At 43.2% G+C, this 51,720-nt stretch carries 43 protein-coding genes; 28 read left to right on the forward strand and 15 right to left on the reverse strand.

Annotated features, from left to right (window positions below; translation table 11 throughout):
• Window positions 1-830: SprB repeat-containing protein (locus tag GVN20_RS28560; protein ID WP_166561614.1), on the reverse strand; the 830-nt coding region annotated here is incomplete at its 3' end.
• A gap of 427 nt (window positions 831-1,257) precedes the next feature.
• The gene (locus GVN20_RS28565; RefSeq protein ID WP_166561615.1) at window positions 1,258-1,734 is read right to left on the reverse strand and encodes a DUF456 domain-containing protein; all 477 of its coding nucleotides are present in this window, start codon (window positions 1,732-1,734) and stop codon (window positions 1,258-1,260) included.
• Between the two features lie 287 nt (window positions 1,735-2,021).
• On the opposite strand from GVN20_RS28565, the gene GVN20_RS28570 reads away from it, so the two are divergent.
• Window positions 2,022-3,233 (forward strand): saccharopine dehydrogenase family protein, encoded by a 1,212-nt coding sequence (locus GVN20_RS28570; protein ID WP_114460529.1) that lies wholly within the window; start codon window positions 2,022-2,024, stop codon window positions 3,231-3,233.
• A 91-nt stretch (window positions 3,234-3,324) separates the two neighbouring features.
• Here GVN20_RS28570 and GVN20_RS28575 read toward each other — a convergent pair whose 3' ends face one another.
• On the reverse strand, window positions 3,325-4,281 hold the full coding sequence (locus GVN20_RS28575) for a hypothetical protein (protein WP_166561616.1): 957 nt from the start codon (window positions 4,279-4,281) through the stop codon (window positions 3,325-3,327).
• Window positions 4,282-4,835: 554 nt separating this feature from the next.
• Between GVN20_RS28575 and GVN20_RS28580 the strand changes: the two genes are divergently transcribed.
• A complete protein-coding gene (locus tag GVN20_RS28580; RefSeq protein WP_166561617.1) occupies window positions 4,836-5,618 on the forward strand; it encodes a LuxR C-terminal-related transcriptional regulator in 783 nt (260 codons plus the stop codon).
• A 205-nt stretch (window positions 5,619-5,823) separates the two neighbouring features.
• Window positions 5,824-7,923, forward strand: a complete 2,100-nt coding sequence (locus GVN20_RS28585; RefSeq protein ID WP_166561618.1) for an asparagine synthase-related protein — start codon at window positions 5,824-5,826, stop codon at window positions 7,921-7,923.
• Between the two features lie 235 nt (window positions 7,924-8,158).
• Here the strand turns inward: GVN20_RS28585 and GVN20_RS28590 are convergent, their stop codons facing one another.
• A complete protein-coding gene (locus GVN20_RS28590; RefSeq protein WP_166561619.1) occupies window positions 8,159-9,922 on the reverse strand; it encodes an ABC transporter ATP-binding protein in 1,764 nt (587 codons plus the stop codon).
• 326 nt (window positions 9,923-10,248) lie between these two features.
• Here GVN20_RS28590 and GVN20_RS28595 point away from each other — a divergent pair, with 326 nt between their 5' ends.
• On the forward strand, window positions 10,249-13,437 hold the full coding sequence (locus tag GVN20_RS28595; protein WP_166561620.1) for a C25 family cysteine peptidase: 3,189 nt from the start codon (window positions 10,249-10,251) through the stop codon (window positions 13,435-13,437).
• Between the two features lie 11 nt (window positions 13,438-13,448).
• Here the strand turns inward: GVN20_RS28595 and GVN20_RS28600 are convergent, their stop codons facing one another.
• Entirely contained in the window at window positions 13,449-14,126 is a 678-nt protein-coding gene (locus tag GVN20_RS28600) for a hypothetical protein (protein WP_166561621.1), read from the reverse strand.
• Between the two features lie 285 nt (window positions 14,127-14,411).
• On the opposite strand from GVN20_RS28600, the gene GVN20_RS28605 reads away from it, so the two are divergent.
• Together GVN20_RS28605 and GVN20_RS28610 are read left to right on the forward strand one after the other, a co-directional pair.
• Window positions 14,412-14,693, forward strand: coding sequence for a PqqD family protein (locus GVN20_RS28605; protein ID WP_166561622.1), 282 nt, complete (start codon window positions 14,412-14,414; stop codon window positions 14,691-14,693).
• 49 nt (window positions 14,694-14,742) lie between these two features.
• Complete coding sequence (locus GVN20_RS28610) at window positions 14,743-15,633, forward strand: serine kinase (protein WP_166561623.1); 891 nt, start codon at window positions 14,743-14,745, stop codon at window positions 15,631-15,633.
• Here GVN20_RS28610 and GVN20_RS28615 read toward each other — a convergent pair.
• Window positions 15,630-16,616, reverse strand: a complete 987-nt coding sequence (locus GVN20_RS28615; RefSeq protein WP_166561624.1) for a GSCFA domain-containing protein — start codon at window positions 16,614-16,616, stop codon at window positions 15,630-15,632. The genes GVN20_RS28610 and GVN20_RS28615 overlap by 4 nt on opposite strands.
• Before the next feature lie 35 nt (window positions 16,617-16,651).
• On the reverse strand, window positions 16,652-17,599 hold the full coding sequence (locus GVN20_RS28620) for a hypothetical protein (RefSeq protein ID WP_166561625.1): 948 nt from the start codon (window positions 17,597-17,599) through the stop codon (window positions 16,652-16,654).
• 102 nt (window positions 17,600-17,701) lie between these two features.
• Here GVN20_RS28620 and GVN20_RS28625 point away from each other — a divergent pair, with 102 nt between their 5' ends.
• Complete coding sequence (locus tag GVN20_RS28625; protein WP_166561626.1) at window positions 17,702-19,126, forward strand: DUF5723 family protein; 1,425 nt, start codon at window positions 17,702-17,704, stop codon at window positions 19,124-19,126.
• 26 nt (window positions 19,127-19,152) lie between these two features.
• Here GVN20_RS28625 and GVN20_RS28630 read toward each other — a convergent pair whose 3' ends face one another.
• Window positions 19,153-19,491 (reverse strand): translation initiation factor, encoded by a 339-nt coding sequence (locus tag GVN20_RS28630; protein WP_114460543.1) that lies wholly within the window; start codon window positions 19,489-19,491, stop codon window positions 19,153-19,155.
• Between the two features lie 176 nt (window positions 19,492-19,667).
• Between GVN20_RS28630 and GVN20_RS28635 the strand changes: the two genes are divergently transcribed.
• The 7 genes from GVN20_RS28635 (at window position 19,668) to GVN20_RS28665 (ending at window position 25,844) form a co-directional block, all read left to right on the forward strand.
• Window positions 19,668-20,021: a hypothetical protein gene (locus GVN20_RS28635; RefSeq protein ID WP_166561627.1), complete on the forward strand. Its 354-nt coding sequence runs from the start codon at window positions 19,668-19,670 to the stop codon at window positions 20,019-20,021.
• A 104-nt stretch (window positions 20,022-20,125) separates the two neighbouring features.
• Window positions 20,126-20,806, forward strand: coding sequence for a GIN domain-containing protein (locus GVN20_RS28640; protein ID WP_166561628.1), 681 nt, complete (start codon window positions 20,126-20,128; stop codon window positions 20,804-20,806).
• A 45-nt stretch (window positions 20,807-20,851) separates the two neighbouring features.
• Window positions 20,852-21,991, forward strand: coding sequence for an AraC family transcriptional regulator (locus GVN20_RS28645; RefSeq protein WP_166561629.1), 1,140 nt, complete (start codon window positions 20,852-20,854; stop codon window positions 21,989-21,991).
• A 63-nt stretch (window positions 21,992-22,054) separates the two neighbouring features.
• The gene (locus tag GVN20_RS28650) at window positions 22,055-22,783 is read left to right on the forward strand and encodes a fatty acid desaturase (RefSeq protein ID WP_166561630.1); all 729 of its coding nucleotides are present in this window, start codon (window positions 22,055-22,057) and stop codon (window positions 22,781-22,783) included.
• A gap of 66 nt (window positions 22,784-22,849) precedes the next feature.
• A complete protein-coding gene (locus GVN20_RS28655) occupies window positions 22,850-23,986 on the forward strand; it encodes a glycosyltransferase 87 family protein (RefSeq protein WP_166561631.1) in 1,137 nt (378 codons plus the stop codon).
• Between the two features lie 35 nt (window positions 23,987-24,021).
• The gene (locus GVN20_RS28660) at window positions 24,022-24,684 is read left to right on the forward strand and encodes a thiamine diphosphokinase (RefSeq protein ID WP_166561632.1); all 663 of its coding nucleotides are present in this window, start codon (window positions 24,022-24,024) and stop codon (window positions 24,682-24,684) included.
• 53 nt (window positions 24,685-24,737) lie between these two features.
• Entirely contained in the window at window positions 24,738-25,844 is a 1,107-nt protein-coding gene (locus tag GVN20_RS28665; RefSeq protein ID WP_166561633.1) for a mandelate racemase/muconate lactonizing enzyme family protein, read from the forward strand.
• A gap of 7 nt (window positions 25,845-25,851) precedes the next feature.
• Here the strand turns inward: GVN20_RS28665 and GVN20_RS28670 are convergent, their stop codons facing one another.
• Window positions 25,852-26,424, reverse strand: coding sequence for a DUF6962 family protein (locus GVN20_RS28670; protein ID WP_166561634.1), 573 nt, complete (start codon window positions 26,422-26,424; stop codon window positions 25,852-25,854).
• 281 nt (window positions 26,425-26,705) lie between these two features.
• Here GVN20_RS28670 and sucD point away from each other — a divergent pair, with 281 nt between their 5' ends.
• The 8 genes from sucD to gldN all read left to right on the forward strand — a co-directional run bounded on the left by sucD (window position 26,706) and on the right by gldN (window position 35,929).
• Window positions 26,706-27,581, forward strand: a complete 876-nt coding sequence (sucD, locus tag GVN20_RS28675) for a succinate--CoA ligase subunit alpha (RefSeq protein ID WP_166561635.1) — start codon at window positions 26,706-26,708, stop codon at window positions 27,579-27,581.
• A gap of 94 nt (window positions 27,582-27,675) precedes the next feature.
• Window positions 27,676-28,851: a DUF4271 domain-containing protein gene (locus GVN20_RS28680; RefSeq protein WP_166561636.1), complete on the forward strand. Its 1,176-nt coding sequence runs from the start codon at window positions 27,676-27,678 to the stop codon at window positions 28,849-28,851.
• A gap of 31 nt (window positions 28,852-28,882) precedes the next feature.
• Window positions 28,883-29,665, forward strand: coding sequence for a uroporphyrinogen-III synthase (locus GVN20_RS28685; protein ID WP_114460626.1), 783 nt, complete (start codon window positions 28,883-28,885; stop codon window positions 29,663-29,665).
• A 161-nt stretch (window positions 29,666-29,826) separates the two neighbouring features.
• Entirely contained in the window at window positions 29,827-30,798 is a 972-nt protein-coding gene (locus tag GVN20_RS28690; protein ID WP_166561637.1) for a type IX secretion system membrane protein PorP/SprF, read from the forward strand.
• A gap of 260 nt (window positions 30,799-31,058) precedes the next feature.
• Window positions 31,059-32,168 (forward strand): SUMF1/EgtB/PvdO family nonheme iron enzyme, encoded by a 1,110-nt coding sequence (locus GVN20_RS28695; RefSeq protein WP_166561638.1) that lies wholly within the window; start codon window positions 31,059-31,061, stop codon window positions 32,166-32,168.
• 108 nt (window positions 32,169-32,276) lie between these two features.
• The gene (gene gldL, locus GVN20_RS28700; RefSeq protein WP_166561639.1) at window positions 32,277-33,080 is read left to right on the forward strand and encodes a gliding motility protein GldL; all 804 of its coding nucleotides are present in this window, start codon (window positions 32,277-32,279) and stop codon (window positions 33,078-33,080) included.
• Between the two features lie 94 nt (window positions 33,081-33,174).
• Window positions 33,175-34,770 carry a gliding motility protein GldM gene (gene gldM / locus GVN20_RS28705; RefSeq protein ID WP_166561640.1) on the forward strand — a complete coding sequence of 532 codons (1,596 nt, stop codon included), beginning with the start codon at window positions 33,175-33,177 and terminating at the stop codon, window positions 34,768-34,770.
• 79 nt (window positions 34,771-34,849) lie between these two features.
• On the forward strand, window positions 34,850-35,929 hold the full coding sequence (gldN, locus tag GVN20_RS28710; protein ID WP_166561641.1) for a gliding motility protein GldN: 1,080 nt from the start codon (window positions 34,850-34,852) through the stop codon (window positions 35,927-35,929).
• Window positions 35,930-35,989: 60 nt separating this feature from the next.
• Here gldN and GVN20_RS28715 read toward each other — a convergent pair whose 3' ends face one another.
• Window positions 35,990-37,000, reverse strand: a complete 1,011-nt coding sequence (locus tag GVN20_RS28715) for a glycosyltransferase family 2 protein (protein ID WP_166561642.1) — start codon at window positions 36,998-37,000, stop codon at window positions 35,990-35,992.
• Window positions 37,001-37,064: 64 nt separating this feature from the next.
• Between GVN20_RS28715 and radC the strand changes: the two genes are divergently transcribed.
• The 5 genes from radC to GVN20_RS28740 all read left to right on the forward strand — a co-directional run bounded on the left by radC (window position 37,065) and on the right by GVN20_RS28740 (window position 42,228).
• The gene (radC, locus tag GVN20_RS28720) at window positions 37,065-37,769 is read left to right on the forward strand and encodes a RadC family protein (protein WP_166561643.1); all 705 of its coding nucleotides are present in this window, start codon (window positions 37,065-37,067) and stop codon (window positions 37,767-37,769) included.
• Between the two features lie 48 nt (window positions 37,770-37,817).
• Window positions 37,818-39,143 (forward strand): APC family permease, encoded by a 1,326-nt coding sequence (locus tag GVN20_RS28725; RefSeq protein ID WP_166561644.1) that lies wholly within the window; start codon window positions 37,818-37,820, stop codon window positions 39,141-39,143.
• A gap of 4 nt (window positions 39,144-39,147) precedes the next feature.
• Entirely contained in the window at window positions 39,148-39,597 is a 450-nt protein-coding gene (locus GVN20_RS28730; RefSeq protein WP_206023394.1) for a DinB family protein, read from the forward strand.
• 248 nt (window positions 39,598-39,845) lie between these two features.
• On the forward strand, window positions 39,846-40,475 hold the full coding sequence (locus tag GVN20_RS28735; RefSeq protein ID WP_166561645.1) for a gluconate 2-dehydrogenase subunit 3 family protein: 630 nt from the start codon (window positions 39,846-39,848) through the stop codon (window positions 40,473-40,475).
• 37 nt (window positions 40,476-40,512) lie between these two features.
• Window positions 40,513-42,228, forward strand: coding sequence for a GMC oxidoreductase (locus tag GVN20_RS28740; protein ID WP_166561646.1), 1,716 nt, complete (start codon window positions 40,513-40,515; stop codon window positions 42,226-42,228).
• Between the two features lie 77 nt (window positions 42,229-42,305).
• Here the strand turns inward: GVN20_RS28740 and GVN20_RS28745 are convergent, their stop codons facing one another.
• The 5 genes from GVN20_RS28745 to GVN20_RS28765 form a co-directional block, all read right to left on the reverse strand.
• The gene (locus GVN20_RS28745) at window positions 42,306-42,791 is read right to left on the reverse strand and encodes a hypothetical protein (RefSeq protein WP_166561647.1); all 486 of its coding nucleotides are present in this window, start codon (window positions 42,789-42,791) and stop codon (window positions 42,306-42,308) included.
• 312 nt (window positions 42,792-43,103) lie between these two features.
• Window positions 43,104-44,753, reverse strand: coding sequence for a serine hydrolase (locus tag GVN20_RS28750; RefSeq protein ID WP_166561648.1), 1,650 nt, complete (start codon window positions 44,751-44,753; stop codon window positions 43,104-43,106).
• Window positions 44,754-44,796: 43 nt separating this feature from the next.
• Window positions 44,797-45,591 carry a hypothetical protein gene (locus GVN20_RS28755; protein ID WP_166561649.1) on the reverse strand — a complete coding sequence of 265 codons (795 nt, stop codon included), beginning with the start codon at window positions 45,589-45,591 and terminating at the stop codon, window positions 44,797-44,799.
• A 408-nt stretch (window positions 45,592-45,999) separates the two neighbouring features.
• Window positions 46,000-46,776, reverse strand: a complete 777-nt coding sequence (locus tag GVN20_RS28760; RefSeq protein ID WP_166561650.1) for a LytTR family DNA-binding domain-containing protein — start codon at window positions 46,774-46,776, stop codon at window positions 46,000-46,002.
• The gene (locus tag GVN20_RS28765) at window positions 46,773-47,891 is read right to left on the reverse strand and encodes a sensor histidine kinase (protein ID WP_166561651.1); all 1,119 of its coding nucleotides are present in this window, start codon (window positions 47,889-47,891) and stop codon (window positions 46,773-46,775) included. The genes GVN20_RS28760 and GVN20_RS28765 overlap by 4 nt, the downstream gene beginning before the upstream one ends.
• A 686-nt stretch (window positions 47,892-48,577) precedes the next feature.
• Between GVN20_RS28765 and GVN20_RS28770 the strand changes: the two genes are divergently transcribed.
• The coding region (locus GVN20_RS28770) for a CotH kinase family protein (protein WP_166561652.1) at window positions 48,578-51,720 on the forward strand (3,143 nt) is incomplete at its 3' end.

Here is a 51,720-nt window from a genome sequence, read left to right on the forward strand (position 1 = left end):
GCAATGGTGGCTACCGAGCAGTTGTCGGTGCTCCCGTTGTTTACATCAGCGGCGGCGATGGTGACAGTTCCCGCGGCGTTGAGCTGCACGGTGATGTTTTTAGCGATGGCCGTGGGGTTGATTACATCAACTGCGGTACCCACTGTGACAAGTAAAGAGCTTGATTCTGCACCTTGGCTATCTTTTACTTTAACATGATAATCACCTGCGGTTAATCCATTGAATACATTATTTGAGTTTGTGGTATAGGTTGTTCCATTGTTTATGCTATACTCATACGGGCCTGTACCGCCAGAAGCTGAAACTGTAATTGAGCCATTGTTTCCACCCAAACAACTAACATTGGTTATTTGGGTGGTAAAGGTAACAGGAGAAGTAACGGTGACGGGAATACAGGTAGTTGCGATAACGTTTGTTCCGTTCATTGCCTGTATTACAATTATCCTTGAGCCAGTAGAGCCTGTGTAAGTAACGTTGGTGTTGATAGTAGCTGTTGTATTTGTTAGCGAAGCGGTAAGCGTAGATAAAATATCGGGTACAAGTGTATTGCTGCAAGTAGCTGATGATAAAGCATGTCCAATTCTAAATGCTGTGATTGCATTAGAACCATTGCCAGCTCTGTAAGTAAAGTTGAGTGCTACTGGGATTCCAGCTGTGAAACTGCTAGGAGTAGCTGAAGGAGCGGGATAACCGGTAGGGTTAGAACTCGGACTTTGGAAAGCGTTATTCTGCGCCAGCGAAACACCCGAGATGCCCGTACAGAACAGCAGTAATAACAAAGTAAATCGAATGATAGGTATTCGATTTAGAAAAAATAAAAGTTTTTGCATAAGATGTAAGCAGTTGAGACAAAGTAAAGATTTGATATGTTTGACTGTCTTTAAGGTATATATATACGCGACAGGCATTTTTGCAAAGTAATAATATATATAGTGCATGTTCAATAGTCATTTTAACTATTCGTAGTAGAGTTTTATTAAAAAAACACCTTTAAATGTGCCAAAAACACAAAATTCGATGGATGTGTTTATATGTAAGTCTAAGTATTAAGTAGTCTTTTATCGGGCTAAAAAATGTGTGTTTTCTCCAAAAAATAAGCATTTAAAAAATATCCATAAATGACATCCTAAATGTGAGTCAAAAGCTTTCTAAGCTATCAACGGAGATTGCTGTGTACTAGCAGATGATTACTGCACGGAGGAGTCGAAATGCAGATTCTTGTGGTAGGTAAAAGAAGAAGGCTGAAAAAAGAAAATATTAGGCCAAAAATGCCGCCACGGCATAGCCAATCATGACCAAACACAGGACCACTTTCATGAATATACCCGTGACAAACCCCAGAAAAGAGCCGAGTGCAGCTTTGAGGGCTTTATTGAATTCCATTCCTGCCATGAGTTCGCCGATGAGAGCCCCCAAAAAAGCGCCTAAAAATATGCCTAACGCGGGAATTACAAAGAACCCAAGTAAAAGACCAAGGGTGGAGCCCCAAGCGCCGTAGCTAGTACCGCCAAATTTTTTAACTCCCCAAATGGGAACGTAGTAATCCAATACCGTAACCGCTAAAGTGATGAAACCGAGGCTATAAAGTGTAATTTGCCCAAAGTCAGCGTAACTGCTAAAGTGTAGGCACAAAAGCCCGACAAAACTCAACGGTGGGCCAGGCAACGGTAGCACCGCTCCCGCCAAGCCCACCAATAATCCCGCACAGCCTAAAACAAGCAGTAAAATATCCATAGCGCCAAGGTATCCGATTGAAATTAAAAGAGAATCGACCGACTTTTGAAAATCTAACGGTTAAATAACACAAAAAAGGGTCATGAATCGTATCTTTGCCCACTAATTTTTGGGTAAAAGAGTTTTTGCGGAATTAGGCAATCATAAATTTCACTCATAAGTAAGAAAGATTGCCTGATTGATATGAGTTTTAAACTTAAGAAAAATTGCAATAGTTTGATTATAAGTGATTTGTGTTGATATTTTTACATTTTTCATTCTACATTTTAAATTTTACAGTTACTTAAATGTCAAAAGTCTTAATTATTGGAGCAGGGGGTGTGGGAGGCGTAGTGGCGCATAAGTGTGCCATGAACTCTCAGGTATTTACCGACATCCTGTTGGCGAGCCGCACAAAGTCAAAATGTGATAAAATTGCCCAAGATATTCAGGAAATGCACGGGGTAACCATCAAAACGGCGTCGGTCGATGCCGATATTGTGGCGGAGTTGGTGGTGCTCATCAAGTCGTTTCAGCCCAAATTGGTGATCAACGTGGCATTGCCTTACCAAGATTTAACCATCATGGATGCCTGCCTCGAAACGGGCGTTCATTACATGGATACCGCCAATTATGAGCCCAAAGATGTCGCAAAATTTGAATATAGCTGGCAGTGGGCCTATCAGGAGCGTTTCAAAGAAGCGGGTTTGATGGCCTTGTTGGGTTGTGGCTTCGACCCGGGCGTTACGCAGGTATTTACGGCTTTTGCCAATAAACATCAGTTTGATGAGATGCATTATCTCGATATCATCGACTGCAATGCTGGCAACCACGGCAAAGCTTTTGCCACCAATTTTAACCCTGAAATCAACATTCGTGAAATCACCCAACCAGGTCGGTATTGGGAAAATGGCGCTTGGGTAGAAATTCCTGCCATGAGCATTCACAAAGCCATTGACTATCCGGGCATTGGGCCCAAGGAAAGCTACGTGCTCTACCACGAAGAATTGGAATCGTTGGTGAAAAACTTCCCAACCCTCAAACGCGCTCGTTTCTGGATGACTTTCGGTCAGGCGTACCTGACGCACTTGGAAGTGCTGCAAAATGTGGGTATGACAAGCATTGCGCCCATCAAATTTCAGGGCATGGATATCGTGCCGTTGGAGTTTTTGAAAGCCGTATTGCCGCCGCCTGAATCATTGGGTGAGAACTACACAGGACAGACTTCCATCGGTTGCCAAATCAAAGGAATCAAAGACGGACAGGATAAAACCTACTATGTATGGAACAACTGCGACCACGCCCAATGCTGGAAAGAGGTGCGGGCGCAGGCCGTTAGCTATACCACGGGTGTGCCGGCCATGATTGGAGCGATGCTGATGCTGACCAATGCCGAATGGATGAAAGCGGGTGTTTGGAATTGTGAAGAACTGAACCCCGATCCATTCATGGACCTGCTCAACCAACACGGCCTGCCGTGGAACGAGCAAATCAACCAGCCGCTTCCGCACGAGTATTAGACATTGATTGGTATTTATACTGCCCACAATTTAAAAAAGGGTTCACAGCAAGCTGTGAACCCTTTTTAGTGAATCGTTGCGGAGTTATTGATTAAGGATTACAGCCTCCGTTGATGGTTACTGTCTTTGTTACTGAGACTGGAACCGCCGCACTGGCAGCGTTTCCTTTTACAATACCTGTAAGCGTAATGCTGTGAGTTCCTACGCCGAGGGTTGTTACTACTTCATCCATTTTGGCGCGAATAGCATTTGATGGATCATTGTTGCCACTGAATGAATCAGTCGTCAAGATTGTGAATGCCCATTGTCCTTCGTAGGGGGTAAGCAGGGAGGTCACTCCGTTTGAGCCTGCATTAGTGGCATAATAGAAATTTTCTCCGTTTGTGATGGTATTGGCAGGAGCGGCAATTTCAACACCGTCTACAAAGATTTTTAGGTCTTGAACGCGATTGGTGAGACCGTCGTCGCTCAATAAACTGAAGGAAGCTTTGCTGGGGTGTTGGGTAGAGCTAAGCATCGAAAGCCCAGCAATATAGGCGTTGATGGGCACGGTAGGGTCTACACCTGGCTGAGTAACGGTAGAAGTCCAGGCAGTTTTAGGTTCGACAAGTGCACCATTAACGGTATAGGTCCATTCCCATTTCCATCCTCTTGTACCGTTAACGGTCTTTTTGTAAGTGTATCCAGCTAACTGTCCGCCATTGAAGAAGGTACACTTCTGTTGCTGTATTTCGCTGTTTTTGATAGGGTCAGGTGCGGGTTGAGCAGGAGTAGGTTGTGTAGCACCAGTACCAGTAGTAATGACGGGCCCTGTAACTGTACCATTGGTAAAGTAGGCCTCTGCCGCATCTTTATCAAAATGGTAGGTTACTTCTTCGGTAATTACATAATTGGCATCTACTTGAAAATCTACGATGATCCCCTGACCCGTTTGGGCACCAGCTTTGGCATTTGAATGGTTGTTTATATCTTCAGTAGGGGTCAGAGATTGTTCTTTACAGGCAATCATGGCCATGATAAAACCTGCGGCAATAAACGCTTTTTTCATAAATTTGATTGTAAAGGATGAGATTAAAAAGTGATTAAAATTTGTGCACTATTAATTGAAATAATGCTTTCCCTATATCTACAAATGTAGGATACTCACCCCTCCCAAACAATAGCTAATATGACTATTAAGTATGCCATTTGATAACTTATTTACCTTTAATGGCTAAATATAAGGCTCGTAATAATTTGTTTTTATTCTCTATATTTTGATTAATTTAAGTATTTTAAATAGTTATAATTATAATTTAACTTATAATTTTTATATTTAAGGGCCGATAGAAAAAGTTTGAAGGAGAATGATAAAAATATCCCTATTTGATAATTGATGTTTGTGTACTTAATTTGGAGCAATGGTAAAGTGGTTAAATGAAAAACTAGCTTAAGTACTATAATTGAGTATGTCTTTGAGTGCTATTTTTTGACAGTGTTAATCAGTCTTTTCATAGCAATTATGGGTAGATAGTAGAATCAAGAAATGCTCAGGTGGTTGGTGAATGAGTTGATTCTACTGATGTACAAAGAGAGTGCCTAAACCAACTAAAGTAACGTTAAATGTTGATTCCAACCGAACCCAAATCTGACGCGGTTCCCCTATTTTTTGAAGAATTACCTAAAGAGCAGACTCATCAAATCAACTACAAAGAGGTTGTTGAATCGCTGAATTATATTTATGATAGTCTGCTTGAGCCGTGGACTTTTGTGGTGGTTTTGGACCTCGAGCGGCTTGAAATTCTTTATGCAAACGAAAATTGTCTACAGCTGTTTGGTGAAAGTGGTAAGCCATTAACTTCTCAATACTTACCTTTTGCCTTTTTAAGGCCCGAAAGTCAGCCCTCATTTAAACGGGTCATTAGCCAATTTCAAAATATGGTTCAGGCGGTGTCTCCAAAACGGCGCAAATTTATAAAAACTCAATGGGTAGGAATGCGACTCAAGCCACTCAACGGAAAACCTTGGGTGTCTTTTGCCACCCTCATGCCGCTTTCAGCCCGTATCGACGGTACACCCAATGTAGTATTGATGATTAACCAGAACATTTCGCACTTATACAACGCTAATTTTGCTTGGTTGCGCCAGTCATGTACACGTGTTTCTCAGTGCAATGCGTATTTTCATTCTAGCACGGGAGAAGTTTTCAATCACGACATTCTTTCAAAAAGAGAGTTGGAGGTTCTGAAACTGATTGCAAAAGGGTATAACTCACAGCGTATCGCCACCGAACTGTCCATCAGTGTCAATACCGTCAGTAATCATCGAAAAAACATGATGGACCGCGTTGGGGTCAGCGATACCACCGCCCTTCTTCAACTTGCCCAATGGTGTGACCTTATTTAAGCGGCATACACTCGGCCTGCTTTGGAAAGCAGAAATAATAATCATCTGGAGATTTTATTCCTATCCGATTTTTGTGCGACTGTAATTTTTAATTTATGGGTATATAAAATTATTCCTTTGGTGTGAATAAAATACGTATTATTGTGAAATGAATGAGGTTTTTGTACTTAAATGGTACCTATTAGAGGGTATATAGTATTTTTCGATGAATGGTCTTTTGGGGATATTTAAATTTGACGGTTCAGACGTTCGACTTTCGGATGTGGAAATGATGAAACGCTCATTAAAGCATCTGGCAGTGGATGGCATGAATATGTACCTCGAAGGACCGGTGGGGATGGTTTCAATGTACCTACACATCTCGCCAGAATCGGTTTATGAGCGTCAGCCACTGGAAAGTGCACAGGGCAAAATCATCGTTGCTGATGCTCGTATAGATAACCGCGTTCAGTTGCTTGAAGAATTACAAATTCCCGAAGAAACTAGAGCCTTTTTTCCTGATAGTGAACTTATTTTAACGGCTTACGAACAATGGGGCGAAGGCTGTGCTGATCGCCTGATTGGTGATTTTGTATTTGTTATTTGGGATACTCAGCGAAGCCAGTTGTTCTGTGCTCGCGACCACATAGGAGTGAGGCCCCTGTATTATTATCATTTGCCTGGTAAAGTATTTGCGTTTGCCTCCGAAATTAAAGGACTTTTGGCGCTTGATTTTGTCCCGCAAGATCTGGATGAACTTAAAATTGCGGCTCATCTTTCAAAGTTGAGTGATTTCAGAAGGTACGTAGATGGTACATATTTCCAATCTATCAAGAGTGTTAAGCCTGCGCATTTTCTGACGGTTTCGGCGGAGCAATTTTCTCAGAAATTTTATTGGGATTTGCGTCTGGAGCGTTTTAGCCACTTAAAAACGGACGAAGACTTCATACAGGAGTTTCGAAAAACGTTTATTGAGTCCGTTAGGTGTCGCACCCGCACCGCATTTCCGATTGCGGCCCACCTCAGCGGCGGATTGGATTCCTCCTCGGTGAGTTGTGTGGCTAGGGATATTTTGCGAGCAGAAGGAAAGGAGTTGCATACCTTTCACATGGATGTAGAACTACCCGAATGTGATGAGAAGCCCTATGCCGAAGCGGTGTTGGCCGAAGGTGGGTTTCGGCATCATTATGTCAAAATAAGTGACTTTGATTTTTATGAAACCACTACCGAGGTAGCTTACATGACAGATGCCCCTAGTGCATTTGTGGTAACTCCCCCTGCGCAGGCGGGTTGGATGAAGGGCTTGCAGAAAGAAGGCTGTCGGGTATTGCTGACGGGCCACGAAGGCGATATTGTGGTGGATTATGGCATGGATGTATTATGGGAACCTCTCAAAAAAGGCCAATGGGAGGTTTTTGAAAAAAACTTTGATGACTACGCCCAGTACGCCGTTAAGTTCAATTTTTTAAAACGAATCAACGCTTGGTCGCCAGATAAAATCAAGACTTTTTACAAAGGAATTTTACTAGAATCAGAACTCCGAGATAGCATTGGCCAACGTAAATGGAGCAAAGTAAAAGGCATTTTGACCCGCCGTGGCAATTGGAGGTCTCTGCTGGAAGCGGGAAAATTCAGGTTGGAGGTTTGTTGGCCTGCCATTACCGCTCTTGGGCGTTTAAAAGCTGATTCTAATTACACCATTTTAGGGCCAGCTCTCCAAAAATACACCCTGACTCATCCCGAAGTGAGTCGCCAAATGAAGGGTGCTGAAAATAATGCGGGAATACCAGAACATCTGTTGCCGCATTTTCAGCAGATTTTTTCGGAGGGAATGACCAAGTTCTGTGACATTTTTGCCCATGTAGGCGCCCACCATGGCTTCAAAGTAGCGCATCCATTTCTAGATCGTCGGCTCATTGAGCTGTCATTGCTGTTGCCTAGTACGCTCAACTTCAATGAAGGCAAAAGAAGGGGTACGATTCGGGAAGCTATGAAGGGGATAATGCCCGAGTCGGTAAGGCTTCGGACGGTAAAAGTCAATTTTGAATCGCTAATTCATGTGACTCTCTTAACTGCAACTCCTTCATTTGAGGAGTATTATAAAAATGCGGTTGCGCAGTATCCGATTCTTCGTACTTGGATAAACGAGAAAGAATTTCTAAAACGTATAGAAATTTGCAAATCGAACGACTATCCCGAAGAATTTAAAAGTAAACTCATTTGGCATCTATTTAGAAGCATATATCTTATCAATTTTTATTCAACTTATAAAAAAAACCCTTATGAAAAAGAAGTATCGCGCACCGAAACTGAAAGTAGTTGGTAAAGTTGCCACCCTCACCCGCGCTATGGGTAGCGCCGGAGGAGATGCTCAAGCTTCGAAAAACGGAATGGGGGTATAATCGATAGAAATGACACGCTTTTAACGATAACTGTTTAAGCATACTCTACTCTACGATAAATACCTGCCTTGAACCAGGCAGTAAACTTAGGCCAGAGGGATATCCATTAAAATTTGGAATATTCTCTGGCCTATTCTTTTTGTGGCTTTCCTTTCTTGATTAAGAAATGACTTCCTTGTACTGCATTCGGTACAGATTGGCGTAGAACCCGCCCCGCTCTAGCAGTTCGTCGTGGGTTCCTTTTTCCTGAATTTCGCCTTTGTCGAGTACAATGATTTGACTCGCTTTCTGGATAGTGCTCAACCGGTGCGCAATCACGATAGCAGTACGGCCTTTCATCAGTTTTTCAATGGCATTCTGAATCAACTCTTCCGTTTCGGTATCGACCGATGATGTTGCTTCGTCCAACACAATGATTTTTGGGTCATGGACCAAGGCCCGAACAAAAGAGATTAATTGACGTTGCCCCACCGAAAGCGTAGCACCGCGCTCCATGACGTTGTAGTCATAACCATCTGGAAGCCGCTCTATGAACTCATGCGCTCCGACCAACTGCGCTGCCTCGATGATGCGCGCACGACTGATGGACGTATTGCCGAGCGTAATGTTGTTGTGAATGGTGTCCGAAAATAAAAATACATCTTGTAGCACAACGCCGATATTTTGGCGTAATGCGCCCAATTCGTAGCTGTGAATTTCGGTGCCATCAACCAAAATCTCACCTTTATTGATGTCATAAAAACGGCTCAGCAAATTAATGACCGACGATTTGCCTGCGCCAGTCGCCCCTACAAAAGCGATGGTTTCACCTTCTTTGACATCGAATGAAATATCCTTAAGGACGTATTCTTCTTCGTTATAAGCAAACCAAACGTTTTTGAAAGAGACTTCTCCGCGCAGTGTTTCGGGGGTATAAGTACCGTTGTTGACCGTGAAATCGTGGCTGTCGAGTAGCTTTAGGATACGGTCGGTGCTTACAATACCCATCTGGAGGGTATTGAAACGGTCGGCCAACATGCGTATTGGCCTGAAAAACAGGCCAATAAAGATGATGAAGGCGGTTACGGTTCCAAATGAGGCGTTGTAATGCATGATTTCGCGGGCTCCGTACCACACGACCAAACCCGTTGCGGCGGCGGCAATGACGTCGGCCACGGGATAATAGACCGAATAATACCAGATCGAACGTATGTTGGCGTCGCGGTGAATGGTATTGATTTTCTTGAATTTACGGTATTCGGTTTTCTCCGCGCTGAAAATCTGCACAATGTTCATCCCCGTAAGGTGCTCTTGCACAAACGAGTTGAGGTTGGAGACCGCCGTGCGCACTTCATTGAATGAATCCTTGATTTTTTCCTTAAAAATATACGTACTTATGAGCATGAAGGGCACGGTAGCAAGACTAATGAGCGACAGACGCCAATCGGTGTAAAACATCACCCCGATGATTAGAATTAACTGCAAAATATCACCCGCCACGGCGGCCATACCGTCGCTAAATACGTCGGAGAGGGTTTCAACGTCGGAGACCGTCCGCGTAACCAAGCGGCCAATGGGCGTATTGTCGAAGAATTTTAGACGCAGACTAAGAATTTTTTCGTACAACTGAACCCGAATATCACGGATGATATTTTGCCCCAACCAACCCGCCAAATAGGTATTGGCAAACTGAATCACTGCCTGCACCAACAAAATGCCAATCATAATCAAAAGCATGACCACAAGTCCATTGTAATCACCCGTTGCGATTTGATTATCAATGGTATAACGAATCAATAACGGGCTTAATGGCGCTAAGCATGCGCTCAGTAAAATGATGGCAATGAGGAAATAAAATTGTTTTTGGTAAGGCTTAATGAAGGTGTAAAGACGGCGAAGGGTGGGCCAGTCAAATATTTTTCCGCTTTTTTTTTCTTCGTTCATAATGGCCAATAAGGAGGTTTTGAAATTTGTTAACACCAAAAAAGAAAGGAAAGTTACAAAATACAGGACTTAGCGCCCAATATGCTGTTATTTTGGGTTTAGGGGACCTCGATGAGCAAAATTATAAAAATATGTGACCGAATGATGGACCTTTACCGTTTACACATTTCTACTTTCTTTCCTCTTTTATCTACTCCCCAAAATGAATACAATTATTAAATTGAGGCAGATTTAACGAGCGATTTTGGACGCTCCAAGGCACGAAGAAGTTGAAAATAAAACTACTGTTTTTATCTGTTTTTCTGACCGCAGTCATACAGCACTTGATGGCCCAAGTTCTCCCTTATGCCAATGACTGGATTCGTTATGAACAGCCCTACTTCAAAATTACGGTAAAGCAAGAAGGGGTATACCGAATCAGTGTTGACCAATTGCGCAAAGCGGGTTTTCCAGTTGCGTCCGCACCAGCAGAACAGTTGTCCTTATTTTATCGGGGAGAAGAAGTTGCGGTTCGGGTAGCGGGAGTCACTAATGGTAAATTAACGGAAAGTAGTTATGTAGAATTTTTCTCTCAAGCAAACACTGGAGTTCAGGACAGTCTAGTTTACCGACCTTACTCGGCCCGCCCGCCAACGACGGTGAGCCTTTACAGTGACGAAAACGCCTATTTCTTGACTATTGTTCCTAATCATAAAGGTAAACGAATAGAGGAAATTGGGTATCAGGCCAGTGCTGCCGCTCCCGAAGCCTTTCATTTAGAACGAGAGGTAAAACAGTACAAAGAGGAATGGTCGTTCAATAATAACAATGGCTTGGTACCTTTTTTACAGCAAAGCTATTACGAAAAAGGCGAAGGATGGACGGGCAAATTGATTCGGCGCGATTCGTTGGCGCAGGTGATGATTGCGCTCACCAATCGGGTGGCATCGTCTAGTCATCCCATTCAACTCACGGCCTTGCTGAACGGTCGCTATGAATCGTTTCATTTGCTCAATGTCTCGGTGGGACAACGCACAATTTCAACCCTTGATTTTTTTGGATTCAATCATCAATCCGTCAATGCCACGGTTGCTGAAAATGAGCTTAACGCTGGGGATATGTTTGCGCTCAGAATGAAATCGAATTTGAACAATCAGTACGAGTTCTACTCTCTCACGAAATACGAAGTCGTTTATCCTCAGCGATTTGAAATGACCGACCGTGCTTCAAAATATTTTTATCTGCTCCCTAATCCTGCCAACCAGTCAACAGTAGCCATTGCAGGGATACCCTCATCGGTTACCCCGATTTTCTATGATGTAACCCAATCCATGAACCCGCGAGTGCTTGAAAGTAGATGGTCTAACGGGCGTTGGCAGGCCGTTGGGCTGGGCACGGCACAATCCCGAACATTGTTTGTAACAACAGTTATTCAATCGGTTGAGTCTTTGAAAAAAGTAAACTTTACCCCTTACCCCACAGAGGTTGATTACGTTATCGTTACCCATAAAACCCTTGAAAACGCTGCCCAAGCCTATGCCGATTACCGCAAATCTGCCGAAGGAGGAGGTCATCAAGTACTGGTTGCCGATATAGAGCAACTCTACGATCAATTTAATTATGGTGAGCGCGGGCCATTGAGCATTCGGAACTTCCTCAATTATCAACTCCAGTCGGGCAAAAAAGCCCCTTACTTATTGCTCATCGGCAATGGGGTGAGTTTTCCTGACGTCCTCAAAACTGGGCAAGACCGTGATTTTGTTCCTACATTCGGCTATCCAGGTTCGGATGTGTTGCTATCGGCGGGATTGGGTGGTGTAGACCCAAATACGCCTGCGTTCAGAACGGGTCGTATAAGCGCTTCCACCCCTCAGCAGGTGTTGGCCTATTTGAATAAAGTAAAGGAATTTGAAAAAGCGCCGCCTGCCCTGAATACAAAAACAATTCTCCACCTGAGTGGCGGCAAATCAGCAGAAGAAATACAACAATTAAAAGGAATTTTGGCCGATTTGGAGCCATTTGTGAAAAAATCATCATTGGGCGGCAAGGTGGAAGTATATACAAAGCGCACTACCGAACCCGTAGAGAATCTTTCCATCGCCGAACAGGTCAACAAGGGGGTGGGAATGGTTACGTTTATGGGGCACGCGTCGCCTACCGTGCCCGACCTCAACATTGGCTATGCCTCCGACCCCACCACCCAATTGGCCAATAAAGGTCGGTACCCGTTTATGTATTTCAATGGCTGCGGGGTCGGGAATGTCTTTTATCGGTACGAAACCTTAGCGGCTGATTGGCTGCTGACGCCCGAAAAAGGCTCAATTGGCGTGCTTTCCAATTCTTTTTGGAGTTATCCTTCCATTTCGGCGCATTACCTGAAAGAACTTTATTCGGCCATGTTTGACCAAGAAGCAACCTTGGGGAGGCCCATCGGTGAAATTTTGCAGAAAGTGAGTAACACCATTGCCACCACCAAAGAGAACGAATTTGACATTGCCAATGTGCATCAACTCATTCTTTTGGGCGACCCAGCGGTGGTGTTATTTAAAATCAATAAACCTGATTATGCCGTTGAAACGAAGGGGATGTTTGTTCAAAGCCCCAAATCGTTTTCGCAGTCAGATTCGGTGCAGGTGGGCGTTATCATTACCAATGCAGGAAAAGTGGATGAACGGCTAAAAAGTTTTACCATCAAACTTAGCCTAACAGAAACCAACGGCACGGTTTCCTCCAGAATGTTTTCGGTAAAGGCTCCGACTCAAAAAGACACGCTGTTTTTGGGCATTAAAAAGAACGCTGGCTTTAGCAATATAAAAGTATTTCTGGATGCGACACAGCAGATTGAAGAATTGAACGAGCAAAACAACGAAGCACAATTGACGTTAAACTGGCCATTGGTAGAACCGCTCACGCGCTACCCTGCATACACCACAACTGACCGTGTTAATCCTGTCATGGAGGTGACCGTTGATGGTAAAGTGATTCAGAATGGGGCACTTGTGTCTTCAATGCCTGTTTTTAATGTTTTGCTTTTTGATGATAATCCGTTGGAATTAGACACCAATTTGGTTCAATTATACCTCAAAGCCTGCGACTCCTGTCCGTTCAAATTACTGACCAATGGGTTATTTGAGTTGAAAACACTTCGAAATCTAGCTGTTCAGTTCAGACCAGGTGTATTGGCGGCTGGGAAGTATGAATTATTGGTGCAGGCAAGGGATGTGAATGGAAATGGAGCGGGAATTCCGTACCGTGTTCAATTCCGCATTGAGGAGGTGCAAGAGCGACTGAACATCGTCGTAGCACCCAATCCCTCAAGGGGTTATGCTCGATTTATTTACGAGTTGAGCGGATCTGTGGTAGAGGGTGTTTTGACGATTTATTCCGAAGAAGGGAAAAAAGTCAAGGAGGTAAAATTCGATGCCCAACTGGGTGAAAACGAATTGTACTGGACCGACCCGCCTGCTTCTGGAACATACATATATCGTTGCAGAATTGGAGAAAAAATAGCAACGGGAAAGTTCATTATTGACTAACGCAGCGGGCGTTATTCTTTGCCGTATGCGTTGATTTTTAGGATTTTTTGGTGGCCAAATTCAACGATACCTTTCCCTAGGCAATCGGCGTTTTGACAGTATTGTAGGCTGGTACTTTCTTTATAAATCAACCCGACGTTTGGGGCGTAGCGTTCTGTGAAATTAACCAAATAAACCAAGCTTGAATCTTTTTGTTGGACAATCTCCAAATTGCTAGAAAACGTGAGTGAATTAATACTAAAGGGCAGATTGGAGAAGCGAGCTTCACTGGTTTGGGGCGGTAGGGTATTGTATTGGTTTGCGTTCCACGTAAGACCGTCGAAAAGCGGAAAAATCATTTTTAAGATGGGACGATTATTTTCGATTTTTACGGCGCGGTCGGGTAGGAGGTAGGCGGTCCACACTGAGTCTAGTGACCAGTTTTGGTCGGCAGTGTTTCTTCTAAAACGGTTGATTTGATATTGCCCCGTTGTCCCCTTAAGTTCGGAGCCGCAAACTTCTTTCAGAAAATAAGAGATTTTTACAAGGGGCTTGCTCAGCGCATAGGACGTTTCCTGCACTTCGTACTCTACAAATCGCCCAGTTTCCAAAGGGAAAAAGCGGTAATCAGATTCTTTGGGAATTGGCCCAGAAGAGGTACATCCTACCAACAGCGCCAATCCAATAAGTAACCAATAATTTTTTGTCACGATTTATAAGGCAGATAACCATTTACCCAAATATAGTATGCAGTTAAATACGCTTTACATTTTGATGAAAATCGTTCATAAACGGTCGTCATCATAAGAGTAGGTTTGTTGAAATAAATTATTTGAGGAGGAGTTTTAGCTGAAAATGGTAATTTTACGCTTATTAAGGGTGTACATTTTATTCATTGACACAAAAAATGAATTTGTCGATCTGAAGTTCAATTCATGGAATCGAGTGAATCGCTTAGATTTACAGTACACGAAAGCAATAAAACGTAAGTTGACATGAATATTGATTTATCGCAAACTTTTAAACTCACACACAATCAAGTATCATCGAGTCTTGATAATGAGACGATTATCCTAAATCACGATGCGGGGGTATATTATGAACTTGATGAAGTAGGCACGCTGATTTGGGAGCATTTGCAACAGAAACCCGCCACCGTTGAAGAGTTGAAAAAAGCGGTTTTAGCCGAATTTGAAATTGATGAAGTCACGTGTGAAAACGATATAAAAACGCTTTTGAAGGAATTAATGAGCGAAAAACTCGTGGAAATAGTTTAGGAATACTGGGAGTTTCCTTTTTGTATTTAATTCTTTAATTGATTCCTTGATGCTTTTTCGCGCGTATACATTAACTATTGATTCTGATATTGATCTTCAATTGCCCAAGGGTGAAGGTAAAGCCGATATTATCATAGAAAAGGCTCGATTTTCTGCGGAAAAGCAATTTCAAACGCAAATTTATCGAAAAGGGGTACGGGCAATATTTGGTGGTGGAGGCAACGCTACGATGCTAGACTGGGAAGGAATTGCGCGCTTCAAAGCCCTATTAGGAAATCGGTTAGAGTACGAAAAAATGACCAATGATGATGGCGTTTTTCGGCTTTTTGCGTTGAGCGAAGCCTTGGGAATGGTGTTGTTTCAACGTAATCTTTTTTTGCTTCATGGAAGCGCCGTCAAAATAGGAGAGCAGGCAACGATTTTTATCGGGCGGCCAGGAGCGGGCAAATCAACGACGGTGTCGGCGTTTGCGCAGCGGGATTATACAATATTGAGTGATGATTTGACCGCCGTTTGGTTCGATGAAAAAGGAAAACCCTACGTACTACCCGCGTTTCCTGAGCTTAAGATTTGGGAAAATACGGTGAATAACTTAGGGTTTGATAAAACTCAATTGCAACCCGCTTTTGAGGGGCATAACAAATTTTTGTATCAACAACCGATTGCTAATTTCCCCCGCGAACCCGTGCCGCTTCACAAAATCATTATTTTGCAACGGCCTTATTCCAAACAAGTAGGAGTTGTAAAATTAACACAGACGCCCGTGGAGTTATTTCCGCATTTTCCGCTTCCGTCGCGGTTGTTAGAGGGGGGGGGCTTACAGCGCCATTTTGAAGATTGTATTCGACTCAGAAGAGCCGTTTCTATCGTGAAAGTACCGCGCCCGAAAAACTTTACGTTGCTGAAACGGTGGATTGAGCAGTGGCCACTGTCGTTCTAATTTTCAAACGCTTGGAGTTGTTTTTCAACAAAGGCGATTTCAGCACCTACCTCCACGTTTATTCTCATCTTTTGAAGTTTTTTTAGCAAGTTTTTGAGAAATAGTTTGTGGGCCGCAGAGTTGGGTTGTAGCGGGCGGTGCGCCATTTCTTGCTTTAGTTTCTGCCATTCTCTGGCAAATTGTTTCAGGGAATCATCAAAATAGGTTTCTGAAAACCGTTGAAAAATGTATTGCTCCGCAGTTTCGTTGGGGTGAATAAGGTCGGGTTTATAAAAGCGATAATCGCGCAGGTCATCCAGCAAAAGTTCGTAAGCGGGAAAGTAATGGACATTCTCCACAGTCTCGCTTAGTTCATGACAAGCAACCCTCAAAATGGATTTACTAACGGCATTGAGCGGGAGGGTGTCGCGGGTGTGCCGTACGGGGCTTACGGTCAAGATAACCGCTATGGAAGGATTTTCTGAACGGAGTAATGAGCAAATACCCCTGAAATCTTCTACAATGGCTTCTATAGATAAAAGCTCGCGCCTAAACTGTTTGTTGGGCACTTTGTGGCAATTGGCAACGATACATTGGGTAGCTATCTGCCGATAAACATACGCTGTTCCGAAGGTAATAATCAACCACTTAGTATTCAAGAGCCACTCCCGTACCCGATGCAACTGATGAGTCAACTGCGTAGTAAGGGCTTCTTTAGTGAGAGCCCAGCACGAAGAGTGAAAGTCATAATGAAACCAAATGCCCTGATTTTCAACGTATAAATTTTCGTCGGGAGGTTGCCGGTTGATAGACTGCCGAAGAAGTTTTATGATGGAAAGCGGGTTAAAAATAGTCCCGAAGGGGTTAGCTAGGGTAGGGACTTTGTTATCGACCAATTTTTGTCCAATCACTTCCGCAAAACACGACCCTACCGTCAAAATGGGCGTTTGAAGGATGATTTTTTCGTTACTTTGAGCAAGGGAAATTTCGGTTCGAAAATGCACAGAAAGAGTTGTATAAAGAACGTATGGCGCGGTGATTAGGCAGTTAGTGTCGCTTTTATTTCCTCCACAAATGTGATGGTTACGCCTGCTATGTCGGCAATTTGAAGTATATCCAAAGAGGTTTTTTTTAACAAATTGGTCACAAAAGCGCGCTCTTTTTCAAGGCGGGCTATTTCCATACCCTCTTTCAAGCCTTCTTTTATTCCTTCTTTTCTGCCTTCATACAGTCCCTGCCGTTTGGCTCTGTCCAATACAAATTCTTCTAAGCCCATAGTTGTTTGACGATTAGCAAGTTGATTTAATGTATTTTCAAATTTAAGAATATAGCGTTCATTATCAAAACGAATATAGAGTTTTAAAAAACGCATTAACGATCTAATTTTTTCTTTCGAAATAGCTTTACTCAACAGGTGTTTTGCCAGATCGGTCTTTAAGTCAAACAGCTTCTCTTCGTCGAATGTTCCTTTCAACAATGCAGTCTGTACGGTCAAAATGGCAATAGCAAAGGGGTTGTTGCTTTGCTGCAATAACTCAGTATCAGCATCTAATACTTTGTAAGAGTTAAATTCATAGTTGATTTTTGTTCCTAAAAATTCTTGCACAAATGCTGTTGGCCGAAATGACTTATTTTTGTCAGTCAAAATGGCAAAAGCGGTAATGGGTTTGTTGTATTTATCTTTGATACGATGATAATATGTAAACATACGCTCGGCGAAATCACGATCCCGAGAGCCTTGCACTTCTATGTGCACTAAAATCCATCCTTCGAGCCCTTCTTTAGTGATAACTTTAACCAATTTGTCTACGTATTTGGGTGAAAAATCATTTTCATCGGCGGGAAAAAGCTGTTCAAGCTCTTTATCCAAAAACTCAAACGGACGACTCATATCAAACAAATCATCAGCATTTGGGAAATGAAAACGAAGAAAATCGTCAAAAATATCTTCCAATAAACCTTTCCATAGTGCATCGTCTCTCTTCATTAAATGTCGTTATTTACTTTTTGGAATCATTTTTTATTGTTTTTTGCTCATTTTTGGCATACTTTTCGTTATATCCACAACACTACATTGAGACGGCGGTATATGAAATTAAGGACATTGACTACACTTTTATTTATTGAAGTATTTTCTCAACGGGTTTTTGCTCAGGAGTTTATCGGGCAGCATAGCAGCAACTACGCAGGTATCAACCGGGCAACCTTCAATCCTTCTTCAATCGCGGGGACGCGCTATCGGTACCACATCAATCTGGTGTCTTTTAATGCGACTATCACCAATCGATATTTTAAATATTTTAGGACAGATGCACTTTTTCATCCTTTCAGGAATGCCTACGCCGAAAAAGATATGTATGGAAAAACAAAACTGACTGGTACGCAAACACAAGGCGAAAATATCAATGTAACTGCCGAGCTCAGAACGCCGTCGGGCTACGTGGGTTTGGGGAAAAACAATTGGCTTGTCGTGGGTTTTCAGTCACGTATGAGAGGATTTGTGCAAGGGTCAGGGGTTCCGCCTGTGATTTTTGATAGCTATAAAAACCGCCTTGACGATGGCCTTACCAAGGCTTCTACGGGGAGTTTTAAAGATTTTACGTTTAATCAACACTCTTTTTTTGAAACGGGACTGACCTTTGCAGCCATGCCCATACGCATAGAGGGGCTGATTCGGGTCAAAGTGGGAGCGACCATCAAACGCCTTTCGGGCGCGAGAAACGTGTACCTTAACCTCAAAAGCGCCAATTATCAAGTTCGTCCGCTCAACCAGGAAGAGTATGTCCTTGATTTATCGAATGTAAATTACGAATACGGCTACACTCAACCCGTAAAAGCCTTTGGGCTAGGTAGTTTGTTTTCGGCTGATTATGGCTCGGGTACGGCGCTTGATTTGGGTGCTACGGTAGAATTAGGGCGTATCAGAAACCATTCTCAAGACCGGGCCAATTATATTTTGCGCGTCGGGGCGGCGATTACGGATGCGGGCAAAATCACGTACCCAAGTACGGGAAAACAATACAGCGGTACGCTCAATAAGCTGACTATCAATCAGGAACAAATTATTGATTTGGGGAATAACTCGGTCAAAAACCTAGAAACAATCTTGGGGAAGTCTGATTCACGCGACTATGGCTATGAAACACAGCTTCCGCGTACCATCAACATAGATGCTGACGTACAGTTTGCGAAGTCGTTTTTTGTGAATGCCACTTGGATAAAACCGACCAATACGGGCGTGTTGCCAACGTATATTTTTCAACCTGAGCTATTCTCATTGACCCCGCGTTTTGAAGGTGAAGATGTGGAGTTTACTCTGCCAGTTACATGGATAAACGGCAATCAAAATCCAACAATTGGGTTTTCGGTGCGTTTCGGGCCTGCCTATATTGGTTTCAGTAATTTTGGAGCGCTCGTCAGCCGAAGCGTACAGCCTCGCGGCACACTTGCCTATTTTGGGGTTCAATTATGGAAGTTGAACGAAAAAGCCCTCACGAAAAGAAGGAAAAGATAGGAGAGTATCGTACGTTATACCAATCTTTAACCTCCTGCTTTTTTTGCTTTGTAGCCTTTGGCTAACAGCCACGTCAGAATCTTATCTCTGAAATCTCCCTGAATTAAAATTTCGCGGTCTTTGGCTGTGCCGCCCGTGCCGCAGAGGGTTTTGAGCTGTTTGGCCAAATCCTCCATGTCGCCCGTTTTTCCCGTCCATCCTTTTATGGCCGTCACTACTTTTCCGCCGCCCTTGCGCTCAAGCCATACTTTAAGTTCTTGCTGGTTGGGCGTGGGTGTCTCGGCGTCTTCGTCCGAATCGTCGTCGTTATATTGAAAGCTGGGGTCGGTGGAATAAACGATGCCGCTACGTTGCTTTTTTGACATACATCTGTTGTTTGATGCCCCGAAAATGCAGCTTTTTAGACGTTTTCGCAAACATTACGTTTCAAATCATCATTTGAGACGTGTCAAATCATGTTTTGAAGCATGGAAGGGTTGGCCTTGCTCCACTTTTGCATCATCAATCGCAACGGAGCAATTGACTAACCATCTTACAAACCATGAAAAAGTTACTGTCAGCATTCATCATCACCTTGGGATTCATCACTACGTCGTGCCGGACGCTCACTTCTACCACCACTATTAAAGCGCAGGACAGTTTTGTATTGGGGAATAACGAACACGGAAAGTTTTCGGTCAAACTAAAAAATGTATCGGCCAACGAGGTACAACTATGGAAAGCGCCGATTGGCGGTGGGCGACATTCGCCCGTAACCGTAAAACCCAACGAAACCATTAAGACAAAACTGAGCAAAAACACCGCGTTGCGCATCGAAAACAAATCCAACGAACAAGTTGCGGTGGAGCTTTTGGTGAAAGGTGATACGGGACTGTCAATGGGTTACAAAAAGTAATCTGACTTCTAAAAACATAACCAGTGTTATGGTAGATTTTTGCACGGTTACAGCCATAAACATCCTTTAATTAACTTATTATCAATTGTGTAAAGATAAAAATCATGAAAAAGACAGTGTTTATAAGTATGTTTTTTAGTCTGATGGTCTTATTTGCTCAGGCCCAGCGCGGGCCGTTAAGAGGCACCGGGAAAGTTGTTCAGAAGAGTTATAACATTCGGGATTTTGACAAGATTAATCTGGAAGATTTGGATGGAAAGATTGAAGTAGAAATTGGGAAAACGTTCTCGATAAAAATCGAAATTGACGAAAACTTAGAGTCGTTGCTGCATGTCGGTAAAGACGAAAAAGAGGGCGTGTTGACGATTGGTTTGCAAGGAAATGCCAGCAATAAACTCTACGTGGAAGGTACACGCATAAAAGTGAAGGTGACCATGCCCGAGGCCTCCGTGATTCAGCACCGAGGTAACAGCAATTTGCACGTGACGGGTATCATAGGGCGGTATTTCAGGTTAGAAAATAGTGGCAATGGTAACGCTATCCTCCAAGGAAACATTGACGAACTCGACATTAAAAAGGACGGGAATGGCGATGTTAACGCCCTAAATCTAATTGCCAAAACTGCCAAGGTTAAATCCTACGGCAACGGAAAAGTGGACGTACATGCGCAAATATCGCTCACGGCGCATGGCTCTGGCAACGGAAATGTAGGTCAGTTTGGGCCTGGCAAAGTAGAACACATTTCTGGAATAATGGGTAATGGTTCTGTTAGGATAAAACATTAAACAAACAGTACGCCAAGCAGGTTGTAGAAAAAGCACATTTTCTCTATGTCAATCTATCAAACGCCTTTACAATTCGGCTACTTTTTAGGGTTACTATTTGCGGTTTTATTGTGGTTTCGTGGTTGGCAGGAAGAGCGGCTTTCCGACAAATTTTTGGGATGGGTCATGTTCTTTCTCGCCATGGAGATTCAGGATTACACGTTTGGTTTTTCGGGAATCAATATCCTTTGGGAAAAATTTGACGGCTTTCCGCGTTATTTTCACCTTGCCTTTGCGCCCACGATTTATTTTTATCTAAAAGCCCAAATCAACCGTGATTTTCGGTTCAAAGCCGCCCATTTGTGGCATTACTCGTTTTATGTCGTTTACTTTATGGTTAATTTCGTAGTCTTTGTGCAGGGAAAAAAGTCGATCGACGCCTTTCGAAGTTCGGAATTGGCGTATTGGTTGGGTTGGCTGGAGAGCATTGCCATTTGGGGTTCGTACATTTATTATTTTTATCAATCGCTGCGGCTCTACAAAGAATACCGCCGCTGGGTCGAAACCCAGTTTTCCGATACAGAAACCATCAGTTTTGTGTGGATTCGCAATTTTATTTACCTCATCATTGCGGGAGAAGTGTTTAAGCTGAGCTGGTCCATTGCCGATTGGGCCTTGGGCGATTTGCCCTTTGAGCAGGATTGGTGGTGGCATTTGTTCACGGTGGTAATCATCGCCTATGTGGGCATAAAAGGATACGCCCAGCATCAGCCTATCAAACTCATCTTTAAAGATGATAAAGTGGAGGCCATTGGATTATCGTTGGTGGGGGAGACCGCCAACCCGCCCGCTAATCCACCATCTGGGTCGACCAATGATTATTCGGAGTGGAAACCGAAAATTGAGCAGTTGTTTAAAGAACAAAAGCTGTACCTCGAACCTGAACTTTCGTTGAGCGATTTGGCCACCAAACTCAAAACCAATACTTCGATGCTTTCGGCGGCCATTAATCAAAACTTTGGCAAAAACTTCAACGATTTTGTGAATGAATACCGCGTTGAAGAAGTCAAACGCCAACTCAAAAATCCCGCCAACGCGCACTTATCGCTGTTGGGGGTAGCGATGGAATGCGGCTTCAATTCCAAATCGACTTTCAACCGGGCGTTTAAGAAATTTACGGGGCAATCACCGAAAGAGTTTGTGTAGTTGTGGGGGTGTGAGAACAAAAGACCTCGCGTTTTCGTTAAAAATGCATAACCACTTTTTGTGATGTCTTCAATTCCCGTTATCAAACCTACCAAAATCGGCCAAAAAGGACTTTGGATAGCCTTCACAGTCCTGTTGTTATGGTTTGGAAGTTTGTTTTTTTTGCTCCATTACCCCCTTGATTTTCGCGACCCGTTGGTGTATGTCTTTGTGTTGCTACAAATGCACCTTTATACGGGGGTGTTTATCACCGCTCATGATTCCATTCATGGTGTGGTGGCTCCTCATAATAAGCGATTGAACTATGTGATAGGCTTTCTAAGTGCCTCATTGTTTGCGTTTAACAATTACAAACAACTCTCGTCCAAGCATCATTTGCATCATCGCCACGCTGCGACCCCCGACGACCCCGATTATCATGACGGGCATCCCAATTTCTTTTTGTGGTTTTTTGCTTTTGCCAAAGAGTACGTTTCAGTGTTGCAAGTGCTGTTGATGGCGGTGACATACAACATTTTGAAACTGTGGTATCCGTGGGAAAATCTGGTGGTTTTTTGGATGATTCCTGCCGTGTTGAGCACCTTTCAACTGTTTTATTTCGGCACCTATTTGCCCCATCGCGGCGAGCATCACAATCCACCGCTCAATGCGCGCAGTCAATCGCTTAATCACGTGAAGGCGTTTTTGAGCTGTTATTTTTTTGGCTACCATTTGGAGCATCATGCCTATCCGTATTTGCCTTGGTGGCAACTGCCTAAGGCGCGCGAGCGCATGGCAGATGCGGATAAGTAATACTATATTTGTCACCCTGAAAAGTGCTGGAATAGGCAAATAATAGACATCTTCAGGGGAATAAGTATGCTGAATCGCATTGTCTTGGTTTTTCAATTCCTACTCATTTGTGCGGTAGTTTATCTCAAACTTCGCGCAGACTCTGCCTATTTTCTAACCCCCGATTCTCATTTTTATCTTCAGGCGGCTCAAAACTTGCTCAGTGGCAAGGGCTATGCTATTACTTTTGAAGGAAAAGAAACTTTCTGCGCCATCTGGCCGATTGGCTATTCTGCGCTGATTGCCGGGATGGCTTGGCTGACAACATTTTCTGTAGAAACCGCTTCTAAAATTGTGAATCTTCTGGCATTAGCGGGGTGCTTTTGGTTGATTCAGCGTCGTTTTCGGGAAAACGCGTGGTTTGTGTCGTTAGGGTTCTCGGCGTCGTCGTTGATTCAATTGTACACAAATACGTGGTCAGAAACGCTGTTTATTTTATTCGTTTTGGGTTTTTGCGTGTTTTTTTCTCCAACAGAGCGCGCAAATCAATGGCAAAAAGAAGGTAGCGTGATTTTTGCTGTGGCCGCCTTTTTTACGCGTTATGCTGGTATTTTTTTGCTGATTCCATTGATGCTCCGCCGTCAATACAAGGCGGTTTTCTATTTTGTGGTATGGATAGTTGGGTATTTATTCTTCAATTTTTACCACACAGATACTTACACGGGTGGACATGGATTTTGGCCCACGGAGCCTTTCGATCAACGGCTTGGGCGGGGAATGCGCGGCTGGGGGGAGGAAGTATTGTTTTTTGCAATACGTGATTGGGACCTAAAAAATCTTGGCTTGAGCGATTTGGTCAAGTGGTTTATTTATGGCATTGCCTTGTTGCAATGGGTGCTTATTGGGCTGATTGTGCGGCACGTAATATTGACGAAAAAGATAAAAATCAATGCGGACAGCATGACTAAGTTCATGCTAAAAGAGCCCTTTTTTATAGTGGCCTTCGCTTATTTGCTTTTTACGATAACCGTTTACCTCACAGACTCATCCATCGAAAGTCTATATTTCAGGCGCTTGGCTCCTTCTTCATTGCTGTTTACGTTGGGTATTTTGGCGTGGGTATCTCAACAAAAACAACTTTTTGAGCGTACCAAGTGGCTTTTTGTCGCTTTCTTTGCGTTATCAATCATTCATTCATTCCCAAAAATAGGAGTGGGTATTTAGTATTATGATATTTTCTCACTCCTAACCACTGAAAAATGTCCTCACACCACGTTGTTCGCGAAAAGCAGGAACCAGCCCTTTTGATTGCCAACGGCGAGGGCTGTAGTTTTGAATTGATGGGACAATTGCTCGAATGGTCGCCGTTTGTGGTCGTGCTCGACCACGCCATTCATCGGGTATTGGATTTGGGAATAAAGGTAGATGTCTTGTTGGGTGATTTTGACCACAATGTTGACATTGATGAAATTGCCTCCCGACATTATCCGCTCGAAATTGTCTATGCACCCGACCAAGACAAAACGGACTTGGAAAAAGGCATTGAATTTTTGATAGAACGGGGATTCCCCGCCGTAAACATTGTGTGGGCAACGGGCCGCCGCGCTGACCATAGCCTGACAAATATGACCAACATTGTCCGCTACAAAGACCAAATCAAAATCGTGATGCTGGACGATTACTCCAAGATTTTTCCGTTGGTTGGAACCTTTGAAAAATGGTACGTAAAAGGCACGCCCATTTCGCTCGTGCCCGTCGGATTGGTGGAAGGAATCCAAACGGAAGGCTTAAAATACAACCTTCAAGGAGATTATTTGCGGCTCGGCTATCGGAGTGGCAACAGCAACGAATCAGCGGAAGATGGGTTTGTGAAAATCTCGGCGAGTGCAGGAGATTTGTTGATTATGGAATGTTGGGATTGATAGAGTACCGTTACTTTTACCTTGTCAAACACTGAAGAAAACGAATAAAAAACATGTCTATAATCACTCGTATTGAAGTCTATAAATTTAATATTGCGCTCCAAGCGCCCGTCACGATTGCAATCGGGACGATTGAAGAAGCCCGCAACATTCTAGTCAAAATTTATACCTCAGATGGCCTTTATGGTACAGGGGAAGGTGCCCCATTTTGGATGATAGTGGGAGAAACCCAAGCCACTGCGTATGCGGCAGCTTATGATTTGGCCAAATTGCTGATTGGTAAAAATCCGTTGGATATAGAAGGCTGCTTGGCGGCGATGGACCGGTATCTGAGCGGAAACCCGACCGTAAAAAGTGCCTTTGACATGGCGTTGTATGACTTGGCCGCCAAGTACGCCAATATGCCTCTGTATCAGTTTTTGGGCGGCACCAATCGTCCGATTGTTACTGATGAAACCATTTACATTGCTCAGCCAGAGGTAATGGCGGCTGATGCCGTTAAAATAAAAGAACGTGGTGCGGAAGCCATTAAAGTAAAATTAGGAACAAACGCCAAAGATGATATTCGGCGTATTGCCGTCATTCGTGAAGCTATCGGCGACTCCATTCCCCTCCGTACCGATGCCAATCAGGGGTGGGATTATATCAGCGCGCTTACGGTTTTGAACACGATTGCCGACTGGAATGTGGAGTATTGCGAACAGCCCGTAAAACATTGGGACTATGCTCATTTGGCGCGACTGCGACAAAACGCTCGCGTGCCCATTTGTGCCGATGAGTCGTTGTTTTCTCCTCAAGATGCCATCAAATTGGTAACCCAACAGGCCGTGGATTTTTTCAACATAAAACTTTCAAAAAGTGGCGGCTTGCGCAATGCAGTGAAAATCAACGCCATTGCCGAAGCGGCGGGCATCAAGTGTATGATTGGGTGTATGTCGGAGTCACGTTTGGGGATTTCGGCCAATGCCCATTTTGCGTCTGCTTTGCAAAACGTCGTATTTTATGATTTAGATTCTCCTTTTGAACACGCCCAAAATCCAATATTGGGCGGGATTCATTACCAAAATCATTATCAAGTAATTATTCCAGATTTGCCAGGGCACGGTGCCGAGGTAGAAGAAGATTTTTTGCGGCGCATGGAGTCGTTTGTCGTGGAATAATTTAACCTTACACGGCTTTGCCAAAACAAAAAACCATAGCGGCCAATGCGTAGTGATATACATCGATTGGACTGAAAGGTAGGTGTTGGGTGGCTACTTTGGTAGCGATGCCCAGAATCATCACTCCAATCACAATCCAGATGGCTTTTTGGTATTTTTGCATAAGTCCGAAAACGGCAATCAACATCACGACAAGCATCGTAAAAGCCTGAACAACGGAGCTGAAAACCTGAAAGGCGGGATAGAGCAGAAAGATAAATAAAATAAGTCCGAACGAGAGGGTTGCAATGACGGTAGGGCGGGAGATGGTCTGGCGCATCACTAACCCCCAAATTGCGACTACCACACTCGCTAGTCCGGCGCTACCAGCCAGTGTTGAGAGGGAGCGATGGGTATCGGTTAATTGTTGAAACCCCAAATAACGGAATACACCAGCACCCGCCGCCAATGATACAGTTACCAAAAATACGCCCCAGAGGAGTCGATTATGGAAGGGAACATAAGCAAAGAATTTAAAAAAAACGACAATACATACAGTGGCTACGACAGCGTCTGAAAAGGCGTTGGAGAGTTGAATCATTCTTACACAAGAAGTTAAAGGTTAAGAGGCTAACGTTTTATTGGCCATAAATGACCGATGATTAACAGCGATAAATGTTTAAAAAAGCCTTAGCAAGGTATCAGTATTTTACCGTTTTAAACAGAAAAATAAGCAATATTTAGGCCTTTAAAAATTTTTCTTTCAGAGGTGCTTTTGTACTTTCTTTATTTCGACCTACTTTTACTGAAAAATTTTTGGCTTCTGTCTTGAATAAAATAAAGTTAATCATTTTGAATCACGCAATTTTATACTAACCACCAATGAGCGTATTAGTCAATAAAAACTCAAAGATAATTGTGCAGGGCTTCACAGGCTCCGAAGGTACTTTTCATGCCCAACAAATGATTGAGTACGGAACAAATGTTGTAGGTGGAGTAACTCCAGGCAAAGGCGGCCAAAGCCACCTCGACCGTCCCGTCTTCAACACCGTTGCTGATGCCGTAAATACCACAGGTGCCGATGTGTCAATCATTTTTGTACCGCCAGCTTTTGCCGCTGATGCCATCATGGAAGCCGCCGATGCAGGTATCAAAGTAATCGTTTGTATCACAGAGGGTATTCCGACGAAAGACATGATGTTGGCGAAAGAATACATCTCGACAAAGGACTGCCGTCTCATTGGTCCAAACTGCCCAGGAGTAATGACGGCCGACGAATGTAAGGTGGGCATTATGCCTGGTTTTATCTTCAAAAAAGGAACCATCGGCATCGTTTCTAAGTCAGGTACATTGACCTACGAAGCGGTTGATCAATTGACAAAAGCAGGTCTTGGCCAAACCACTGCCATTGGTATCGGAGGTGACCCAATCATTGGTACTACTACCAAAGAAGCGGTAGAATTGCTCATGAATGACCCCGAAACGGAAGGAATCGTGATGATAGGAGAAATCGGAGGAAGCATGGAAGCCGATGCCGCCTATTGGATTAAAGCAAATGGAACTAAACCTGTTGTTGGTTTTATCGCTGGTCAAACTGCCCCTAAAGGTCGTCGTATGGGCCATGCAGGTGCTATTATTGGTGGTGCTGATGATACGGCTGCGGCTAAGATGCGCATTATGAGTGAGTGTGGAATCTTCGTGGTAGAATCACCAGCGTTGATTGGTGAAACAATGTTGAAAGCCTTAGGTCGTAACTAACCGATATTACTGTTATCTTTTCTAACTTTGCAGGCAGTTTGGGTATCCCAAGCTGCCTGCATCTATTTTGGGGATTAAAAATGAGTATCGGCCAATGACGAAGAGCGTTGTTCAAAGGTTCAAATATATTACGTGGCTGCTATTGTTATGCAGCGTTGCTCCCCTTTGGGCAGAAGTAGGGCCAGATAAGCAGTACTTCCTTGTGAAAAATTTGGCGCAAGATTGGCTTGTGTATGATCAGCGAGAAAAAGAATACGTTCCGTACGTGGCCGAACAGCACGGTAATCAACTGGCACTCAATACACTCTTGGATTTAGAAAGCAACCTGCATTACGAACTGCTGTTGTACGTTGAAAAAAATAATTATCTGTTTCTGAATGGCTCATTGCAGGAAAACCTCAAGGCAGGAAGCTGGCGAGTGATGAAAATAGACAGTCTTTATAAAAAATTCAGGCGTCCGCAGTTGATGATTACAATATACGGAACGCCTGGGCAGGCGGGTAAGGTCGTGATTATTGGTCATCGAAAAGCCGCCGTTGAAAAACTGATTACGATTGAGGAAGAATCGTTTTTGAACCTAAAACCCCGAGAGCAAGCCTCGATTGCCAACTTTTTCATTTTGGGAATTTTGCTTCTGTTTACCTTTGCCGCTTTTCTGTTCAATACATCTCCCCGGGCTTTTAATCGGATTTATAGCCTTCCCGATTTATTTCAGATGGACTTCAGGGATGATTCATTTATGATCAATAAACCCTTTAGCCGAACCAATATTCTTTTTGTGGTTTTGCTTAGTCTGGAATTAGCCTATTTGTATTTGTTTACGCAGGATAAAGAATATAATCTGTTTTCATCAAAAGAATTATTAGCAACTGGACAGGCGTTTTCTGATACTTGGTTAAATTATTTAAAAATAGCATTTATCTGTTTTCTGGGATTTATAGGAAAATATTTTGGTTTGTATATTTTAGGGACTTTGTATCGTTTGGAAGGTGTAGCTAATGTGCATTATTTCAAGGTTTTACAGTCTTCCTTGTTGTTTTTTTCGGCGCTCATATTGATTGCGTCGGTGGCCTCTTTTTACATTGTTGACTGGTCGCCAATCATCCGTTCGGTACTCATTATTCCAGTAATTGTCTTTTATATTTTTCGAGCTATTTTAATCTTCTTTACAATTAGCAACAGCACAACTGTTAAAAATCTATATTTAATTTCGTACCTTTGCATTGTTGAATTAATCCCCATCATCATCGGGGTAAGGTATGCCCTATAAGAAGTGGGGAGAACCCCACCAAACGTCTGATATGAGCGAAACGATTTTGATGCAACAAGACCGGTTGAATAAAGTAGAGAGCATTTTGGTCACCCAAGCTCGGCCAACTGATGAAAAGTCCCCTTATTTTGAGTTAGAGCGCAGATACAGCGTGAAGGTCGATTTTCGCCCTTTTATCGAAGTTCAGGGTATTTCATTTAAGGATTTTCGTAAGCAACGGATTAACATCATGGAGCATACGGCTATTATTTTTACCAGCCGTAATGCCGTAGATAATTTCTTCCGTATTTGTAAGGAAGCTAAGTTGGAAATGCCTGCCGAAATGAAATATTTCTGCGTAACGGAGCAAACCGCCAACTATCTTCAAAAGTACATTCAAATACGCAAACGGAAGATTTTTTCAGGTCAAAAAACCGCGGCTGATTTGTTAGATTTAATCAAGAAACACAAAACCGAAAAGTTTTTGTTTCCTTGTTCTGACAAGCGGCGCAACGACATCCCCGAATTCATGGGTAACTACGAATTACACCTTACTGAGGCCGTAATGTACGAAACCGTGTCTTCAGATTTATCGGATTTGACAGAAGTGTTTTATGATGTTATTTGCTTTTTCAGTCCTTCTGGAATTACCTCTCTATTCCATAACTTCCCTGATTTTAAGCAAAACAAAACCCGGATAGCTGCTTTCGGCCCTACGACCGCAAAGGCAGTGGCGGATGCAGGCTTGATTTTAGACATTGAGGCTCCTATGCCCAATGCTCCCTCAATGACTGGGGCGTTGGAAATATATATCAAAAAAGCTAATAATATCTAATTAGAAAGGTTTAGGGCCGTTTTTCTCTGGACAATTTGAGCAAAACCGCAACACTTATCTCTTTTTATGCGTTATAGTAAGGGTTGGGAAACTAACCCTTTTTTTATATCAAATTTTTTTCGCTAATTGTCGTTTGTATTGAAAATACCGGCGAATTGGATATGAAATACCCACAACTACTACTATTGAGCATATTAAGTTGGTTTGCCCAATTAAGCTATGTACAGGCGCAGCAGGATGCTCAGTTTAGCCTGTTCATGCACAATCAATTATATTATAATCCCGCCACGGCAGGAGCCGACGGAACTACCCGATTTCAGTTGTTGAATCGTATTCAGTGGCAAGGGTATCAGACTACTTCTGGCGACGGCGGTGCTCCTAACACGCTGGTATTTTCAGGAAGTGTTCCACTGAATTTTATAAAAAGTGCCGTTGGCATTAATTACGTCAATGATCGAATTGGTGCAATGGGTAGTCAGGAAGTCCAGCTTTCGTATGCCTATCGCCTAAATATCAATGAAAATACCTTGGCAATCGGTGCGCGGGTAGGGTTTCAAAACAGATACATTGATTTTAGTCGCTTGGTCTCCCGTGAACCAGGTGACCCACTTATCCCAGTCGGACGTTTAGGGGTTACCCAGCCTGATATTTCTTTAGGGGTATTTTATGATGCAAGTACTTTTTATGTTGGTGCAAGCGTTAATCACCTAAATCGACCCAAATTTAATTTAGGAGGAGATACGGGTAATAGTATTTTAGCACCCAATGCCTATTTGACTGCTGGTTATCGTTGGGAACCACTGTATGGATTGGAAATACAGCCCCTTATCCTAGTTAAAAGCCTGACGGATTTCAACCCTAAAACGTTGTCGGTAGAGGGGGGGGTAATGGCTACTTGGGATGAATGGATTTTTGGCGGAATTACCTACCGTGTACAAGAATCCTATAATATTATAGCTGGAATAAATCTGCTTGGCAACAAAGCGCTTCGTTTGGCGGGTGCCGTTGATTTGGTAGGAGGAAGTCGCAGTGTAAAAGCCCCCGCATCGTATGAAGTAATGCTTTCTTATGCACTCCCAGCGCTTACAAAAGGTAAAAAGACAATTGTACGTACCCCAAGATTTAGGTATTGATACAGTGAATAATTGGGCGTATTATTAAATAGAATATTATTTTTTTGCCGAATTCAATCTTTGGCAATATTATTGTTGGAAGACCGTTGTACCGTTTGATAAAAAATTAATGGTTTTTTAGTAATTTTGGGGGCTTGTGGGGAATTTTAAAATAAATAAAGCCCTTCTTTGTAGCAGTAAAAGAGAATTTTAAAAAAAACACACAATAAACACATAGAACTTCGTTTCTATACTGAATTTTGAAACTAACGGGAATAACCATGAGCAAGAGGGTATTTTTCGGCTGCGCCACCAAAGGAGCATGGATTTTGATGGTAGCGATGATGCTGCAAAGTTGTGGATTTGTCAAAGATAAATTTGGCGGAAAAAACAGCAAAGGAGGAAAAGGGGGCAAAAAAGGAGCCAAACAGGAAATCGGCGTTCGGAACGGAGAAGTAATTGCAACGGGTCGTAAAGACTATAAGCAGGATACTCCTTTTGGAATGGTACTTATCCCATCGGGTTCTTTTATGATGGGGCAGGCTGACGAAGATGTTGCCGCTACGCAGGTCAATTTTAACCGCCGAGTAACCATTACTTCGTTTTACATGGATGATACTGAAGTAACAAACCATGAGTATCGTCAATTTGTCGCATCTCTGATGACTGACTCACTGTCAGTACTGGGAGAAGAAGAAATCATCTCAAAGTACCATCCCGATACTACGGTTTGGAAAAAAGATTTTACGTATCACAACGGTGACCCGATGCTTGAATATTACTATTCACATCCAGCCTTTGATACCTATCCTGTCGTTGGGGTGAGCTGGAAAGCCGCTCGCTATTTCTCAGAATGGCGCTCTAATCTGTACAACGATTACCGAGCAAAAGAAGGTAAATATCGTTCTCCAAAATTCCGCCTGCCTACCGAAGCCGAATGGGAATGGGCTGCTCGCGGCGGACGTGCATCTGCCAAATATCCTTGGGGTAACCCTTACGTAGCCAATGGCAAAGGTTGCTTCTTAGCAAACTTTAAACCACAGCGTGGTAATTATGACGCCGATGGATATCCTTACACTGCCCCCGCAAATGCCTACAATGCCAATGATTATGGATTGTATAACATGGCAGGTAACGTAGCCGAATGGACCTTGGATGCTTATGCTGATAATGCCACTATTGTAAACTGGGATATGAACCCAATGAATGATAACCCTGACGAACCACGTAAGATAGTACGGGGCGGATCATGGAAAGATGTTGCTTACTTCCTTGAAACAGGAACACGCGGTTGGGAATATGAAGACAATAAACGCTCGTTCATTGGTTTCCGTTGCGTAGTTGAAAACCTTGCTGGTCGTGCAGCTACTACCCGTGGACGTAAAAGATAATTCGACTTTATTACCTTAAAATATAGGGTGCTGCCCGGCGGCACCCTTCTTTTTTACGACCTTTATTTATTGTAACCGATTCTATTAAACCAATATTTTAATTCTGTTATGGCAGCACAAAAACAAGGTGTTTTCTGGAGTAAAATAGTCCCTACTGCTTATGCGCTTGGAGCAGCCGTTGTAATCATCGGTGCTTGGGCAAAAATTACCCACATCGAAGGTGGCGGTGAGATTTTGACAGTTGGTCTTTTGACCGAAGCTTTCATTTTCGTTTTGTACGCAGTACAAAGCTTTTTATACCCTGCTTCTGAAGAATACGCGTGGGAAAAAGTATACCCGGAATTGGCGGACGACGCGGCGCCTGTGCCTTCGCGTAAAGAAGAGAAAAAAGGTGTTGGTTTGACTGCCAACATGGATAAAATGTTAGCCGAAGCCAACATATCACCAGATATTTTCAATAATCTTGGTAAAGGATTTAAAAACCTGACAGATACAGTATCTAAAATCGGAGATTTGACCGATGCAACTATTGCGACCAACGATTATGCTAAAAACGTAAAAACTGCATCGGCATCAATCAATGATATGAACAAGTCTTACGGCGTGGCAATCAATGCGATGTCTTCTATGGCAGATGCAACCAAAGATGCCCAACAATATCGTGAGCAATTCCAAAACATTACCAAAAACATGGGCGCGCTCAATGCCGTATATGAATTGGAATTGCAGGATACAACCAAGCACCTCAAGGCCATGAATGCGTTTTATGGTAACTTGACAAATGCGATGGCTAATATGGCGGATGCAACCAAAGAATCACAGCAGTTTAAGGCTGAAATGTCAAAATTGACAACCAATATCACGGCCCTGAACAATGTGTACGGTAATATGCTAACCGCAATGCGAGGATAATTTGATGGCGCAGAGTTAAAATTCTGAACCCTTAAATACAACTGTCACCCTCGTTAAAATCAATTAAAGTAAGCTAAAATTCAACTATTTAAAAATGGCAGGAGCAAAAGAGACACCCCGTCAGAAGATGATTGGGATGATGTATCTGGTTTTGACGGCCATGCTGGCTTTGCAAGTAAGTTCGGCATTGTTGGAAAAATTCCAATTGTTGAACAACAGTATGGAGGTTGCGTCAAACGCCGCTAACAAAATCAACGCAAGAACTGTTGAAAATATCAGAGATAAAGTCGAAAAGTCTGGAAATAGAGCTTTTGAAGTGGCGATTGTCAAGCAAGCTGAAGATGTGCGCAAGATAGCAAGTGGGATGATTAGTGAGATTGATGCCATAAAAAGTCAAATAGCAACCGAGGCTGGTGGAGGTATTGACCCTGAAACAGGAAAAGTTAAAAACCCGAACGAAGAGGATAAGGTAGCTATTTACATGATTGGACCTTCAAAGAATGGTAAAGCGTATGAGCTGAAAAACAAGCTTAACGGTTTCGTAGAGCAAATGAATAAACTCTCAGGAACTAGTTTTGCACCATTGGCCCTCGACGGTAAAGAAGACCCTCTCGCAAAACGCGACAAAGATCAACGTACAAAAGACTTTGCAGAATTAAATTTTGCGCAAACACCCGTTCCGGCGGCATTGGCGGTATTGAGTCAAAAACAATCGGAAATTCGTCGTTTAGAAGCGGAAGTACTCGATGCTTTGGCGGCTAAAGTAGGTGCGAAAGACATTAAGTTTGATAAAATTCTGGCAATGATTAGTGCTGAGTCTAACGTAGTTGTGGCGGGTACTAAGTTCAAAGGAGAGATGTTTATTGCGGCTTCTTCGAGTTCTCTTACGCCACGCATGAGTTTAGGTGGAGCACCATTGCGGGTACAGGATGGAAAAGGAATCATTGAATTCACGGCTCAAGGTGGTTCGTACGACAAAGATGGTTTGGCTGCCAAAACCCTGTCGGGAGTTATTTCATTTCCTACGCCGAGCGGTCGTGATACCACGATTTCGATGAAATATGATTATAAAGTTGCTAAGCCAACCTATAATATTGAGTCAGCTTCGATGCCGCCTTTGTTTTTGGGTTGTAAGAACGTGTTGAGTATTCAAAGCCCGGGCTTAGGACCTTTATGGAATCCAGCTTTTACGGCTGATGGTGCCGAAGTTATCAACAATGGCAAAGGGAAAGTAATTATTATTCCAAACAATAGAAATGTTAAATTAAATATTTCGAACCAAGGAAACTTGATTGGTACCGAAGGCTTCCGCGTAAACCGCGTTCCTCGGCCTCGTTTGGAATATTATATCAATGGCGCATTGGTGGATGATAAACGCCCTATTTCGGCCAGTATGGCGCGTAGTATTTCCGTAAAAGCGATTGCGGATGAGAGTTTAATCAATTACTCGCCCGAAGATGCAAATTTCCGGGTAGGAAAAATTGAAGTTCGTTTGGCAAGCGGAAACCGTCCAAAAGGTCAGCCAGTGGTGATTTCGGGGCCAAGTGGCTCAATCAATGCTTTGGCAGCCCAGGCTGCGGCGGGAGATCGTCTTGTAATTGAAGTATCGGGCGTACAGCGCCGTAATTTCAAAGGAGATGTTCAGGATGCGGGTATAGGCTCTGAAACTCGTACGGTGCCGTTGAATTAAGAATACTGATTTTCGATTTTGTACTAACAAGAAACAGATTTCGTTAGTAATAAAGTAATCAAAATAACGCTCAAAGAAAATGAAAAGATGGAGTAGCCTGTTAGGTAGTGCGGCCTTGGTAGCATTGAGCATGAGCACTCAAGCCCAAGAGAAAGACACTAAGGGTGTCAATCCGCTGTCAGTGCGCGAGATTAACGATGCTGATGTGATGATGAAACGCACACTGTGGCGCCGGTTGGATTTGCGGGAAAAGCAAAATCAACCTATGTTTTCAGTAGGCAATGAAATCACAAAGTACATCATGGACGCTGTAAAGGCGGGTCTTTTGGAGGCGTATGTAGATGCCGATATGACCAAAAAAATGACCAGTACGGATTTCAGCAAAGCGCTTCAAATGCCAAATCAAGGGCAGACATTGACCGAAGATGAAATAAAAGCTGGTTTTGGTACTGACAATGCCGCTCAAGGTGGAGATGTTTGGGGAGATGCTGCAAAGAAAGACCCGAAAGCGCCTGCCAAGGCAGATGATGGTTGGGGAGCTCCAGCGCCCAAAAAAGAAACACAACCCGTAGATGATGGTTGGGGTACGCCAGCACCAAAAAAGAAGACGACTACCAAAGGTAAAAAGGGGCAAATTGCCAAAGTGCCTGTAAAGCCTCAAGTAGATTCAACCGAAATCAAACGCAAAATGGCGGAAGAAGCCGCCGCAATTGCTGCGGCTGAAGCGCAAAAAATGGAAGAGAACCAATTCTTTCCTAAGGATATTCCAATCCTAGAAATGAAAGAAGATTGGATTTTTGACCGCAAGCGTTCACGTTTGATTTACGATATTCAAACCATTACGCTTGTATTACCATCTGAATTGAATCCTGGAGGAATTGAAAAGCCGATTGCTACTTTTAGATACAAAGACTTGGACAAGCTGTTCCGTAGCGATCCAAAGAAATTTATCTGGTTCAACGAATACAATACTGCGCAGCACAAAAACTTAGCGGATGCGTTTGATCTTCGTCTGTTCAGTGGTCGTATTATCAAAACTTCCAACCCCAAAGACCAAGACCTCATTACCATTTATGGTGGTGAAAAAGAAGCGCTTTGGAAATCTATCCAACTTGAAAATGAGTTGATGGAGTTAGAGCATGGTTTGTGGGAATATTAATGATAACGATTATGGTATCATAAAAAAAGCGGTCACAATGGCCGCTTTTTTTATGCTTTTTTAGGAAGGATACTCAACGCTAGCGCCTGTTTCGCGGTGGGTTTTTGGTTCAAGTAAGCGTTTTACCCCCTCTTGCGCAAAGCCGAATCCATAGCCAAAGAGCTGTACAAATGCCGCGATAATGCTCAGGAAGCCCACTTCCAGACTTTTTGATTGTCGAGTGGCGTCGATAAGCAGCAGAATGATATAAATTGCTAAAAAAGTAATTCCTGCCTGAAACAACCAAGGGTGAATCAACCACAATAAGGGAATACTGAGGCAACCAAGGGTAAACAGAAAAGGAAAGGTGTGAACTAATTTGAGTTCATCTGGATAAAAGCGGGCTATATTGATTCGCGCACGTCCAAAGAAGCGTAGTTGCCGAAAGAAGGCCCCAAACCCAGTGCGCCGTTTGTGATAAATGAATGCTTCTGGAATCAGGGCTGACTTGAAACCCATTCGGAGGGCGGTGATGCTAAAAATAATATCTTCGCCCATTCGGCTGATTTGAAATCCTCCCGTACGTTCCCACACTTTGCGAGAAATGCCCATATTAAAACTACGAGGATGGAATGTGCCCCCTAAATTACTTTTTTTACCCCTAATGCCGCCCGTCGTAAAGAGCGAAGTCATCGAATAACTGATGGCTTTCTGAATAGGAGTGAAACTTGGATGGTCGGTGTCGGGACCGCCGTATAAATCTACGTAATCAGTATTCAATCGGTGGTCAACAATGCTCAGATAATTGGGCTCTATTAGTGCATCGGAGTCAAGAATAACAAAATAATCGCCTTGGGCACGTTCAAACCCGTAGTTTCGGGCAAAGCCTTGGCCGCCATTTTCCTTGTAGAAGTAGTGAATTTCCAGTTGTTGACTAAAGGTTTGAACAACCTCCTCACATTTGATTCGGGAGCCATCTTCAATAATGATGACTTCGAAATGGGTAAAAGTTTGTTTTACCAGACACGTCAACAACTCGGTCAGTTCGTCGGGCCGATTATAAACGGGGATAATAATACTGTATTTACGCATGACTCGCTTTGATTTCACTGGCAAGTTAGTATTTTTACCACGAACGACCACCTATGACCTCTTCATGACTGATAACGACTACACTTCATCACGAAAAATACTGAGTTGGGCGGAAGAAGACCGCCCTCGCGAAAAATTGCTTTTGAAAGGGAAAGCCGCGCTGACAGATGCCGAATTGATTGCTATTTTGATTGGCTCAGGCACCGTTGAACTATCGGCGGTAGATTTGGCAAAGGTAATTCTCCAAAAAGCTTCCAATAATCTGAACGAATTGGCCAAGTTGACCACTAAAGATTTAATGAAAATCAAGGGGATAGGCGAAGCAAAAGCCATTACGATTATTGCGGCGTTGGAGCTAGGAAGGCGGCGTAAAGAAAGTGAAATTGTGCGAAAACCGCGTATTACATGTTCAAAAGACGGGTACGAACAAATTCGGCCTTATTTATTGGATTTACCTCATGAAGAGTTTTGGTTGTTGTTGCTCAATCGGGCCAATGAGGTCATTCGTCCCGTTCAAATCAGCCAAGGAGGCGTTTCGGGTACGGTAGCCGACCCGAAAATGATATTTAAAGTGGCCGTTGAACATTTGGCCAGTGCCATTATTTTGGCACACAATCATCCCTCGGGCAATCTCAAACCTAGTGAGGCTGACAAAGACCTTACACGTCGCCTTACGGCGGCGGGGAAGTTGCTCGAAATCCCTGTTTTAGACCATATTATCTTTACGGATGGCGGTTACTTGAGTTTTGCCGACGAAGGATTGCTTTAAGATGAGATAATTCAATTTCGTAACTACCCAACCTTTAGTTTTTAATCCATGTCTCACCAACTTAAAAAACAAATTACGCTCTTCAGCCTGACCATGATTGCGGTAGGGTCGAGCATTGGCTCAGGAATATTCCGGGCACCTTCTGAAATCGCGGGCTACTTGCCCACCACAGGCTGGATGTTGGGCGTATGGGTAGCGGGAGGGATGGTGGCGTTGTGCGGGGCACTTACTTTCGCCGAAATTGCTTCTATTTTTCCTAAAGCAGGCGGTTTTTATGTGTTTTTAAAGGAAGCATTTGGCGAGCTTCCTGCATTTTTATACAGTTGGTCCATGTTGTTGGTTATCAATACGGGTTCATTGGCGGCGCTCACGTTGGTTTTTACTTCGTACTTGAATGAACTGATTCCCATGCCAGAGAATGTACAACTCGCAGTGGCTGTTTTCACAATTGGGCTTCTCACCATTATGAATGTGCTGGGCGTAAAATGGGGTGGCGTGTTTGCCTCTGTTTTTACATCAGCCAAATTGGTGGGCATCGCCGTGGTGGTTATCATTGGTTTTGTGGCAGGAACGTACGCTATAAATATTACAGATTTTACGTGGACCTCCAATACGCAAAATTTACCCCTTGTATCCTCCTTTGGATTGGCGCTGATTGGGGTTTCTTTTTCGTACGGAGGCTATCAACATGCTACGTTTATTGCGGCCGAAGTCAAAGATGCCAATCGACTCGTGCCCCGCGCGATGTTGATGGGAATCGGTATCGTATGCTTGGCGTATTTAAGCGTAAATGTTGCCTATTTAAAGCTGTTGCCGATTGAGCAGATTGCGGCTTCTACGGGCGTGGCTTCAGAAGCCATTTCTACCGTATGGGGATTAGGCGCTAAATTTATCTCGTTTTTGATTGTCTTGTCGGTCTTGGGAACCATTGGCATTTATATCCTGACCGCGCCGCGTATTTATTTTGCAATGGCGCAGGATGGGTTGTTTTTTAAGCAGTTTGCCGAGATTCATCCCCGTTATCAAACGCCTTTTTGGGCCATCATTTTTCAGTCTTTCTGGACGATTGTTTTGTTGATTTTCTGGAAAACCTTCTCCAATCTCATCACTTATGTGGTGTTTGTAGACACTTTCTTTTTCTTCCTCACCGCAGCGGCCATTTTTAAGTTCAGGCAGCGCAAACTAAAACGTAATTACAGCACCCTTGCCTACCCAATTACGCCGTTGATATTCATGGCTTTATCGGCTTTTGTTGTGGTTAACACGCTTATTGAAAAGCCTGAACAGGCGCTGGCAGGGCTGTTTTTTCTGGGATTGGGAGGAGTTGCCTACGTATATTTTAAATGGAAAAGAGCATTGAACATAAAAAATTAGCATGATGATTACACAAACATTGATTTCGCTTTTTGAGCGGGATTTGACCAAACTGAAAGAAGAGCTTCTTGCTTATCAAAACGAAGAAACAATCTGGAAAACAGAAGCCCAAATTCCCAATTCGGCGGGAAACCTGACCTTGCATTTGATTGGTAATTTGAATGCCTTCATTGGGGCCGAGATTGGCAAAACAGGCTATGTGAGAAATCGTCCTTTGGAGTTCAGTGATAAAGACGTACCCCGCCAAAAAATGATTGCCGCGTTGGATTCAACGATTGAAGTCATTAAAAATGCCTTGTCGACCCTGACCGAGGAGGATTATGCCGCCGAATACCCTTTGGTGGTTTTTAAAGAAAAAATGTCGACCGAGTATTTTTTAATTCACTTGGCGGTTCATTTGGGCTATCATTTGGGGCAGATTAACTACCATCGCAGATTATTAGATCACATCTAAGCTAATTTACCAATGAGTAGATTTTTAAAGTTAAAGCTGTGAATTTAAAATCAAGGCTCAAATAGGCACCTATGCTTAATAATAAACTACGTACTAGTCAGTGAATCAGGGACATGGATAAAATTTGTCAAACTTTCTATTGAATAAAATATTCTTTGCTTAAAAAAAGCGTTTACAAAAAGTAAAAATTGAACGCGTCTAATGTATTTTTACATCTTTCCTATAAGAAATTAAACTATCCTATGAACATGAACCGCAGAGAAGCATTGTCGCGGGTGGCCCTTTTGATGGGGGGTACTCTTTCGGCACCTACTTTAATGGCCTTTGGTGAAGGAGCTGCAATGCCCCAAACCGCAGGAGCTGCTTTTAGCTTTACGCCTGCCCAGCAAGCATTGGTTGCTGAGGTAGCCGAACATATCATTCCTCGTACTTCGACCCCTGGGGCGAAAGATGCAGGGGTGGGCCCTTTTATTGAGCTGATGTTGAAAGACTGCTACAAAGCGCAGGAACAACAAAACTTTTTGGATGGATTAGCAGATTTGGATGCTAAAGCCACCAAAGCCCATGGTAAAAAATTCATGGAAACCACTTCTGCCGAGCAAGTTGCGATTTTGAAACAAGTAGAGAAAGAAACCACTGAATTGATGAAAAGCGCCAATGTTCAGCAGGTGAAAGTGGGAGATAATGTTGACAAAGAAGTAGTAGATTCCAAAAAACTCAAGGGCACCCCTTTCTGGCGTTTGGCCAAGGAGCTTACACTGTTTGGTTACTTTACTTCGGAGCAAGGAGCTACCAAAGCCCTTGACTATGTGCCTATTCCGGGCCGTTATGATGGATGTATTCCGTTGAAAAAAGGCCAAAAGGCGTACGCGTTGTAGATAAATTACGTACAAGAATTAAAACAACTAACCTAAGATGTATCTAAATATTGATGCCCAAAAAGAAATGACCTACGATGCCATCGTCGTTGGGTCAGGGATAAGTGGCGGATGGGCGGCCAAAGAGTTGACTGAGAAAGGTTTACGCGTGCTGTGTCTGGAGCGGGGTCGTGATATAAAACACGTGGAAGGCTACGAAACGGCCATGAAAGCTCCTTGGGAACTTCCTCACCGTGGCCGACCCGACAATCAGTCGGCGGAAGAATATTGGGCGGGCATCCGGACGGGTTATACGGTCAATGAAGAGCACCGTTACCTTTTTGAAAACGACAGCCAAAACCCTTACTTGGAGACCCGTCCGTTTGACTGGATTCGGGCATACCATACTGGGGGGCGTTCACTGTTGTGGGGGCGTCAGAGCTACCGTTGGAATGAAGAAGATTTTATGGCCAATGCCAAAGAAGGAATTTCGATTGATTGGCCCATTCGATATAAAGATCTTGCGCCGTGGTACGATTACGTAGAGCGTTTTGCGGGTATTAGCGGGTCAAAAGACGGGCTTGATGTGTTGCCTGATGGTCAATTTCAGCCTGCTATGGAGCTAAACTGCCTCGAAAAGCACGTAAAATCTGAAGTAATGCGGAAAATGGGCCGTACTTTGACGATTGGACGGGTAGCGCACTTGACCAAACCGCAGAGTATTCATACGGCATTGGGTCGGGCGGCGTGTCAGTACCGCAATATGTGTATGCGTGGCTGTCCGTTTGGGGCGTATTTCAGCACGCAAGCGGCTACTTTGCCAGCGGCGATGAAGACCAAACGGTTGACTTTGGCCAACAACAAAATCGTGTCGGAAGTATTGTACGATGAGAAGAGAGGCCGGGCTACTGGCGTGCGTACCATCGACCAAAACACCCTAGAAGTGAAAGATTATTTTGCAAAAATTATCTTCCTCAACGCTTCGGCAATTCCATCGGCTTCTATTTTGATGAATTCTAAGTCAAGCCGTTTTCCAAATGGATTGGGCAATGATAGTGACCAATTGGGGCGCAACATCATGGACCACCACTTGGGCGTGGGTGCTTCTGGAACCTACGACGGTTTTGAAGATCAATACTATTTTGGCCGCCGTGCCAACGGGGTGTACATCCCGCGTTATCGCAATTGGGGCAAAGACAAACGCGATTATCTGCGTGGATTTGGTTATCAAGGCGGAGCAAGCCGTAGCAGCTGGGGACGTGGCGTAGGCATGGAAGGTTTTGGGGCGGCGTTTAAAGAAGAAATGACGGAAGTAGGAGGTTGGAACATGGGAATCGGTGGCTTTGGTGAAGTTTTGCCAAACGAAAATAACCGCTTTACCCTTCATCCCACCAAGAAAGACAAATGGGGAATGCCGTTGGTGGTGTTTGATGCAGGTTATGGCGAAAACGAGCGTAAAATGCGGATAGACATGAAAAACGACGCGGCTGAAATGCTCGAAGCAGCAGGTTTTAAGAACATCAATGCGTACGATAATACCAAATCAAATTTGGGAATCGGTATCCACGAAATGGGTACGGCAAGGATGGGTAAAGACCCCAAAACGTCGGTGTTGAATGCGCATAATCAGGTACATACGTGTAAAAATATCTTTATGACCGATGGTGCCGCCATGACTTCGGCGTCTTGTGTAAACCCTTCGTTGACCTACATGGCGCTTACGGCCCGTGCCGCGGCGTTTGCGGTCGATGAATTGAAAAAGAAGAACCTGTAACCAGTCGACAAAGTGCGTTTACAGACGTAGAAATAGTGTGCAGGAGGCGGTAGCAACACCGCCTCCTATTTTTTTAGCTACGATTTATGGCCGATGCTTTCTAAAATCTTAATCGCTTCCTTCTCGGCTTCCTCATCTTTGTCATCAAATGTAATAGAAATGAAAAAATTGGTACGGCTTTTTAAGTCAACAATACCCGCAAACATGATGCGGTCGCCATCTTTAAAGCCTTCTACGTAATACCCCGCAAAATCATCATTTTCAAACGTGCCTTCGTCGTCCACTTCGGTGAGTTTGAGGCTTTTGGCGGCGGCAATTGTGGCGTCGTCAATGTCGGCCGCACTGATGGCTTTTTGGTTCCAGATATACATGAAAAGTTCCATGCCTTCACCTGCCATTTCAAATTCATTTTTTGTGTCCTTGGTTATTTTGAAATCGTTGGGCACCGTTATTTCGATGTTATAATCATCCCAATAATAGGTCTTGTCGATATTGGGCGTAAAGGAGGCTAAAGAAAACAGCATCAAAGCAGATGCAAGAAAGAAGCGTAGAGAGTTTTTCATTTGATTAATTGATTTGAGTTTAGATAAAGGGTAAAATATAGAAATAAGGCTGATTCGGGATTAATCAAATAGATTATACTCTGTATATCAGAGAATTATAAAAAAAAGTGTGGAGAAAAACTTATTAAGAGAAGGGTGCGGAAGAATTAGAGGCAAACAGGCCTATTGAATTTGTTAAATTAACTTTTCAACTTGATTATGTCAAGCTGTTTTACCTAAATAAAATTGAACCGATGCCCAAAGGCGTTTTCCGGTAGCGGTTCAATTTTATGAAAAATGAATCAAAACGGGTATTTCTTAAAATCTTTTCAGTTACTTCAATTTTTTCCCTTCGATTTTTTGACCTCCTTGGTATAAAATTAATTTGTCGACCTGGCCGCTTTCGTTTTTAAAGAACTCTACTTGGGCATCGACTACTTTAAGAAAAAACTTGGTTTCTGACTCGGCAAAGAGTTCATTTTTGCCCTGACCCGTTGCCTGCGCAAAGAGTTTTTGGCCTTCTTGGGTAATGCTAAGAATAAAACCGGGTGCGAGTTGATAATCCCCCGTGTATTTAGCCAAAATCGTTTCGTCTACTTTTTGCTCCATGCGCGTGGGAATCGGTTTGTCGGTTTTGCTCCAAAGCATGGTCTGTGCTCCCCGTTGACTAGAAATGACCCCCGTAATCATCTGATTGACATCGCGTTGGAAATTGAGAAATGACAAAGATGTTTCAAAAAAGAACTTGTCTTTTTCGTAAGGTTTTATGAGAGATTTGGGGCCTCCTGTGCGTTGAGAGTAGAGCTTCCCGTTTTCCAAAGAAATAATCCGTTGACCTGCTTCGGGGTTTTCATATACGCCTATGTAGCCTTTTAAGGTGTTTTCATCCAGCGCAATTTCTTTGAAATTATAGGGTTTTTCAATGGCCCAAGCGGCCAATTTGGCGGCAACATTATCGGGTGATTTGGCGGTAGAATTAGAGAAAACGGCCACAAACACATCTTCTTTGGGTAAATAAATCGAACTTGTTAAAAATCCATTGATACCTCCGCCGTGTTCGATGGTCGCACTTCCTTGAATATCCCCCAAAAACCATCCGTAGCCATAATTGGTCGGTTTGCCATTGGTAAGCTTATAGGGCGTAAATGCCTTCTCAAGCGTTTCTTTTCGCACCAACTGATAGGCGTGGACGGCTTGGTGCCATTTCCACAAATCTTCGACCGTTGATTGGATAGAGCCCGCTGCGTAGGGCAATGTCATGCTCATGGGAGAGGCATTCTGAATGCCATCTTTTCCGCGTTCATAACCCGCCGCCCGGTTGGGAATCAACTTAGCGTCGTTTCCATAATAAGAATGGGTCATGCCCAGCGGCTTAAAAAATACCTGCTCAACGTAGTCGGGATAGGTTTTGCCCGATACTTTTTCGATGATGTACCCGAGTAGAAAAAAGCCCGAGTTGTTGTAGTGCCACTGAGTGCCTGGCGCAAAATCCATGGGCTGGTTCTTGAAAAAATTGATGAGTTCTTCGGGTTTCATATCCTTCAGAATCACATCACCAAACTCCTTCATGTCGGTGTAACTCTTGATGCCAGAGGTGTGGGTCAACAGGTGCTCAACGGTTATTTTGTGACCGTGGGTAGGATAATCGGGAATAAACTTAGTGATTTCATCCTCCAAACTCAGTTTTCCTTGCTCCATCAGTTGCAGAATAGCCACCGCTGTAAACTGTTTTGTAATGGAGCCGATGCGAAAAACCATCGCGGGTTGCATCGGTACGTTCAACTCTATATTTGCTTGTCCAAATGCTTTTTGGTAGATGATTTTGCCCTTTTGCGCCACCAGCACCGTTGCTCCTGATTCGGCGGGCTTAAATTGGTCGGTGAGTAGCTTGTCAAATTCTGAGGTAAGGTTTGTGCTTTGGGCAAAAACTATCCCAGTGGTGAGGTACCAAATAGAAACAAAGAGGATTCTTAACGTCTTCATGCAATGATTGTTGGTTGATGGTAAATGTAAATTGGCTGTACTTTTATTTTTTTCGTATTAGGGTGTATTTAAGCGCTCCGAAATCGGCTAATCCACATTCGTTATTGGATTTGTCAAATTCAACACATTTGATTTGGTGAATAAGCAAGGTGTCTCCTCGAAATTTGAAGGCCATCCATTCTTTTTGGTCTTCGCTACTGCTCAAACTGACTTGGTCAATCTGCATTCCTGGCCCAATGTAGTCAATGGCTGGTTGATAATAACGGTAGTTTTCCAAACCTGTTATTTCACCGTTGTTTTTAAATTCAACTTCTGTGCCGTCAGTCAAACTGTACTTGCCTTTAAACAGGATTTCTTCCAGAATGAGCGGATTGTGTTTCTCGTTAGGCTTAGCATAAGGACTGATTTTTACGAAGGTCTTATTGCCGATTGCAATTTTGGAGGGCGAGATTATTTTGATGTCTTTCAGGGGGCGGGTTAGGCTGTCGACTACTACTTCGTAGAGTTGGTAGGCGTCGTCTTTTTTTAGGACCGTGATTTCTTCACTGCCCTCGTGAAAATTCCAGACCATCATGGTGGGTAGGAGGGTACTATCTGGTATAACCACAAAAACATCTTCGCTTCCTTCTTGCGATTTTTGGGGCGATTGGTGCGTTTTGATGTCGTTAAAATAGGTTTCGCTCAACCAATACCCCGAAAAAGGAAGGGCAACAGAGGTTGTTTTGAAATCTGTGGCAGTGGTGGCGCCAGAGTCTCCTTGCTGTTCTGATTTTGAACAACTTGTAACTAATATTCCCAATATTCCCAAAACTAGGAGAAGAGAAAAGATTCGTTTCATGATTTGAAGTAAAGCAATGACAATGCATCAAACTTACTTCGGGTTTTTTATATATCCAATACAACCGTTGGGGACTTATTATTAGGTCCAATACGGAAGCAAAAAAAATTAAGCACGCGAAAAACAAGGTCTTTCGCGTGGCTTACTCACTTAATTTATCTAAAAATTTTTACGCAAAAAGGGACTTTTGCGTGGCAATGTTTTTGTCTCAGTTGAATAGGAAAGACGCCGCAAACGGTCGTAGCGTAGGTTGAAAGGGCATTTTAATAAGGGTGTTAATAATGTGTGTTAGTGCTTCAAAAATGCAAAAGAATGCAATCGCCCCCAAATGAAAGTGCCTAAATGCCGACTTTGAGTAGCTAAATCGGGTATTTGTGGGGTTGAATAACGGAGTTATTCCAAACCGAATTATTTTCCAAGCCATTCTTTAAAGCTGGTTACTCGGTCACCGCTCACAAAGATTTCCTGTCGTGGTGGGGGAACAACTTCGACTTTAAGTTTTCCCCCCGAATACGTATGTACGGTATGAATGGCAGATAGCGCAACCAGAAAAGACCGATTGAGTCGAAAGAAAAGATGCGGGTCGAGAAGTTGTACTAGTCGTTCGAGGCTATAATCTACGATGAGGCGAATACCATCGTGGGTGGTTAGCAACGTTGCTTTTTCTTCAAACGAAAAATAAGCGATGTCTTGGGTTTTTATGCTGCGAAGTTTCGAGCCTATTGTAACCATAAAACGGTCTTTGTAGGCTGGGGTTGTTGATTTTTTGAGAATTTGAAGCAGCGCTGATACATTGTTTTCAGTGGGTTGTAGGGGCTTGTTTTGCCACAATGTCTTGAATTTATCCAACGCAGCGGCCAACTCGTTGGGCTCGATGGGCTTAAGCAAATAATCAATGCTGTTGACCTTAAATGCTTGAAGCATATAGTCGTCGTAGGCGGTCGTAAAAATAACGGGTATGGTAAGTTGCAGTTCTTCAATGATTCGAAACCCTAAGTCATCTTCTAGGTGAATATCAAGAAACAGTAAATCGGGCCAATCATATTGGTTTTCTTTAAACCAATGCACCGTTTTGGTGACTGAAGGAAGTTGTGCTAATATTCTAATACTAGGGTCGTAGCGGTTGAGTAACGTTTCTAGCCACTGCGCCGTTAATTTTTCATCTTCGATAATCAGGACATTCATGTCAGAAGCGGAATTTTAACCACAAAAACAGTCTTCTCATCGTCGACCAAAACGGGATAAGCTGTCAGCAGTTTGTAACGATTAATGATATTTTGTAGCCCTAAACCAGTGGATGTTTCCAGTTTAGGACGGAGCTGGATGGGATTGCTCACAATTAGATAATTCGATTCGATAAAAATAAAAACTTTGAGGGGAGCCTCGGCTGACATTTGGTTGTGCTTCACGGCGTTTTCAATTAATAACTGCAACGTGAGTGGCGCTATGGAATAATGACTTGCGTCGTGTTCTGAGAGGTCGATGCTCACCCGTAGCTTATCGTCAAAACGCGTATTTAGTAGAAAGATATAGGTTTTAAGAAAGTCTAGTTCTTTTTTCAAAATGATACGCTCGTGGTCGCTTTGTTCTAAAATATAACGATAGGCTTTTGATAGTCGACTGATAAATTGGATGGATAAAGCGGGGTCGGTTTCAATCAGCGACGTCAGGATACTGAAATTATTAAACAAAAAGTGTGGGCTTACCTGATTTCTCAGAGCCGTAAATTTTGCCTGAGCATTTTCTTTTTCCAAACGTTCAGTTTCGATTTGGATTTCACTCAATTGGTAATAGGCTCTTCGGTTGGAGGCTAAGTAAAAAGCCGATAAAAGAGCCATGATAGTAAGGCCATTATTTGATTTCTTCTTTTGACTTCTCGTGTATTGAAGCGCCATTGTACTTTGAGAAGATCTGTTTTGGGTAAGTCCAAATTGCGTTTCTAAGGCACTCTCGGCAGTGCTCCATAATGTTCGGAAGCCCGTATTATAGACAACAGCCATGGCGCAGGCAATGACAAACATCGCCAATTGGGCGGGAATTTTAAATTCCATCAAAAAGTCAGTACCAAACCACCCAAATAGTTGTTGCTGAATCCATTCTATAACGCTTATCCAAACAAAGAAAAAGAGCACGATGACCGTAATTTCCATCACCCACAATGGAAGTCTTTGGGCCAGCGAAATCTCCTCGAAATCATAAATACTTATGTACACCCGCAGCGGCATATAAATAATGGAGATACTTAATGCGAGTTGCCATTTTTGGCGAGTCGTAAGCCGGGCGGAGTGGGGGGTATTCATTGCCTATAAAAATAAATTATGAAGCCATGAATACCAAATCAATGCAGCTGAATACTGATTTTGAGTCAATGAATGCCCTGCATCAAGACCTGAGTGTTTTTTTAATGGTTGTGTGTATGACTAAATAGTAACTACTGGCACTTCTTTTCATTTGCTAAAAGAGGATGTATAAATGCTTAAAAATATCCTCATTATCAGAAGGCGCAGATTTCTGTAAAATGGAATGAAAATGAGGCGTAATAGGTATGTCGAATTGAGAATTCAATTTTCAATGTAACTACTTTTAATCGGTCTTGAATCATTATCGACCGTTTGATAACTTTTTAGTATATTTTGTAGGCATTTTTGGCTTTGTCTAATGATAAACGTATATCATTGTATTACACAAAAATAAACTGTAAGGTAGCCTTATACCTAGAGATTACACATAAAAAAACGTTTGGGGATATATTTAAACGGATAAAAAGTAATATCTGTAGCAATACATTATGTTGATTTTCCGAACGCTATTTTATAGCCTTTTTGATTTGTAGTTTAGAGAATACTAAACCGTGAATAAGTATTGGTAGAAATCATTTGGGCAACCCAGAAGTGGGTTATAAGGTGTGAAGAAGAGCTAGTTTTCTACGCAATAGCTTTTGTTTTTAGCTTACATCAAATTTCACCCTACACCGTAATTAAACCCTATGAAAAAATTTATACTTCTTTCGATTTTTGTGTGCTATTCAGTTTTTTTGTCAGCACAAATCAAAATCAATGAATTGATGGCCTCCAATGCCAGCACCATCACTGATAATGCTGGCGCATACTCAGACTGGCTGGAGTTGTACAATCCTACTGCATCTCCTATTGATTTGGCGGGGTATTACATTACCGACAATTTCTCCAATTTGATGAAATTTCGTTTTACTATGACTAATGGTCAGGTGGTGGTGCCAGCCAACGGCTACTTAATCATCTGGGCTAGCGGTGAGGTGACACGGGGGGCAAAACACACGAGTTTTTCGCTTTCCGCGGATGGCGAGGCATTGGCTTTGGTTTTGCCCGATGGGTCAACCATTGTAGACAGCTTGTCGTTTGGGCCGCAGTGGAGGGATATATCTTACGGGAGAGAACCGAACGGCTCGGCTACTTTTAAGTATTTTTCACCAGCGTCGCCGGGTGCTGTAAATCTTACGGCGAATGCGTATACGGGTTTGGCCGCATCTCCCGTATTTTCGGCTGAAAGTGGTTTTTACCCAAGTGCTTTTTCATTGACTATCAGTAGCACAGAGCCAGGGAGTACCATCTATTATACCACCGATGGCTCTGATCCGAGCAGTGGAAATTTGGCAGGGACCAATTACACCTACAAGAATCAATACCCCGAACTGGTAGGCCAAACGGCTGGGCCTAGTTACACAAACACTTACCGGTCATATCAGTATAATGGTACCCCTATCAGTATCATAAACCGAAATTCACCAGTACTGCCCAATGTAGTCTCCAATATTTCGACTACGATAAAATACAGCTACACTCCGCCGCAGGCCGACTCGGTGTATAAAGGAACGACCGTACGTGCCAGAGTGTATGTGCCAGGGAAATTGCCGAGCGAGATTATCTCAAAAATTTACTTTTTTACACCTTCAGGATTACCAAAATACACTGTTCCAGTCATATCTATCCAAACCACCCCCAGTCGACTTTTTGATTACACAGACGGAATTTACGTTGCTGGAAAAGATTTTGTGGATTATAGGAATGGAACTAACATGTCGGGCACTGAAAAGAATTACAATCGCTCGACCGAAATTCCCGTCAATTTTGAAATATTGGATACCAACGGTGTAAAATTCAGCCAGAATGTAGGCCTACGTATACATGGCTCAGGTTCGAGAGATCTTGATAAAAAAAGCCTGCGATTTTATGCCAGTGGCGCTTACGGTGCTCCTGAGTATAATTATCCCCTCGTTCCTACGCTTCCCTTTACCAATTTTAAGCGTTTTATGATGAAAACATCGGGAAATGACTACGAAAGAACGTTGTTTAAGGATGCCTCTATATCGCAAATGGCCGAAGGTCTAAATTTTGAAAATCAGCAGTCACGTCCATCTGTGATGTTTATTAATGGTGAATATTGGGGGATACATCACATTACAGAGCGCCTCGATGAATACCATTATGCCAATCATTTCAACATTGACGCTGATTCGATAGAGTATTATTCGGGTTTTAATGAAAACAACGTGCCCGAAATTGAGGATGACTCAGGACACTGGGGAGTTACACTCAATTTTATGAAAAACAATGCAATGTCTAATACCGCAAACTATAGTTATATAAAGGAACGTGTTGATATTGAGAGTTTTATTGATTATACGGTTATGGAGCTTTATGCTGCTAACTGGGATTGGCCCATTGGGAACATTACTTATTGGAGATACAAAACACCTTACTCATCTACCAAACCGAAAGGAAAAGATGGTCGTTGGCGCTGGGCTTTGTACGACACCGATTTGAGTTTTGAAGAATACAATGAAAACTATTTTACCAAATTTGATAATCCCAATACTGCTGATTATCCTTATAAATACCTCATTGAAAATGCCGAGTTCAAAAACCAATTCATTACCCGGTATGCTGATTTGATAAATACCCATTTTCAACCCAACCGCTTGCTGGAAATTATCAACGCCAAAAAAAACGTAATTGATGCAGAGATAAGAGGGAATATTACCCGTTGGCAGCGTCCTTCAACGTATGCGAATTGGGAGGGTTTTGTAAACCTGATGACAACGTTTGCCTCGCTGCGTCCTCCCATTGTTCGCGGACATATTCAGAGCCGTTTTAGCCTTAGTGGTCAGTACGACTTGACTGTCAATGTTTCCAACCCTGACCACGGCTATGTGCGGGTCAATACGATTGATATTTTGCCCACAACCGCGGGGGTGAGCGCCTCGCCTTACCCTTGGACGGGTAAATACTTTTATAAATCTGATAACTCTCTTCCAGTGGTGATACGGGCGCGGGCTAAACCGGGCTATAAGTTTAAACATTGGGTCTACAATGCTACAATATTGACCGACAGCGTGCAGACCATTACTGCTACTTCGGCCCGTAGCTATACAGCAGTTTTTGAGTCAGCGATATTGTCAGACAATCCAGTCCCTACGGTCGCATTATTGGAAGCGTGCGGGTATAGCTTCACCGCGTGGGATTCTACCTCGGCGGCTGGTACTACTCCTGCCAACATGAAATTTGTGTATATGGCGGATGGCGACCCAGGGGTTAGTTCGGCTATTGCTGGTTATACCAATGGTGCCTATAATTTGACAAGTTCTACCAGAATAAATGGACGTAATGCTCGAGGGTTTTCATTTATAAATACGGGTGGCGGGAATAATCCTGGGTACCCCGCTACTGGTACAGGAGGACAGTTGGGAGGGGCTATTTTGGCTATAAATACGCAAAATAAGGATGAAGTAACTGTTAAGTGGAAGGGGCGGACCCGAGCGATAGGGACAAGAGAATACGCGATTCGCTTGCAGTATCGTATTGGCGACCAAGTGAATTTTACGGATTTATTGAATGAAAGCAATCAAGTAATAGAATACAATCGAGGAGTGGTGGGTGACAGTGCAGTATTTGAAGTGAAATTGCCCGTTTCGTTGCTAAATCAGCCTTATATTCAATTATTGTGGCGCTATTATCGCAAGGCAGGCACTAGCGGTAGCCGTGACGAATTGGGGGTAGATGACATTATTGTTGAAAGCAAACGGGTGTTGAGCGGAACAACTGCGGCGGGTGTGAGCACGGTGAATGATGGTGTATTGTTTTCGACGGCGAG

It is taken from the genome of Runella sp. CRIBMP (assembly GCF_009905605.1).
In the GTDB taxonomy this organism is placed as follows: Bacteria; Bacteroidota; Bacteroidia; order Cytophagales; family Spirosomataceae; genus Runella.

What these genes read in the sequence shown, in the direction of transcription:
- GVN20_RS28565 (WP_166561615.1), bottom strand. Translation starts at nt 1,734, where the DNA reads ATGGATATTTTACTGCTTGTTTTAGGCTGTGCGGGATTATTGGTGGGC.
- GVN20_RS28570 (WP_114460529.1), top strand. Translation starts at nt 2,022, where the DNA reads ATGTCAAAAGTCTTAATTATTGGAGCAGGGGGTGTGGGAGGCGTAGTG.
- GVN20_RS28575 (WP_166561616.1), bottom strand. Translation starts at nt 4,281, where the DNA reads ATGAAAAAAGCGTTTATTGCCGCAGGTTTTATCATGGCCATGATTGCC.
- GVN20_RS28580 (WP_166561617.1), top strand. Translation starts at nt 4,836, where the DNA reads ATGTTGATTCCAACCGAACCCAAATCTGACGCGGTTCCCCTATTTTTT.
- GVN20_RS28585 (WP_166561618.1), top strand. Translation starts at nt 5,824, where the DNA reads ATGAATGGTCTTTTGGGGATATTTAAATTTGACGGTTCAGACGTTCGA.
- GVN20_RS28590 (WP_166561619.1), bottom strand. Translation starts at nt 9,922, where the DNA reads ATGAACGAAGAAAAAAAAAGCGGAAAAATATTTGACTGGCCCACCCTT.
- GVN20_RS28595 (WP_166561620.1), top strand. Translation starts at nt 10,249, where the DNA reads ATGGCCCAAGTTCTCCCTTATGCCAATGACTGGATTCGTTATGAACAG.
- GVN20_RS28605 (WP_166561622.1), top strand. Translation starts at nt 14,412, where the DNA reads ATGAATATTGATTTATCGCAAACTTTTAAACTCACACACAATCAAGTA.
- GVN20_RS28610 (WP_166561623.1), top strand. Translation starts at nt 14,743, where the DNA reads ATGCTTTTTCGCGCGTATACATTAACTATTGATTCTGATATTGATCTT.
- GVN20_RS28620 (WP_166561625.1), bottom strand. Translation starts at nt 17,599, where the DNA reads ATGAAGAGAGACGATGCACTATGGAAAGGTTTATTGGAAGATATTTTT.
- GVN20_RS28625 (WP_166561626.1), top strand. Translation starts at nt 17,702, where the DNA reads ATGAAATTAAGGACATTGACTACACTTTTATTTATTGAAGTATTTTCT.
- GVN20_RS28630 (WP_114460543.1), bottom strand. Translation starts at nt 19,491, where the DNA reads ATGTCAAAAAAGCAACGTAGCGGCATCGTTTATTCCACCGACCCCAGC.
- GVN20_RS28635 (WP_166561627.1), top strand. Translation starts at nt 19,668, where the DNA reads ATGAAAAAGTTACTGTCAGCATTCATCATCACCTTGGGATTCATCACT.
- GVN20_RS28640 (WP_166561628.1), top strand. Translation starts at nt 20,126, where the DNA reads ATGAAAAAGACAGTGTTTATAAGTATGTTTTTTAGTCTGATGGTCTTA.
- GVN20_RS28645 (WP_166561629.1), top strand. Translation starts at nt 20,852, where the DNA reads ATGTCAATCTATCAAACGCCTTTACAATTCGGCTACTTTTTAGGGTTA.
- GVN20_RS28650 (WP_166561630.1), top strand. Translation starts at nt 22,055, where the DNA reads ATGTCTTCAATTCCCGTTATCAAACCTACCAAAATCGGCCAAAAAGGA.
- GVN20_RS28655 (WP_166561631.1), top strand. Translation starts at nt 22,850, where the DNA reads ATGCTGAATCGCATTGTCTTGGTTTTTCAATTCCTACTCATTTGTGCG.
- GVN20_RS28660 (WP_166561632.1), top strand. Translation starts at nt 24,022, where the DNA reads ATGTCCTCACACCACGTTGTTCGCGAAAAGCAGGAACCAGCCCTTTTG.
- GVN20_RS28665 (WP_166561633.1), top strand. Translation starts at nt 24,738, where the DNA reads ATGTCTATAATCACTCGTATTGAAGTCTATAAATTTAATATTGCGCTC.
- GVN20_RS28670 (WP_166561634.1), bottom strand. Translation starts at nt 26,424, where the DNA reads ATGATTCAACTCTCCAACGCCTTTTCAGACGCTGTCGTAGCCACTGTA.
- sucD (WP_166561635.1), top strand. Translation starts at nt 26,706, where the DNA reads ATGAGCGTATTAGTCAATAAAAACTCAAAGATAATTGTGCAGGGCTTC.
- GVN20_RS28680 (WP_166561636.1), top strand. Translation starts at nt 27,676, where the DNA reads ATGACGAAGAGCGTTGTTCAAAGGTTCAAATATATTACGTGGCTGCTA.
- GVN20_RS28685 (WP_114460626.1), top strand. Translation starts at nt 28,883, where the DNA reads ATGAGCGAAACGATTTTGATGCAACAAGACCGGTTGAATAAAGTAGAG.
- GVN20_RS28690 (WP_166561637.1), top strand. Translation starts at nt 29,827, where the DNA reads ATGAAATACCCACAACTACTACTATTGAGCATATTAAGTTGGTTTGCC.
- GVN20_RS28695 (WP_166561638.1), top strand. Translation starts at nt 31,059, where the DNA reads ATGAGCAAGAGGGTATTTTTCGGCTGCGCCACCAAAGGAGCATGGATT.
- gldL (WP_166561639.1), top strand. Translation starts at nt 32,277, where the DNA reads ATGGCAGCACAAAAACAAGGTGTTTTCTGGAGTAAAATAGTCCCTACT.
- gldM (WP_166561640.1), top strand. Translation starts at nt 33,175, where the DNA reads ATGGCAGGAGCAAAAGAGACACCCCGTCAGAAGATGATTGGGATGATG.
- gldN (WP_166561641.1), top strand. Translation starts at nt 34,850, where the DNA reads ATGAAAAGATGGAGTAGCCTGTTAGGTAGTGCGGCCTTGGTAGCATTG.
- GVN20_RS28715 (WP_166561642.1), bottom strand. Translation starts at nt 37,000, where the DNA reads ATGCGTAAATACAGTATTATTATCCCCGTTTATAATCGGCCCGACGAA.
- radC (WP_166561643.1), top strand. Translation starts at nt 37,065, where the DNA reads ATGACTGATAACGACTACACTTCATCACGAAAAATACTGAGTTGGGCG.
- GVN20_RS28725 (WP_166561644.1), top strand. Translation starts at nt 37,818, where the DNA reads ATGTCTCACCAACTTAAAAAACAAATTACGCTCTTCAGCCTGACCATG.
- GVN20_RS28730 (WP_206023394.1), top strand. Translation starts at nt 39,148, where the DNA reads ATGATTACACAAACATTGATTTCGCTTTTTGAGCGGGATTTGACCAAA.
- GVN20_RS28735 (WP_166561645.1), top strand. Translation starts at nt 39,846, where the DNA reads ATGAACCGCAGAGAAGCATTGTCGCGGGTGGCCCTTTTGATGGGGGGT.
- GVN20_RS28740 (WP_166561646.1), top strand. Translation starts at nt 40,513, where the DNA reads ATGTATCTAAATATTGATGCCCAAAAAGAAATGACCTACGATGCCATC.
- GVN20_RS28745 (WP_166561647.1), bottom strand. Translation starts at nt 42,791, where the DNA reads ATGAAAAACTCTCTACGCTTCTTTCTTGCATCTGCTTTGATGCTGTTT.
- GVN20_RS28750 (WP_166561648.1), bottom strand. Translation starts at nt 44,753, where the DNA reads ATGAAGACGTTAAGAATCCTCTTTGTTTCTATTTGGTACCTCACCACT.
- GVN20_RS28755 (WP_166561649.1), bottom strand. Translation starts at nt 45,591, where the DNA reads ATGAAACGAATCTTTTCTCTTCTCCTAGTTTTGGGAATATTGGGAATA.
- GVN20_RS28760 (WP_166561650.1), bottom strand. Translation starts at nt 46,776, where the DNA reads ATGAATGTCCTGATTATCGAAGATGAAAAATTAACGGCGCAGTGGCTA.
- GVN20_RS28765 (WP_166561651.1), bottom strand. Translation starts at nt 47,891, where the DNA reads ATGAATACCCCCCACTCCGCCCGGCTTACGACTCGCCAAAAATGGCAA.